Origin of the sequence: Polaromonas sp. 39-63-25, from assembly GCF_002278925.1 — a bacterium.
In the GTDB taxonomy this organism is placed as follows: domain Bacteria; phylum Pseudomonadota; class Gammaproteobacteria; order Burkholderiales; family Burkholderiaceae_C; genus Polaromonas.
In genome coordinates, this window is sequence record NZ_NCJH01000005.1 from 1 (window position 1) to 57,671 (window position 57,671).

Here is a 57,671-nt window from a genome sequence, read left to right on the forward strand (position 1 = left end):
GAGGGACCCAGACCATCGGGTCGCCTTCTCTTTGCTTACTTTCTCTTGGCGACGCAAGAGAAAGTGAGTCGCCCGCCGGGGCGAGACCCGGCTTGTTGGCACATCTCAAAGCGCGAGTTAGCAAACATGGTCCCGGATCAAGTCCGGGATGACAAGTACGAGGAAGGTTTAGCTATAAATTCAATAGCTGCCTGCGCTCACGGGGAAAGGGCTGCAGCCACAAAACACCAAGATCAAATCTCGATCTTGCTACCCAGTTCCACCACCGAGTTATTCGGCAGGTTGAGGAAGTCCGCCGCGCCGCTGGCGTTGTGGTGCATCTGCGCAAACAGCTTCTCGCGCCACGGCGCCATGCCGCTGCCTATGGTGGGCACCACCACGTCACGCGAGAGGAAGTAGCTGGTGGTCATGACTTCCAGTTCGCAGCCGCGCGTGCGCATCTGTTCGAGGGCCTTGGGCAGGTCCGGGTCATTCTTGAAACCGTAGTGGATCACCACCTGCCAGCAGTTGTGGCCCAGCGACTCGATCGCCAGCCGCTTGTCCATGCCAATCCACGGCACCTCATGGTTGCGCACCGTGACAAACAGGTTCTGCTCGTGCAACACCTTGTTGTGCTTGAGGTTGTGCAGCAGCGCATTGGGCACGGCACCCGGTTCGGCGGTCAGGAACACCGCCGTGCCTTCCACGCGGGCCGGCGGGCTGATGAACACGGCCTCCAGGAAGCCGGGCAGGTCGATCGCATCGGCCCGCAGTTTCTCGTTGAGCAATGCCCGCCCCTGCTTCCAGGTCATCATCAGCGTGAAGATGATCCCGCCGATGACCAGCGGAAACCAGCCACCGGCAAACAGCTTCATCAGGTTGGAGGCGAAGAAGGCGAAATCCACGACAAAAAAGACACCGGTGGCGGACAGGCAGAGCCACAAGGGGTATTTCCAGCCATAACGGATCACATAGAACGTCAGGATGGTCGTGATCAGCATATCGGTGCAGACGGCGATGCCGTAGGCGGCCGCCAGATTGCTCGACGAGCGGAACATCACCACGGCCAACACGATGGTGACAAACAGACCCCAGTTCACCAGGGGTATGTAGATCTGCCCGGTGTCGCGCACGCTGGTGTGCTCGATGTTCAGGCGCGGCAGGTAACCCAGCTGGATCACCTGTTTGGTGACGCTGAAGGCCCCCGTGATCAGCGCCTGCGAGGCGATCACCGTCGCCATGGTGGCCAGCAGCACCAGCGGCAACAGCGCCCAATCCGGGGCCATCAGGTAAAAGGGGTTCTTCACGGCTTCCGGGTTGCTCAGCAGCAGCGCGCCCTGGCCGAAATAATTCAGGGTCAGGGCGGGCATGACCACGGCAAACCAGGCCAGGCGAATCGGCTTCTTGCCGAAGTGGCCGAGGTCGGCATACAGGGCCTCGGCCCCCGTCACGCACAGCACCACCGCGCCGAGAATGATGAAGGTCGTCCCCGGGTTGAACCACATGAACATCACGGCGTAATGCGGGCTCAGTGCCTTGAGAATGATGGGGTTGGTGATGATCTGTGCCGCACCCAGCAGCGCCAGCACGGCAAACCAGACCAGGGTGATGGGGCCGAAAAACTTGCCGATGCCGGCGGTACCGCGCTTTTGCACGGCAAAGAGCGCAAACAGGATCAACAGGGTGGTCGGGATCACGTACTTTTCGAAGGCCGGCGAAATGACCTCCAGACCCTCGACCGCGGACAGGACCGAGATGGCGGGCGTGATCACGCCGTCACCATAAAACAGCGAGGTGCCGAAAATGCCGATGATCAGGAGAATACGGCGCAGTTCCGGCTTGTCCTTGACCGCCTGCGAGGCCAGCGCCAGCATGGCGACAAGACCCCCCTCGCCGTTGTTGTCGGCACGCAGCACCAGCAGCACGTACTTGATCGAGACAATGACGGTCAGCGTCCAGAAGAAGATGGACAGGATGCCGTAAACGTTTTCAGGGGTGAATGCGACGTGCCCGGAGCCGAAGACTTCCTTGATGGCATACAGGACGCTGGTTCCGATGTCGCCGTAGACGACGCCGACGGCGCCCAGGGTCAGCGCCGCAAGTGATGATTTTTTACTGGACACAAAAAAATTCCCGCTTGGGCTGGATCAGTCAGGTGCCAGCGGCGGGAAGGGTTGCCATGAGGAACGCTATTTTGCGCCTCGCCCCGCACTTGGCAAGTCAGCGCAGACCCCTAATCGCGAGAATCCGGCGTTTTGTTGCACTGCAACAACTTGTAACAGCGGCGCGAAGCGGCCGTTTTTTTTGTTCCCCTGGAAGGAGGCAAAATTCGCTCTGTTTTTGATAGCTTCCGGCGCCCGCCCATCAAGGGCTGGAGGCCAAAAGATCCGCAACTGAACAGTTTTGAGCGTCCAAGGTACGCAACGCCTTCCCCGGCGTCATCAGCAGCCGCGGGCAGGCCGGCTTCGCCGGATGCCTCGCGGCGTCCCCTGGAAGGGGAAAAGGCACGACACGAAGCGCAGCGAAGTGAGAACGACAGGGGTGAACAAGCCTCTAGTCGTAGACTTCGGCGTCCGGATCGGTGGCTTCGAGTTCGTAACTGGCGGCCAGCATGGCCAGCCGGCCAATCACGCCGTACATGTAGAAGCGGTTGGGCCCGCTGGAGCCGGGTTTGACGCCCGGTTGCGGCAACCGGCCGCTGTCGGCAAAAGCCAGCGGCACGAAGCTGGCGCCGGGGGCATTGAGGTTCTCGTCGATGCCGCGGTCGGCGTGCACGCGGTAAAAGCCGCCCACCACGTAGCGGTCCATCATGTAGACGACGGGCTCTGCCACCGCGTCGTTGATGCGCTCGTGGGTCTGCACCCCCTCCTGGATGATGACCTCGGACAGCGGCTGGCCGTCCTTGGTGGTACCCATCTTGTTTTTGGTCTTGCGGCTGAGCTCGTCGAGGTCTTTCACGTCGCGCACCGTCATGATGCCCATGCCGTAGGTGCCGTTGTCGGCCTTGACGATGACAAACGGCTTTTCGTTGATGCCGTATTCCTTGTACTTGCGCTTGATCTTGGTCAGCAGCGCGTCCACGTTGGTGGTCTGATCAGCCAGGGGTCCACGCCGAGCAGCTTGCCAAACCGCTTGGACACTTCTTCGTAGGCCTGGAAATGGCGCGACTTGCGCCGCACCGACCAGCCCGCATGCAGCGGCGGCAGCAAATACTGCTCGTGCAGGTCTTCCAGCATGCCGGGAATGCCGGCCGACAGGTCGTTGTTGAGCAAGATGGTGCAGGGGTCGAAGTTTTTCAGCCCCAGGCGCCGGTCGGTGCGCACCAGCGGCTCCAGCGTGATCTGTTCGCCGGTGGGCAGGGTCAGCGTGGTCGGCTCGGTGATGTCCGGGCTCAGCGAGCCGAAACGCACATTGAGCCCGGCCTGGTGAAAGATCCGCTTGAGCTGCAGGATGTTGGCCAGATAGAAGGTGTTGCGCGTGTGGTTTTCGGGAATGACCAGCAGGTTGCGCGCCTCGGGGCAGATCTTCTCGATCGCCGCCATCGCCGCCTGCACCGCCAGCGGCAGCATCTCGGGCGTCAGGTTGTTCCATCCGCCGGGGTAGAGGTTGGTGTCCACCGGCGCCAGCTTGAAGCCGGCGTTGCGCACGTCGACCGAGCTGTAAAACGGCGGCGTGTGCTCCATCCACTCGAGGCGGAACCAGCGCTCGATCGCCGGCGTGGTGTCCAGAATGCGCTGCTCGAGTTCGTTGATCGGGCCGTTCAGGGCGGTGATGAGATGCGGAACCATGGAATCCTCTGGAGAATGGGAAGCAGGGAAAGAGGTTGGGTCGAAATGCGCCGCTTCAAGCCGGACCGTCGTGGCCTGTCAAGGCGGCGAGGCCATCAGCTGAACTTGATGCGGGAAAGGCAGGGGTCACTGCGATGAATGGCAAGAAGGTTGATGCCGACCTGGTGTTGCTGGTAGCCGTATTTTTCAAGCAGCTGCTTCAGTGCCGCCACATCGGTCTTGATCGTCTCGACCAGCATCATGGGCTTGTGGGCTTCGATGGACTGGAGCGCGCCGGCCAGCCCCTCGAGTTCCATGCCTTCAATATCCAGCTTGAGAAAGTCCAGCCGGGACAGCCCCAGGCCATCCACGGTGATCATTTTCACCGCCTGCCCGCCTGCGGGGGAGTAATCGATAGCCTGCCCGATAAATTCATTCCTGGTGCTCTGACGCAGCTCCAGCGAGCCAAAGCTGGCCGGCTTCAGATAGTCAGGCCTGGGAATGGTGATGCTGCCCGCCTCCGCGCCCAGCGCGGCGTGGAGCACGGTGGCGTTGAAGCAGTTGTTGATCGCAATATTGCCCGCCAGGGCATAAAAGACGCGCTCCTGCGCCTCCACGGCAATAACCTGCCCCCAGCCATCCATGTGCCTGGCCCACTCGATGGTGTGTACGCCGATGTTGGCGCCGCCGTCGATGGCCACCACGCCGTCGCCAAACACCTGCCGCCGCAGCGTGAGCATGTCCAGCGCCAACTGCACTTCCTGGGGGTCGAACCAGGAGGTTTCAAAAATCTGGTGTCCGACGCCATAACCCCGCTTTTCATCCACCATGCGGTAGTCGTTGCGGTTGACGATCATGGTCCCATGCCCGGAGGACACCAGAACAAAGGGCAAGGGGCGGAGAACGCGCGTCAAACCCGCACCTCGCCGTTGCCCAGCACCACGTATTTCAGCGAGGTCAGGCCCTCGATGCCGACCGGCCCGCGGGCGTGGAATTTGTCGGTGGAGATGCCGATTTCGGCGCCCAGGCCAAACTCGAAACCATCGGCGAAGCGGGTGCTCGCATTCACCATGACACTGGCCGAGTCGATCTCGCGCAGAAACTGCTGCGCATGCATGTGGTCGCGCGTGAGGATGGCGTCGGTGTGGTGGCTGGAGTACTCGTTGATGTGGGCAATCGCTTCGTCCACACCGGCCACGACCTTGATGCTGATCACCGGCGCCAGGTATTCCTCGTACCAGTCCTGCTCGCTGGCGGGCTGGACCACGGCTTGGGGCACGCCTGCAAGAATCGCCGAGGCTTCGGCATCGCAGCGCATCTCCACCCCCTTGGCGGCGTAGATGGCACCGATTTTCGGCAGGAAGTCAGCAGCGATGCCGCGCGCCACCAGCAGTCCTTCGCTGGCGTTGCAGGGGCTGTATTTGCTGGTCTTGGCGTTGTCGGCCACGGCCACGGCCATGGCCATGTCGCAGGGGTCGTCCACATAGACATGGCAGTTGCCGTCCAGGTGTTTGATGACCGGCACTTTCGCGTCGCGGCTGATGCGCTCGATCAGGCCCTTGCCGCCGCGCGGAATGATCACGTCCACATACTGCGGCATGGTGATCAGGAGACCCACCGCCGCACGGTCGATGGTGGGCACCAGCTGCACGGCCTCTGCCGGCAGGCCGGCGTCCAGCAGCGCCTGGTGCACCAGCGCCGCCAGCGCCTTGTTCGACTCGATCGCCTCGGAGCCGCCGCGCAGGATGCAGGCGTTGCCGCTCTTGATGGCCAGCGACGCAGCTTCGATCGTGACGTTGGGCCGGCTTTCGTAAATCATGCCGAACACGCCGATGGGCACACGCATCTGGCCGACGCGGATGCCGCTGGGTTGCTGCTTCATGCCGATGATCTCGCCGATCACGTCCGGCATGGCGGCGAGTTGCTCGCAACCCGCGGCCACCGTGGCGATGTCCTTGGCCCCGAGCTTGAGGCGGTCCAGCATGGGACCGGCCAGGCCGGCCGCGGCCGCCCGTTCGAGGTCACGCTGGTTGGCCGCCTGCAAAGGCGCAACGTTTTGACGCAGCAAGCCGGCCAGCGTCAAAAGCGCTCTGTTTTTAATAGCTGCCGGCGCACGCGCCGTCTGGGCTGAGGCCGCTTTTGCCTTGGAACCCATGACCGCCATCAGGCCTGCCAGCTCGGCGTCGGTTTCGCTGGTCCGGGTCAGCGTGTGGGAAAGATCAGGCGCGTTCATGCCCCTATTTTGCCCGTATTCATGCGGCGGGGAGCACCATGCTCAGTTCCGGGCGGGCACACCGCGGCGCTGCATCATGTCCTGGCTCATGGCCCGCAGGGCGTCGCCCGTCAGCGTGGCCTGCGCCGCGGGATAGGCCAGCTGGTCCTCGTCCACCAGGTGACGCACGTACAGTGCGGCAAACCGGTTCAGCGCATCGGTCCGGGCGGGGTCCAGCGGCGTCCAGTCCGCAGCCGGGCTGTCGGTGATGGCCTGCAGCACGCTGCGCGCCGCGGGCCAGGCAGTTTCCATGTCGCGGTGGTCCTGCAGCAGGCGCAGTACCAGGGCACGCAGGGCGGCGTCCGGCCCGGCCAGCAGCGGCGGGAACACATGTATCTCCTCGTCCTGGTGGTGCAGGGGCGCGGCGAGATCGAAGTAACGCATCACGTCACGCGCGGCCTGCCGCGCGGCATCGTCGCAGCCGCGCTCCAGCAGGTGCTGCTGAAGGCGTGCCTGCAAGGCCAGCATGCGCTCGACCCGCTCGTGGCAGGCACCCAGCATCTCGAAAGGCGCTTCAAAACCAGCCCCGGGCGCATGAAAGCCGGGCAAGGCCTCGGTTCGCGCACTGCGGCGCACGGTGCCCATGTCAGCCGAACTGCACCGGCTGGCCCTGCGGGTCAAACGGAATGAAAGCGCCAATCTGGCCCTGCTTGATGGACTCGACCATGCGCTGCAGCGGCTCCTCGGCGTCTTCGGTGGTGGGCGCGCGGTTCACCGAGCCCCCCAGCGCAGCCGCAAACACCAGGCCCCAGTTGTGGCCGAACTGGCTGGACTCCTGCACCAGCGCCGCAAACGAACTCAGTTCTTCCGGCCGTTTGTCCACACACATCAGCGGCACCAGCGCGCCGCCCTGGCCGGCCTCAAAACGCTCGCGCTGCACCGGCGTGCTGTCCTCGGGCAGCTCCACGCCGGTGAACACAAACAGCAGGCGCTGCGGCTCGGGCTGGGCCCGGGCTGCCTGCAGCAGGTCATCAAAACTCAGAATGTCCATGAATCCATCCAGTCACAGGGAATAAAAAGAATCCGCGGGTTCGCGCCCCGGCGCGTGCCCGTCGGCCGAAAGGCTGCTTGTAAAATCCGGCGGCGCAGGGCGCAGGCGCGCGGGCTTGCGCGACTGTGCCGTGCCGATGCTGACAAAACACAGCGCCTGTTCGCCGGCCGCCAGGCCAAACAGGGTGCGCAGGCCGGCAGACTTCAGCGCCTTGCCGCTGGTCAATGCCGAACCATACCCCAATGCAGTAGCCATGAGCAGCATGTTCTGGATCGCGCAGCCGGCGGACACGGTGCGTTCGGCCAGATCAATCTCCGCATCGCCGCGCTGGCCATCGACGATCACCAGCATCAGCAGGGGGGCGCGGTGCGCTTTTTCACGCGCCTGCGCCAGCTGTTCCGCAGTAGCCTGGGCGTCGCGCGCCATCAGCGCCGCGCCGAACACCTCGGCCAGCCGCGCGCGCGCCGCCTGCGGCACGAGCACCAGGCGCCAGGGTTGCAGCTGCCCGTGGTCGGGCGCCGTGGCCGCCGCGTTCAGGATCATGCCGAGCTGCTTCGCGTCGGGCCCGGGCGCCAGCAGGCGCTTGGGCAAAATGGTCTGGCGTGACTGCATCAGCGTCGCCGCCAGGATGGCGGGATCGTGGTCAGGCGCGGTAGATAGTGGCAACGGGGCCGGGACGGCAAGCAGGTTCATCATGAATACTCCCCTCAGCCAGGCCGCGCGTCAGCACGCAGGCGGCCATACCAGTTGCCCAGCCGCACACCCCACACCCCCATGACGCCGGCCCACAACAGCGCGGCCGCCAGCAGCAGCCAGCCCGCGAGGGCCGTTTGCGCGGCAGCCGCAATGCGCAGCAGCGTCGCGGCCTGCAGCAGCCAGAACAGTGTCCAGATCAGGTTGTCGGCCACCAGCGCACGGCCGCTGTGGCCACAGGACACCCGCGTGACCATGGCCAGCATCAGCGACGCCAGGCAACCCATGGTCAGCGCATGCAGCGACCCGAGGGCCAACACCGGCGCGTCCTGCGCCAGGCCCAGCCACTGCGAGAGCCCTCCGAGCACCAGCGCCAGGCCGAGCCAGAAAAAACCGATGTGCAGCATGGCGAGCAAACGGTTCTTGAGGCTTTGCACCAGCCCCCAGGCAACAGCGAGCCAGAGCAGCACGCCGCCCGCGGCCAGCTCGAAGGCCCCGCGCGCCCCACTCCAGACCGTGCCCGCCATGCCTTGCAACGGGCCGTCCAGCTCGACCCACACGGCGAGGACCTCGGCCGCCGCGACGGCCAGCATCAGCCACAACACCCAGAACGGACGCCAGGCGTCGATGCGCGGCAGGGCACTGGAAGTGAAAAACGGAATCATGCGATGCGCCACCGAAACGTAGACCACCACCACAAACCCCCACAAACCGGTGAGCATGCAGGCGCGCGCCACATCGGGCCCGCCCAGCAGCAGGCTGAGCGCCAAACCGGCCAGACTCAGGCAGCCCACGATACAGGCCGCGCCCACCGTTCGCGCATGCACCTGGTCGTCGGCCCGGCTGCGACGAACCAGCCCCCAGAACAGCGCCGTCACCCAGGACAGTCCCGCACAGGCCAGCACCAGCCCGGCCAATGCCGTCAAACCATGCAGATGCGCGCCAACCAGACACAGCAGCCAGCCGGTCACCTGCAGCAGCAGCGGCACCCGCAACTGGCGGGACACCAAGGGCTGCACGCCCAGCCATTTGGGCCCGGCCGTGAACAGGAACCCCGCGAAGAACAGCGGAATAAAACCAAAGGTCATGACCGCGCCATGGGCCAGCGAGGGCGACAGCGCATAGGGCAGGCTCAGCACGGGACTGAGGCGGTCCAGCTGCACCAGCGCCCACCAGCTGCCTGCGGCCACCAGCACCACCATGGCCAGGAAAAACCCCAGCCGGTGCGGCGCCAGCAGCAGATGGCTGGCGCGCCAGCGGGGGTCCACCCTGGCCCGCTCGCTGGCCGTGGGTTTGCCCGGCCTCACCCGCAGGGCGATGACCGGGCGCTCACTCATCCGCAAACGCCCAAGTGGCCGCACTGGGTGCAGTAGTCGCAACCATCCTTGCGGATCACCGCGTGGGCGCCACATTCGCTGCACTTCTTGCCCGCCATCACCGGCGGCGCGAGCGCCATGTCGACCTGGGGCTCCACCGCGGGTGCGACGCTGGCGGCGCCCTGCTGGGCGCGGCGCGCAATGATGTTCTGCACCGCATAGGCAATGGCCGCAACTTCCGAGTCGTGCCACAGCGGCACGCGTGTGCCGTCGGTTTTCTCATAGGTGCCGAGCCGCACCGGGCCACGGTCCCAGGCGACCTTGCGCATGTCGCTGAGCGCGCGCTCGAGGAAGCCGCCGCGCGCAGCCAGCGACAGCATGCGCATGCTGGAGGTGATCCACTGCTGCGACTCGCCGCTTTGGCCCACCGGCATGAAAAATTCAATGGCACGTTCGACCGTGCCCTCGCCGCTGGCTGAGGGCACCGGCAGGAAAGACACCACGATGTACAGCGTCTTGTGCCCTTCCTGCGTCCAGTAGTCGACCTTTTCGGCCACGGCCGACAAGGCGCCCTTGGGACGGCTCTCGATCACCGTGCGCATCGGATCCATGGGCACCGGCGCGGCCGGCGCGGCGGCGGGAGCATGGGTTTCCAGCACCGAGCCCAGAATCGCATTGGGCCGGTAGGTGGCCAGGCCCTTGAGTTTGGCGCGCCAGGCCTGCTGGTACAGGCTCTTGAAATCCTCGTAGGCGTAGTCGGCCGGCACGTTGACGGTCTTGGAGATCGCCGTGTCCACAAAGGGCTGCACCGCTTCCATCATGCCAATGTGGCTGTCTGCCGACATCTCGAGCGCCGAAACAAAGTAGGCGGGCAGTTTGTCCACGTTGCCGCCGAGTTCGCGGTACAGGCGCCAGGCATGGTCTTCCACCGCGTATTCGGTGGTGCTGCCATCGGACTCGCGCTTCTTGCGCCGGTACATCCACGAAAACGGCGGTTCGATGCCGTTCGACGCATTGTCGGCAAACGCCAGGCTGACCGTGCCGGTCGGTGCAATCGACAGCAGGTGGCTGTTGCGGATGCCATTGGCACGGATGGATTGCTGCAGGGCCGCCGGCAAGCGGCTGGCAAAGGTGCCCGCGGCGAGATACCCGTCGGCGTCGAACTTCGGAAACGCGCCTTTTTCTTTCGCCAGCGCGACCGAGGCGGCGTAGGCCGCATCGCGCATGGCGATGGCAATACGCGCCGCCATCTCACGGCCCTCGGGCGCGTCGTAGCGCAGGCACAGCATGGCCAGCGCATTGCCCAGTCCGGTGAAACCGACGCCGATGCGGCGCTTGGCAGCCGACTCGGCCTGCTGCTGCGGCAACGGCCAGAAAGTCACGTCCAGCACGTTGTCGAGCGCACGCACCTGGGTGGTCACCGACTTGGCAAAAGCCTCGAAATCAAAGTCCGGCACGCCATTGAAGCCAAAGGGGTGACGCACAAAACGCGTGAGGATGATGGGGCCGAGGTCACAGCAGCCGTAGGGCGGCAAGGGTTGCTCGCCGCAGGGATTGGTCGCCGCAATGTCTTCGCAGTAACGCAGGTTGTTGTCCTGGTTGATGTGGTCCAGAAACAGGATGCCGGGCTCGGCGAAGTCGTAGGCTGAATGCATCACGGTGTCCCACAACTCGCGCGCCGCTACCGTCTGGTAGACCCACAGGCCGTCGGCACGCTGGAACGCACCTTGCGCGATCAGCGGCGCACCGGGTTTGGCCTTGTGCACCAGCTCCCAGGGCTGGTCTTCGGCCAGGGCGTGCATGAATGCGTCCGGCATGCCGACCGACACATTGAAGTTGTTCCAGCGTCCGGGGGTGCGCTTGGCGGTGATGAACTCGTGCACATCCGGGTGGTCGATGCGCAGCACGCCCATCTGCGCGCCGCGCCGTGAACCGGCGCTTTCCACCGTGGAACAGGACTGGTCGAACACGTTGATGTAGCTGCACGGACCGGAGGCCATGGAGGCTGTCGCCTTGACCTCCGCGCCGCGCGGCCGGATGCGTGAAAAATCGTAGCCCACGCCGCCGCCGCGCCGCATGGTTTCGGCCGCTTCACGCAGGGCCTCGTAAATGCCGGGGTAGCCACCGTCATCGACGCCCTGGATGCAGTCGCCCACGGGCTGCACAAAGCAGTTGATCAGGGTCGCCTGGATGGCCGTGCCGGCCGCGCTCATGATGCGGCCGGCGCCTATCGCGCCGGCGTGCAGGTTCTCGAGGAACAGGGCCTCGTGTTTGGCACGTTCCGCTTCCGGCTCGACCGAGGCCAGGGCCCGCGCCACGCGCCGGTACAGGTCTTCCACACCCGACTCGCCGGGCTTGAGGTATTTTTCCTTCAGCACGTCCTGGCTGATGGGCTGGGTGGCCGTCATGTCCTGAGGCCTGCCGAACTGATCGCGTTTCATGCTTGTGCTCCTGCGATGGAGACTGCTGGCCGGATTCCGCCGAGCAGCCATTGCATCAATTCTTGCACCGAACGGATCTGGTCGCCAAACGGCAGGCGGGCAGCACCACGGAAGAAAAGGCCTTTACGCGCATTGCCGTCAAACGCATGGCCGAGCTGCTGGTCGATGCAGAACTGGCCCATGGTGGCCACGCCATCGCGCAGGCCGCAGTGGGCCAGGCAGTCAAACGACATGTTGCATTTGGCCTTGACATGGGCCGCCGCCTGGAGTTTGGGCTCGAGCCGGATGTATTTGTCCAGCCAGGGGGTGCGCACCGCGCGGGCCGGCAGGCCGGCCACACTGACGAACTCCACCATGTCTTCCGGTTTGGCTTCGGCCAGCACCTTCTTGAAGGCGGGATCGGCATCACACTCCTGGGTGACGGCAAAAGCCGTTCCGAGCTGCACGGCCGAGGCACCCAGGGCCTGCAGGCGCAGGATGTCGTCCCGGCAATTGATGCCGCCGGCGGCAATCAGCGGTATTTCACGCTCGATGCCCGCCGTCTTGAAGAATTCCAGCACCTGCGGGATGACCACCTCGAAGTCAAAACGCGGGTCATGCAGGTCCGCAACCTTCGCTGCACCCAGATGACCGCCCGCGAGGCCGGGGTGCTCGATCACGATGGCATCGGGCAGGCGGCCCTTTTTCTGCCACTTGCGCACCAGCAATTGCACGCCTCGCGCGTCGGACAGGATGGGAATCAGCGCGACCTGGGGATAGTCACGCGCCAGCTCCGGCAAATCCAGCGGCAGGCCGGCGCCGACCACCAAGGCATCGGCACCGCTGGCCAGCGCCTGGTGCACGTAATCCTCGTAGGCACCGAGCGCCTTCATGATGTTCACGGCAATCAGGCCGCGGCCTTGTGCCAGCTCACGCGCGCGGCGGATTTCGCGGTCCAGCGCCTCGAGATTGGCCGCATTGATCACGGCTTTCGCATCGGGCTCCTTGTCCAGGTGGCCCGTTTTGGCCATCAGGTCCGGATGCAGGCGCCGCAAGTCCACGGAAGACACCGTGCCCACCCCGCCCAGGCGGGCTACCGCGCCGGCCAGGCCACCAGCCGACACACACACACCCATGCCGCCCTGCACCACCGGAACCAGTTCCTTGCCGCCAATCCGCCAGGGCCGCAGGCCCGAATCGTGGGCAAGTGTCTGCAGTATCGCGGCGGCCGCCGCCGAATCGACACTTGCCTTGACAGCCAGGTCAGTCGCTAATGATTTGTCCATCGTGTTCCACATAAGGTTGGTACGGGCCAGTGCCGCTGTTGGAGGCTATCGCAGCGGGCACAAAACTTCCTTGCCGTACATCAAAGATGTGGATTTCACCGTCCTCAATCACGTAATGCCAGCCATGCAGCGTCAAAACGCCCTTCTCGACCTCGCGCCGCACCATGGGGTAGGCCATCAGGCGCTCGAGCTGCAGCACCACGATGCGCTGTTCGGTGCGGCGCAGGGCCTCGGGACTGGCCTGGACCGGCAGCAAGGCTTCGCTGGCCAGTTTGAGCCAGGCCTGCAGGGCCACAGCTTCTTCGGGCACGCCTTCATAAGCGGCCCGGATGGCGCCACAGTGGCTGTGACCGCAGACGATGATGCGCTCCACATGCAGGCTGAGCACCGCGAACTCGATCGCCGCCGTGGTGCCGTGCAATCCGTGCGAGCCGTCGTACGGCGGAACGAAGGCACCCACGTTGCGCACGATGAAGAGCTCGCCCGGGCCGGCACCGGTCAGGAGGTAGGGCACCACCCGCGAATCCGAGCAGCCGATGAACAGTGTCTTGGGATGCTGCCCCTGCGCCACCAGGTCCTGGAAACGCTGCTGATGCAGCGGAAAATAGTCGGAGTGAAAACGCCGCAAGCGAAGCAGCAACTCGTCCGCGCTTGCAACGCCTTCGGTCATTGGACCAGCGGCGAATCAGCCCCTTCCAGGGCAATGCCTTCGACCTCCGCCTCTCCCACCAGCAGGCTCATGTACTGGTGCAGCGCCCGCGCACGGGACTGCATGGTCAGCAGGGCCGCAATACGCTCGCGCACTTCTTCATAGGCGGGCTGGGTGCCGCTGCGACGCTCCAGCACGTCGATGATGTGAAAACCGAAACGCGTGTGAAACAGGCGCGGATGCACACCGGTGCCGGTTTGCGCATGCTGGAGGTGAAACAGCTCCGTTGCCAGCTCGGGGGCACAGTCGTCCGGCGTGATCCAGCCGAGGTCGCCGCCCTGGGCGCTGCTCGGGCAGTTGGACAACTCGGCGGCCAATTGGGAAAACCGCTCCGGGGACACCCCCTTGTGCGACAGCTCCAGCAAGGCGCGTTCGGCATGCACGGTGAGTGCCTGGACGTTGACACCGGGCGTGACGGCAAACAGGATGTGCCGCACATGCAGCGCCTGGCCCACCAGAAACTGCGCCTTGTGGGCTTCGTAATAACGCCGGCCTTCGTCGTCACTCGGCTGGGGGCTGACCACCTGCCGGTCCACCATGGCTTCGATGATTTCGCGTTCGGCCTGGCCCAGTTCCGGGCTGGTCAAGCCGGTGTGACGCGGCAGCAGGCCTTGCGACACCGCCTGCTGGCGCAGCAGTTCGGTGTAGGCCAGCTCGCGCAGCGTGGCCGTGTCCGGACGCTGACCGGTCGGGTGCAGAGCGATGCCGTTGACGCAGGCGGTGGGCTGAACTGGCTGGGCGGCTGCAGGGCCGCACTGGCAGGAGCCGCTGCCGCAACCCTGGGCTGCAACGGGTGAAGAAAGCGTTTGTGTGGTCATGGAGAGTTCCTGGTTCACGGTGAGGTCAACGGGCACCCGGCGATTTGGCCCGCGGAATGCCCAGGCGACGGCTGCGCACCATCTGGTAGGGACGGAACAGGTAGGCGACCGCTCCGAAGCCGCTCCACACATGCACCAGACGGCTGAACGGGAACAGCAGGAAGATAGTCATGCCGAACACGATGTGGAAACGGTAGGGCCAGGGCAGGACGGCCAGCGCTGCAGAGTCCACCTCACGCAGGGTGAGAATGCGCTGCGCCCATTCGGCCAGGATCAGCATCACGCTGCCATCGGCGTGTCCCCACGAATACGGCAGGGTGATCAGACCCACCACCAGCTGGACCCATAGGATCAGCAGGATCGCGAGATCGGTCCTGTGGCTGGTGTAACGGATGCGCGGATCGAACATGCGGCGGTAAATCAGCATCGACAGGCCGATGAAGCAGATGACGCCGGCAATGCCCCCCGCGTAGATGGCCATGCGCTGCTTGGTCGCTGCGTCCATGAAAAAGCCATACACCGCGTGGGGTGTCAGCAGGCCGACCAGATGGCCGAAGAACAGGAACAGGATGCCCACGTGGAACAGGTTGCTGCCCCAGCGCAGCAGGCCGGTGCGCAGCAACTGCGAAGAGTCGCTTTTCCAGGTGTACTGGTCGCGGTCGAAGCGGATCAGGCTGCCGAGCAGAAACACGGTCAGGCAGATGTAGGGATAGACACCAAAAAGAAATCCGTGAAGTCCGGGGCTCATGCTTGTACTCCTTGGGTGGGTCGTGCCTTGCGTACGTGCGGCACGATGTGAATCGGTTGCGGCTGGTCCGGCCTGGCCTGGCCTTTGGACGAGCAGCCGTCAAAAACCACCGGCTCTTCCCAGACCGCGTCGACAGGTTCTTCCGCCGCGATCTGCACCGGCTGGGCCTTTTCCCCCGCCAGCTCCAGCAAGGCGCCCAGCACGGAGGCATAGGCACTTTCGCGCTGCTGCAGGGCCGCAAAAATTGCATTGAAGATGTGCGCCATCTCGGCCAGAAACTCGCGCGCCTCGCGCGGTGGCTGGGTCGAGGTGAATTCAAGCACCACCGGCAGGAAGTCCGGCATCTCGCCTTCTGCCAGGTACATGCCGGCCTTCTCGTAGGTCTGCGCGAGGTCGATCATGGCCGGCCCGCGATCGCGCGAGTCGCCGTGCACGTGTTCGAACAGGTGCAGCGATGTGGCGCGGCCCCGGTCGAACAACTCGACATACGCCGCCTCGGTCACAAGCGCCGGCGCAAGCGCGAGCGCTTCGATCAGGCCATCCAGCTCGGCCAGCCGCAGCGGCTCCAGGGCACGTTCTTCGTGCAGTGCCTCGCGCAGCGCGCCCAGATGGCTGCGCAGCTCGGCGTCGGGGTAAGCGAGCAGCCGGGCCAGCACACGCAGGCTCTTCGAAGCCACAGCGGGGGTGTTGTTGAAAAGTGCCATGGTTCAGACCTCCACCTTGATGGGAATAGTGCGTTTCTTGTTGCCGCCGAACAGGCTGACGTCGCTGGCGCCGTCGGAGCAGCCGTTGCCGAAGGTGAAGCCGCAGCCGCCGCGCATGTCGAAGGCGTTCTCGGCGTATTCGCGGTGCGTGGTCGGAATCACGAAGCGGTCTTCGTAGTTGGCAATCGCCATGATGTGATACATCTCCTCGACCTCGGCCACGGTCAATCCGGCCTGCTCCAGCACCGCCAGGTTCTGCACCTGGTCCACATGTTTGCTGCGCTGGTAGGAACGCATCGCCAGCATGCGCTGCAGTGAGCGGATCACCGGTGCTGTGTCGCCCGCGGTCAGCAGGTTGGCCAGGTACTGCACGGGAATACGCATCTGCGCGATGTCGGGCAACTCGCCGTTGATGCCGATCTGGCCGGCGTTGGCCGCCGAGGTGATGGGCGACAGCGGCGGCACGTACCAGACCATGGGCAGCGTGCGGTACTCGGGGTGCAGCGGCAGCGCCACCTTCCACTCCACAGCCATCTTGTAGACCGGGCTGCGGCGGGCGCCTTCCAGCCAGGCTTCGGGAATGCCGTCCTTGCGCGCCTGTTCAATCACTTTCGGATCGTTCGGGTCCAGGAAGATGTCGAGCTGGGCCTGGTACAGGTCCTTGTCGTCTTCCACGCTGGCCGCTTCCTGGATGCGGTCGGCGTCATACAGCACCACGCCAAGGTAACGGATGCGGCCCACGCAGGTTTCGCTGCAGACGGTCGGCTGGCCGGCTTCAATACGCGGATAGCAGAAGGTGCATTTTTCGGCCTTGCCGCTCTTCCAGTTGTAATAGATTTTTTTGTACGGGCAGCCCGAGACACACATGCGCCAGCCGCGGCACTTGTCCTGGTCGATTAGCACGATGCCGTCTTCCTCGCGCTTGTAGATCGAGCCCGAAGGACAGGACGCCACACAGGCCGGGTTCAGGCAGTGCTCGCACAGGCGCGGCAAATACATCATGAAGGTGTTTTCGAACTGGCCCACCATGTCTTTCTGGACCTGGTCGAAGTTCGCCAGGTTGGCGTCCTTGCTGCGCTTGGAAAACTCGCCGCCGAGGATCTCTTCCCAGTTCGGACCCCATTCGATTTTCTCCATGCGCTTGCCGGTGATCAGGCTGCGCGGCCGCGCCGTCGGCGTGGCCTTCATTTCCGGCGCCGACTGCAGGTGGTCGTAGTCGAAAGTGAAAGGTTCGTAGTAGTCGTCGATCTGCGGCATGTTCGGGTTGGAGAAGATGCGCATCAGCAGCTTCCACTTTCCGCCCTGGCGCGGTTCGATGGAACCGTCGGCCTTGCGTACCCAGCCGCCGTTCCACTTGTCCTGGTTTTCCCACTCCTTGGGGTAACCGATGCCGGGCTTGGTTTCAACGTTGTTGAACCAGGCGTATTCCATACCGGGCCGGCTGGTCCAGACGTTTTTGCAGGTGACCGAACAAGTGTGGCAACCGATGCACTTGTCCAGGTTCAGCACCATGCCGATTTGTGCGCGTACCTTCATGCTGCTTCTCCCATCTGTTGCACGGCGAACGCGCGCTCGTCATCACGTGGCGTGTCCAGCCAGTCCACCTTGTCCATCTTGCGCACCACGACAAATTCATCGCGGTTGGTGCCTATGGTTCCGTAGTAGTTGAAGCCGTAGGAAAGCTGCGCGTAGCCGCCGATCATGTGGGTTGGCTTGAGCACGATGCGCGTCACCGAGTTGTGAATGCCGCCACGCTGGCCGGTGATCTCCGAACCCGGGGTGTTGACGATTTTTTCCTGCGCGTGGTACATCATCACCATGCCGGGCTTGACCCGCTGGCTGACGACGGCCCGCGCGGCAATCGCGCCGTTGACGTTATAGGCCTCGATCCAGTCGTTGTCTTCCACGCCGATCAGCTTGGCATCGTCCTCACTGAGCCAGATGATGGGCCCGCCCCGGCTCAGCGTCAGCATCAACAGGTTGTCGGTGTAGGTCGAATGGATGCCCCACTTCTGGTGCGGCGTGATGAAGTTCAGCAAGATCTCGGTGTTGCCGTTGGTACGGATACCGTGCACCCCGGCGGTGGCCTTCAGGTTCACCGGCGGCCGGTAGCTGGCCAGGCCCTCGCCGAAAGCCAGCATCCACGGGTGGTCCTGATAGAACTGCTGGCGGCCGGTGAGGGTGCGCCATGGGATCAGTTCATGCACATTGGTGTAGCCGGCGTTGTACGACACGGTTTCCGATTCGATGCCGCTCCAGGTCGGCGAGCTGATGATCTTGCGCGGTTGCGCCTGGATATCGCGGAAGCGGATCTTCTCGTCCTCGCGGTGCAGCGCCAGGTGCGTGTGCTCACGGCCGGTCTGCTTGCCCAGTGCCGCCCAGGCCTTGACCGCCACATGGCCGTTGGTTTCAGGCGCGAGCTGCAACACCATTTCGCAGGCGTCAATGTCGCTGTTGATGCGTGGCATGCCCTGGGTCACGCCGGGCTCGGTCACCAGGCCGTTGAGTTCGCCGAGTTGCCGCACCTCGGTTTCGGTATTCCAGGAAATGCCCTTGCCGCCGTTGCCTACCTTGTTGAGCAGGGGGCCCACAGCCGTGAAACGTTTGTAGACGTTGGGATAGTCGCGTTCGACCACCTGCATCTGGGGCGCCGTCTTGCCGGGCACCAGTTCGCACTCGCCACGCTTCCAGTCCTTGACGTCAAAAGGCTGGGCCAGCTCGCCCGGTGAGTCGTGCATCACCGGGGTCAGCACCATTTCCTTCTCGACACCGAGATGGCCTTCGCACAGCTCGCTGAATTTTTTCGCGAAGCCCTTGTAGATTTCCCAGTCGCTTTTCGATTGCCACACCGGGTCCACCGCGGTGGACAGCGGATGGATGAAGGGGTGCATGTCGCTGGTGTTGAGGTCGTTCTTCTCGTACCAGGTTGCGGTCGGCAACACGATGTCGGAGTACAGGCAGGTCGTGCTCATGCGGAAGTCGAGCGTGACCAGCAGGTCCAGCTTGCCTTCGGGCGCCTTGTCGTGCCAGACCACTTCCTCGGGCTTGCCTTCTTCGGCCCCCAGATCCTTGCCCTGAACGCCGTTGTCCGTACCCAGCAGATGCTTGAGGAAATACTCATGGCCCTTGCCCGAAGAACCGATGATGTTGGAGCGCCAGACAAACATGTTGCGCGGCCAGTTGGCGGGGTGGTCCGGGTCCTCGCAGCTCATCTTGAGCGAGCCGTCCTTGAGCGACTTGACGACATAGTCCTTGGCATCCAGGCCCGCGGCCTGCGCATCCTTGACCACCTGCATCGGGTGGGTCTGCAGTTGCGGCGCACTCGGCAACCAGCCCATGCGCTCGGCGCGCACGTTGTAGTCGATCATGCTGCCGCCGTAGAGTTTTTTGTCGGCGAGTGGGGACAGCACCTCGTCCACGCCGAGCTTCTCGTAGCGCCACTGGTCGGTATGCGCATAAAAGAAGCTGGTGGAGTTCATCTGCCGGGGTGGGCGGATCCAGTCGAGCGCGAAGGCCAGCGGTGTCCAGCCGGTCTGCGGCCGCAGTTTTTCCTGGCCCACGTAGTGCGCCCAGCCGCCCCCGCTCTTGCCGATGCAGCCGCACATCATCAGCATGTTGATGACGCTGCGGTAGTTCATGTCACTGTGGTACCAGTGGTTCATGCCGGCGCCGATGATGACCATGGACCGGCCTTCGGTCTTGTCGGCATTGTCGGCAAACTGGCGCGCGACGGCGATGATCTGGTCGCGTGGCACACCGGTGATCTGCTCCTGCCAGGCCGGGGTGTAGGGGGTGTTGTCGTCAAAGTCGGCGGCAGCCAGTTCACCGGGCAAGCCGCGGGGAATGCCGTATTGCGCGACCTGCAGGTCGAACACCGTCGCCACCAGGGCCGAGCGCTCTTCGCCGGCCTTGCCGAGTGAAATGCGCTGCACCGGTACCGTGCGCACCAGCACATCGCCCTGCTCGTTGTTCTGGAAATGGTCATGGTGGATGCCGCCGAAGTAGGGAAAGCCGACCTTGGCGCTGTCGGCGCTGGGTGCATCACCCTCCATCACCGACAGCTTGAGCGTGACCTCGTCACCCTGGCGCGCCTCCCTGGACTCCAGGTTCCACTGCCCGGCGTCGGCACGGCCATCCGGGCCCCAGCGAAAGCCAATGGCGCCGTGTGGCAGCACGACCTTGCCCTGCGCATCGAAGGCCACGGTTTTCCACTCGGGGTTGTTCGCCTGGCCCAGCTTGCCGTTGAAGTCGGACGCGCGCACATAACGGTCCGGCACCAAAACGGTTTCGCCGTTTTCCAGCTGGTGCTCCTTCAGCATCACGAGCATGGGCAGGTCGGTATAGCGGCGTGCGTAGTGGTCGAAATAGGCCGACCGCGGCTTGCCGTTGCCGCCGAAATAGAAGTCCTTCAGGATCACATGGCCCATGGCCATGGCGACCGCAGCATCAGTGCCCTGCTTGGGGTGCAGCCACAGGTCGGAGAGTTTGGCAACCTCGGAATAGTCGGGCGTGATCGCCACGGTCTTGGTGCCCTTGTAACGGACTTCGGTGAAGAAGTGCGCATCGGGGGTGCGCGTCTGCGGCACGTTGGAGCCCCAGGCAATGATGAACCCCGAGTTGTACCAGTCGGCCGACTCCGGCACGTCGGTCTGCTCACCCCAGACCTGGGGGCTGGACGGAGGCAGGTCGCAATACCAGTCGTAAAAGCTCATGCACACGCCCCCTATCAACGACAGGTAACGCGAACCGGAGGCGTAACTGACCATGGACATCGCCGGGATCGGGGAGAAACCGATGATGCGGTCGGCGCCGTGCTTCTTGATCGTGTGGACGTTGGAGGCCGCAATGATCTCGTTGACCTCGTCCCAGCTGGAACGGACAAAACCCCCGAGGCCGCGCACGCTCTGGTAGTCGCGCCGCTTGGCATCGTCCTGCACCACGGCCGCCCAGGCCTCGACCGGCGGCAAGGTCAAACGCGCCTCACGCCAGTGCTTGAGCAGGCGCGCACGCACCATGGGGTACTTGACGCGGTTGGCGCTGTAGAGGTACCAGCTGTAGCTGGCACCGCGCGAGCAGCCGCGCGGCTCGTGGTTGGGCATGTCCCAGCGCGTGCGCGGGTAGTCGGTCTGCTGGGTTTCCCAGGTGACGATGCCGCCCTTGACATAAATCTTCCACGAACAAGAGCCCGTGCAGTTCACGCCATGGGTGCTACGCACGATCTTGTCGTGCGCCCAGCGGTTGCGGTAAGCGTCTTCCCAAGTCCTGTCTTCGGCGGTGGTGACGCCGTGCGCCCCGGAAAAGGACTCCCTGGGGTTGGAAAAGTGGCTCAGTCGATCAAGAAAATGACTCATTTGATTCTCCGGTAATGCGGTAAAAGCGGGCCCAGCGGCGGGTCAGGGGTTTTTGATCTCGGCGCCGCGGCGCAGGTAAAACCACCAGTTCAGCACCAGGCACAGGGCATAGAAAATGGCAAAGCCGTACATGGCGTTTTCCGGCGTGCCGGCCTTGATCTGTGCGCCTATGACCACCGGGGCGATGAAGGCGCCGTAGGCGGCAATGGCCGAGGTCCAGCCCAGCACCGGGCCGGCCTGCTGGCGGTCGAAGATGACGCCAATCGTGCGGAAGGTGGAGCCGTTGCCGATGCCGCTGGCGGCAAACAGCACGACGAACAGCACCATGAAGATCAGGAAGTACTGCTCGGGCGCGGCCGACTTGTAGGCCAGCAGCATGACGTAACCTACGGCCACGGAGGCCACCACCATGATGGCGGAGATGATCTGCGTCACGATGGAGCCGCCGACCTTGTCCGAGACCCAGCCGCCCACGGGCCGGATCAGCGCGCCCACAAACGGGCCTATCCAGGCAAAGGTCAGCGCCGACGGTGCGTTCGGGTTTTTCAGTGTGTGCTGCATGACGCCGGCGGCGTCCGGCACGTGGCTGATGCCGAAGATCACCGTGATCGCCAGCGGCAGGGCCATCGAAAAACCGATGAAGGAACCGAAGGTCACGATGTACAGCATGGTCAGCGACCAGGTGTGCTTGTTGCTGAAAATGGAGAACTGTTTGGCAATGGCTTCCTTCATCGGACCGAAGGCCGTCACCTTCAACACCATCAGGGTGCTCAGCACGATCAGTGGCATGGCGATCCACATGTTGAGCAAGCCCAACCCGGTAGGTTTGGGCAGGTAGAGGTACAGCCCGACACCGGCCGGCACAAAGGACAGGGTGTACAGCCAGATGATCTTGAGGAAGGCCGGGATCGTGCCGCCGATGGCGGGCGAGACGGTGGTCAGGTTGTTCATGCCGAAGAAGCAGATGACCGACAGCGGTATCAGAGACAGCAGCCAGGCAAAACCGGCGTTCTGGATCCAGGTCGGCGTTCCGGCCGTGATTTTTCCGAGAATCCAGCCGCTGTCCTTGACCAGCGTCATCGATTCGCCTCCGAAACTGCCGAAGATGCCGACGGTCATCACCAGGGGAATGACGACCTGCATGGCGGTGACGCCGAAGTTGCCCAGGCCCGCATTAAGCCCAAGCGCCGTGCCCTGCAGCCGCTTGGGAAAGAAGGTGCTGATGTTGGACATCGAACTGGCGAAGTTGCCGCCACCCACGCCCGACCACAGGGCCATCAGCTGGAAGGACCACAGCGGCCATTCGGGGTGCTGCAGCACGATGCCGGTGCCGATGGCCGGCGCCAGCAGCATCGAAGTCGTCAGGAAGATGGTGTTGCGTCCGCCGGCCAGCCGGATCAGGAAGGAGGCCGGAATGCGCATGGTGGCGCCGGCCAGGCCTGCAATCGCCGTCAGCGTGAAGAGTTCGGCCTGGGTGAAGGGAAAGCCCAGGTTGAGCATCTGCACCGTGATGATGCCCCACATGCCCCAGACGGCAAAGCCGCACAGCAGGCTGGGCACGGAGATCCAGAGGTTGCGGTAGGCAATACGTTTGCCGGTGCTTTCCCAGAACTGCTCGTCCTCGGGACGCCAGTCGGTAATGTCAACGCCGGAACTGGTTTTGGTATTCATGGTGTTTCCTCGAAAAGGGTCTGTTTCAGGCCTGGGCGCCGGACGCGTTCCTGCCCATGACTTCAGTGCGGCGCACCTCGGTCCAGTACATCCAGATCAGCGAGACCCAGACGACGCCGTACATGAACATGAAAGCGCTGGAACGGATGCCCGTCAGGTCCATCAGGCCGCCGAAGATGATGGGCAGCACGAAGCCGCCCAGGCCGCCGGCCAGCCCGACAATGCCGCTGATCGCGCCGATGTTGGCGCCGTAGTCGTCACTGATGTACTTGAAAACGCTGGCCTTGCCGAAGGCCCAGGCGATGCCCAGGATGAACATCAGCGCGGTGAAGGTGTAGACGTTCAGGCCGAGGTGAAAGGTCGCCGGGCCATTGACCGTGAGAATGGTGAAGTCGGTCTGCGGGTAGGACAGCAGGAACAGGCACACCCAGCTCACCCACATCACCCACCAGGTCACGCTGTGCGCGCCGTACTTGTCGGACAGGATGCCGCCAAAGGCCCGCAACACGCCGCCCGGCAGCGAAAAACACGCCGCCAACAGCGCTGCCACGCGGATGTCGAGGCCGAATTCGCCCACGTAGTACTGAACCATCCAGAGGGACAGGGCCACATAACCACCGAACACGATGCTGTAGTACTGGCAGTACTTGAGAACTTTCGGGTCCTTCAAGGCCTTGAGCTGGTCACTGAACTTGACGTGGCTGGGCACCAGGTGCGAAGGGTCGCTGTAGCTGAACAGCCAGAACAGCACCAGCGCAGCCAGCATGATGACCGCATACACCTGCGGCACCATGGCCCAGCCAAAGGCCACCAGCAACACCGGCGCCACGAACTTGTTGACGGCGGCACCCGAGTTTCCGGCGCCGTACACACCCATCGCCATGCCCTGGCGGTTTTTCGGGAACCAGCGCGCCACATAAGGCGTGCCCACCGAGAAGGAGCCGCCGGCCAGGCCGACAAACAGGCCGATCACCAGAAAATGCCAGTAGGCCGTGGCGTAACTCATGAGCCAGATCGCGGGCACGGTGATGGCCATCAGGATCGCCATGACGATGCGCCCGCCGTAGCGGTCGGTCCAGATGCCCAGCGGCACGCGGATCAGCGAGCCCGTCAGCACCGGCGTGGCCGCGAGCAGGCCGAACTCGGTGGCATTGAGGTTGAGCATCTTCTTGATCGGGATGCCGATCACGCCGAACATCATCCAGACCATGAAGCAGACGGTGAATGCCAGCGTGCTGACAATCAGCACCGACCATGCTTTTCTTGAATTGCCCAGTTCAGAGGCCATGTTGTTTCTCCAGACACATGGCATGACTGTCGGCCTTTTGCACCCCCTTGAACATTCTCCTTTGGAACGGGGCGGCGTCAGTTAAAACCGATGGCGGCCCGCGCGACCATCGTTCTGAAGAACTACTACCGGGTCAAGCTGCCCCGGACTTGATCTTTGTCAACCAAGCTCCCGGCCGGCCGCGTATACGGCTGCCTGGACCCGCGAACTGAGCTGCAGCTTGCGCAGGATGTGCTGGACGTGAATCTTCACCGTCGTCTCCGCGATATCGAGCTTGCGGGCAATCACCTTGTTGCTGTCGCCGCGTGCGATCAGCGCCAGCACCTCGCGCTCGCGCGCCGACAGCAGCGCGATGGCCGGCTCATCCTGCAGGCCCGGCACCGGGGCGTCCCCGTTGCGGCCGCCATTGACCGCAGCGACCTCGCCATTGGAGGTCGGCGGGGCCTTGGACCGGAAAGCGGCCACCAGCTTGGTCATCATTTCCGGGCTGACCACCGACTCCCCGTCCAGCACCTTGATGATGGATTCCGACAGGCGATCGAGTTCCACGGTTTTCAGCAGGTAGCCGTCGGCGCCGGCCTGCAGCGCTGCGGACAGGTCGTCCTCGTTCTCGCTCACCGTCAACATCAGGATGCGGGTGCCGGGTGCCGCGTCCTTGAGCGTCGCGATGCCGTCCACGCCCAGAACGCCCGGCAGGTGGTTGTCCAGCAGGATCAGGTCCGGCTTGCTGCGTTCGACGCAGCGCAGTGCCTCACCGATGTCGCCGGCCTCGCCCGCCACATGGAAACGCCCGTCCTGCGAGAGCAGCGCGACGAGACCGCGGCGAAACAGGGTGTGGTCATCGACCACCAGCAGGGCAATGGGCATCGTCATGTCCTCAGTCGCCGTGCGCGCCCGCGGTGAGGGCCGCGACGGCCGGGGTCTTGGCGGCGACGCCGCTGCCGACCTCCGGATGGGGTGGCAGTGTCAGTGTCACGGTGGTTCCCTGGCCAGTCCGGGAAACAATATCGACCACAGCGCCTATGCGCCCGGCACGTTCCCGCATGATGTTCAGGCCGACATGGGACTGCCCGGGGTGCTTGCCGGTGTCGAAGCCGGTGCCGTTGTCGCGCACCACAAAACGCCAGTGCTCACCCTTGATCACTTCAAGTCCCACTTGCGTAGCGCCCGCATGTTTGCGGATATTGGACAGAGCCTCCTGGAGCACATGCAGCACCTGCACCTGCACGTCCGAAGGCAGCGGCAGCCCCTGCCCCTGCACCTGCAACTGGGCAGGAAGGCCCGTCTGGCTCTGGAACTTCTGCAGGGTTTCCTGCAGGGCCTGCTCAATGTCGTCGGTATTGGTGCGCGTGCGGAAATGCACCAGCAGCTCCCGGACATCGCTGATGCTTTCGCGCAGCCCGACGTCCAGTTCATCGAGCGCACCCTGCACCTGGGGCGCCTGCCCCTTGTGCACCGCGCCTCTGAGCAATTGCACCTGAATTTTCAGAAAAGCCAGCGACTGGGCAATCGAGTCATGCAGGTTGCGCGCCAGCAGCGCGCGCTCCTCCGCCACCGCCGCCTCCCGATCCAGGGCATCGGCGCGCAACCCTTCCAGCGAACTGGCCAGGTGGCTGGCCAGCGCATCCAGCAGTTCGATCTCGTCGGCACTCAGCAGGACCGGCGTGCGAAAGAACAGGTTGAACTCGCCGAGCAGGCGCTGTTGCAGGCGAATCGGCACCGTGACCACACTTTCATAGCCCGCCTTGGCGCAGTGGCGCACCGGCGCTTCGTCGTGGCTGAGGATGGGAATCACGCGGGTACGTGCGTCCGGCCGCAGGTTGCCGCAGGCGCAGGCGCCGGCCAGCAGGCTGCGCTCTTCCTCCACCAGCTCCTGCGGGAAGCAGTCGGAAGCCAGCATCAGGTAGCGCTGGTTGGCATCATCGGACCAGCGGACAGCGGCAGCGTCGGCCTTCATCACGGCGCGCACGCGCTGGGCAAAGCCGCGTGCCAGCTCGTCAATGCTGCCGGCCTGGGCCAGAAAGGCGCTGACCTTGTACAGCGCCTCCAGCCGCGCGCGTTGCGCCTCGATGCGCCGCGTCTTGGCCTCGACCTTGGCCTCCAGCCCTTCATAGAGCGACTGGAGGGTCGCCGTCATGTGGTTGAAGCCGGCCGCCACCTGGCCGAACTCGTCCACGGTGTCGACCTCGATGCGCGTTCTGAAATCCCCGGACTCCAGCTTGCGCAAGCCCTCCCGCAGCTGTGCCAGGGGATTGATCACGTACATGTAGCCGGTGAAAAGCATGATGACCGCCCCGCCGATGGCCAGCACCATCATCAGGAACTGGAACAGGTTCAGGATGGCGGTCAGCCGGGACAGGTGCTGCTCGATCACCAGCACCAGCCGGTCGCTGGCGTCCACAAACGCGCCCCCCGCCTTCAGCAGGTCCTGCGCCGCCGGCGCCGGCTCGGCCAGCCACAACGGCCGCTGGGTGCGCCACAGGGACTCGACATCGTTGAAACGCGCCCGCACCTGGTCGTCCCAGGGCACGAACAGCGGCCTGGAAGGGTCGCCCTCGCGCAGCAGGGCCAGGCTCTCATCGAACCGGGCCACCAGCGCCTGCAGTTCGGTGCGTTCCACGCCGGCCTGCACGGCGCTGGCCAGACGCCAGGTCTGCATGCGCATGCGCCCGGCTTCGTTGACGGCGGCGGCGCCGCCTTCGAGCTGCCAGGTCACCCACAGGGTCAGCCCGATGGAGACCAGCGCCACCACCAGCAGGCTGGCCCCGATGCGCATGAGTTTTTTGGAGAGCGAGGCGGTGTGCTGCATGCGCTAGGGCCTGTTCACAGGCAGGCGCGCGCCGCGGGCGGCAGCGGCCGGCGCCGCACAGGCGCTGCACACCATGGCGGCCAGGCGCTGCAGCGCCTGCCAGCCCTCGGCCGGCCAGTCGGGCTGCTTCAGGCCTTTGACGATGCCGTCGACCTTGTGGGCGGCATGCAGCAAATTGGCCAGCGTGGTGTCGCCCATGTGGGGCAACACCCGCTCGAACAGTTTTTCCTTGACACCCCAGACGCGGTTTTCGCGCAGGGCCATCGGCATGGGCCGGCCCGCGCCCAGGGCGTCCTTGACCCGCTTCATGCTGCGAATGTCCTCGCTCAGGGCCCAGTGCACCAGCACCTCCGACTCACCCTCGGACTGCAAACCGTCGAGCATGCGTTGCACGCGCAGGGCCTGGCCACCGAGCACCGCTTCGGACAGCTTGAACACGTCGTAACGCGCGACATTGAGCACGGCGTTTTCGACCTGGTCGAAACTCAGTTCTGCCGACGCCTCCCCGCCGGGGGGGTACAGCAGGCCCAGCTTCTGGATTTCCTGGTGCGCAGCCAGCAGGTTGCCTTCGACACGGTCGGCAAAAAACTGCAGTGTGCGCTGCCCCTCCTCGCCCTGCGCCACGCGCTGGCCCTGCTGCTGCAGGCGCTGCGCGATCCACTGCGGCAGGTTACGGCGGTCAATCGGGTCGAATTTGACCGTGGTGCCAAAACTTTCCAGCGCGCCAAACCACGCGCCCTTGGTCGTCATGCTGTCCAGGCGCGGCAGCAGCACCAGGGTCAGCGTGGTGTCATCGCCCTGCGCGCGTTCGGCAATCTGCTGCAGCGCCACCGAGCCGTCCTTGCCGGGCTTGCCACTGGGAATGCGGATCTCCACGATCTGCTTGTCGGCAAACAGGCTCAGGGAGCCGCCGCTGGCCAGCACCTCGCTCCAGTCGAAATGGGCACCGGCCACGGTGTGCACCGTGCGTTCGGTGTAACCCCGCTCCCGCGCGGCGGCGCGCAGCGCGTCGGCGAACTCCTGCACCAGCAGCGGCTCGTCGCCGTGCAGGGTGTACAGGCTCTTGAGCCCGCGCTTGAGGTGGTCGGAAAGTTGGGCGGGCGCCAGGTTCATGGTGGCCCAAGTTTAGCGGTTGGGGGTTTGGCAGCAAGCCCTCCTGACCTGGCAGGCGTGGTCTGCTGGCGGCATACTCCTTCCCATGACACAACGCATTCGCCTGATTGGCGCACCCACCGACATCGGCGCCGGCACCCGCGGCGCGTCAATGGGGCCCGAGGCGCTGCGCGTGGCTGGCCTGCAGGCCACCCTGGAAGGCCGCGGCCTGCAGGTGAAGGACGGCGGCAACCTGAGCGGCCCGCCCAACCCGTGGCAGGCGCCCGTCCAGGGTTACCGCCACCTGGCCGAGGTGGCCGCCTGGAACCGCTCGGTGCACGAGGCCGTGTTTTCGGCCCTCAGCGAAGGCGACCTGCCCCTCCTGCTGGGCGGCGACCACTGCCTGGCGATCGGCTCCATAAGCGCCGTGGCGCGCCGCTGCCGCCAGACCGGCCAGACCTTGCGTGTGTTGTGGCTGGACGCGCATGCCGACTTCAATACCGACCGCCTGACCCCCACCGGCAACACCCACGGCATGCCGGTGGCCGTGTTGTGCGGGCACGGCCCGGCCGAGCTGACCGGCATAGGCGGTGTGGTTCCGGCGATCCAGGCTTCGGCCGTGCGGCAGATCGGCATTCGCAGCGTCGATGAGGGCGAAAAGCACTTCATCCGGCAGTCGGGCCTGGAAGTGTTCGACATGCGTTACATCGACGAGCAGGGCATGCGGCAGACCATGGCAGCGGCGCTGGCCGGCGTGGATGCACAGACTCACCTGCATGTGAGCTTCGACGTGGATTTCCTCGATGCGATGATTGCGCCCGGTGTGGGCACGGCCGTCAAGGGCGGCCCGACTTACCGCGAAGCCCAGCTGTGCATGGAAATGATCGCCGACACCGGCCGCCTGGCCTCGCTGGACGTGATGGAACTCAACCCGGCGCTGGATGTGCGCAACGGCACTGCCGAAGTGGTGCTGGAACTGGTTGAAAGCCTGTTCGGCAAAAGCACGCTGATGCGCTGAGCTTCAAGAGACCGGCCACATCGGCGCTACCAAATTAATAGCTGCTTGCATCCGTCCTTATTGAGCTAATGCCCGATTTCATCATCTATTCCGCCCTGCAGCGCAGGGCCGCCGCGTCAGATCTCCTTGACGGCTGCCAGACGGCGCAGGATCTGCTGGACGATGTCGCTCTGCATGTCGCGGTAGAGGAGCGCCTCCTCGGTTTCCTTGGCCAGCACCGCGGACTCGTTGAAACTGATGTCGCGCTGCAGCACGATTTCGGCGGGCGGAATCAGCAACTTGCCCTTGAGCGTGCGCAGCTGGAACCTGAAACGCGTGCGCAGCTGGAACTCACGCACCTGGCCCGAGGCGTTGATGCCCACCACGGTTTTTTCACGCTGGTCGAGCAACACGTCGAGAATCACATCCGCCTGGCCGATCAGGCGCGCGTCGCGGATCACCTTCACCGTGCCGCCGGCTTCCAGGTTGCGGTTGAGCTCGGTACCCAGCGTCGAGGTTTCGGCCGCACCACTGTAAATGGTCTTGAAGGCGTAGTTGGGCGCCTTGCGCAAGGCAAATCCGCAGGCACTCAGGCCCCAAGCCGCCGCAGCGGACAACAGGAAAACGCGACGTTGCATGGTGGCTTCCTTCAGACGACGATGTTGACCAAGCGGCCCGGCACAACGATGACTTTTTTGGCCGGGGCGCCGGCGGCCTGCTTGACAAACGCATCGGACGCCAGCGCCGCCGCCTCGATCGCGGCCTTGTCAGCGCCGGCGGGCACGGTGACCGACCCGCGCAGCTTGCCGTTGATCTGCAGCACGAGTTCGATCTCGTCCTGCACCAGGGCAGATTCATCGACCTCCGGCCAGGACGCATCGAGCAGGCCGCCATGGTCTTTGACAAAACCGAGATCCTCCCACAGGGCGTGCGCCACATGCGGCGTCGCGGGGTAGAGGCAGCGCAGCAGGATGCCCATGCCTTCGCGCAGCGCAAACGCCGCGCCGGTCGAGGTCTGGCCCTTGAAGTCTTCCAGCGCATTGAGCAGCTTCATGCTGCCCGACACCACGGTGTTGTACTGCATGCGCTGGTAGTCGTAGTCGATCTGCTTGAGCACCGTGTGGATCTCGCGGCGCAGCGCCTGCGTTTCCTTATCAAATGTGGTTCCAGCCCTTTGCGGGCGGGCACCACCAGCTCCCAATTGCATAGCATCGAGCTTGACGCCGAAGTTCCAGACCCGGCGCAGGAAACGGTAGGAGCCTTCGACACCGGCGTCGTTCCATTCCAGCGTGGCTTCCGGCGGCGAGGTGAACATGGTGTACAGGCGCGCGGTATCGGCGCCGTATTTCTCGATCAGATCCTGCGGATCGACGCCGTTGTTCTTGCTCTTGCTCATGGTGCCCACGCCTTCGTAGGTAACCATGGAGCCGTCCTTCCTGAGCTTGGCGCCGATGACCTTGCCATGCTCGTCGTGCACGTCGTCCACATCGGCCGGCCAGAAGTATTCGACGCCGCCCTTGTCGCCCTTGCGGGAGTAGATATGGTTGAGCACCATGCCCTGCGTCAGCAGCTTGGTGAAAGGTTCGTCCACCTTGACCAGGCCCATGTCGCGCATGACCTTGGTCCAGAACCGCGCATACAGCAGGTGCAGGATGGCGTGTTCGATGCCGCCTATGTACTGATCCATCGGCATCCAGTAGGCCGCGCCCTCCGCGACCATTTTGTCCTCGTTCTTCGGGTCGCAGTAACGCATGAAGTACCACGAGCTGTCCACGAAGGTGTCCATGGTGTCGGTCTCGCGCCGCGCCGGCTTGCCGCAGACCGGGCAGGTCACGCCGGCGTGGAAACCAACATGCTTGTGCAGCGGATTGCCCGAGCCGTCGGGCACGCAGTCCTGCGGCAGCACCACCGGCAGGTCTTTTTCCGGCACCGGCACCGCGCCGTGTTCCTCGCAGTGAATGATGGGAATCGGCGTGCCCCAGTAACGCTGACGGCTCACGCCCCAGTCGCGCAGGCGCCAAGTGGTTTTTTTCTCGCCCAGGCCTTTGGCTGCCAGGTCGGCCGCCACGGCATCGACAGCGGCCTTGAAAACCAGGCCGTTGTACTTGCCGGAATTGATCGCCACGCCCTGCTGCTTGTCGCCGTACCAGTCGGCCCAGGCCTCAAGGCTGTAGGTTTTGCCGGGCACATCGGTGACCTGCTGGATCGGCAGCTTGTACTTTTTCGCGAACTCGAAGTCGCGCTCGTCGTGCGCAGGCACACCCATCACCGCGCCGTCACCGTAACTCATGAGCACATAGTTGCCGACCCAGACCTCGACTTTTTCGCCGGTCAGCGGGTGCGTGACAAACAGGCCGGTAGCCATGCCCTTTTTTTCCTGCGTGGCGAGTTCGGCCTCGGTGGTGCCGCCGGACTTGCAGTCCTCGATGAAGGCCGCGAGTTTCGGGTTGGCCGCCGCCGCGTGAATCGCCAGCGGGTGTTCGGGTGCCACGGCGCAGAAGGTCACACCCATGATGGTGTCGGCGCGCGTGGTGAAGACGTACATCTTCCCGTCGCCGATCAAGGCGCCAGAAGCGTCCTTGATGTCGTGCGTGAACGCAAAACGCACACCTTCGCTTTTGCCTATCCAGTTTTCCTGCATCAGCTTGACGCGCTCGGGCCAGCCCGGCAGCTTGTTGCTGACGCTGTCGAGCAGTTCTTCGGCGTAGTCGGTGATCTTCAGGTAGTAGCCGGGGATCTCGCGTTTTTCAACCACGGCGCCGGTGCGCCAGCCCTTGCCGTCAATGACCTGCTCGTTGGCCAGCACGGTCTGGTCCACCGGGTCCCAGTTGACAACCTGGGTCTTGCGGTAGGCGACGCCCTTGTCCAGCATCTTCAAAAACAGCCACTGGTTCCACTTGTAATAACTCGGGTCGCAGGTGGCGACTTCGCGGCTCCAGTCGATCGCCAGCCCCATCGCCTGCATCTGCTTTTTCATGTAGGCGATGTTGTCGTAGGTCCACTGCGCGGGTGGCACGCCGTTTTTCATCGCGGCGTTTTCGGCCGGCAGGCCGAACGCGTCCCAGCCCATGGGCATCAGCACGTTGTAGCCCTTCATGCGCAGGTAACGCGTGAGCATGTCGTTGATGGTGTAGTTGCGCACATGGCCCATGTGCAGCTTGCCGCTGGGGTAAGGCAGCATGGAGCAGGCGTAATACTTCTTTTTGGACGAGTCTTCGGTGACGCGGTAGGCATCCGCGGCGGTCCAGTGGGTTTGCGCACTGCGCTCAACGTCGAGGTGGTTGTATTTGTCTTGCATGGCGCACGGAAGATGGAAAAAAAATGAAGCAGCCCCTGGCTGCCGGTTGCAGGGATTTTAGGCGCTGGACCGGACTGGCCCCGCTGGAGCGCCTTCAGGGCCGGGTCGCGGGGGCTGGCGTTGCGGGGGCGGGGGCGTTCGCGACGAAACCGATGCGGTTCAGGCCGGCTTTTTGCGCGATGCCCATGACCTCGACGATGCGGCCATAAGGCACGGCCTCGTCGGCACGCAGCTGCACTTCCGTGTCGGGGTTCAGCGCCGCGTTTTGCCGCAGGCGCTGGTCCAGCTGGTCGCCGGAGACCGGCTGGTCATTGAGGAAGGCCTGGCCGGCCCTGTCGACCACCAGCGTGACAAATTGCGGCGCCTCGTTCGGCCGGGCGGCATCACTTTTGGGCAGGTCCAGCTTGATCGAGCTGGCCAGCAGGGGCGCGGTGATGATGAAGATCACCACCAGGACCAGCATCACGTCCACCAGCGGGGTGACGTTGATCTCGCTCATGGGCTGGGCGCCCTGGGTGCGTTCGAGGCGGCCGAAGCTCACGACGCCCTCGCGCCTGCGTCCACTGACTCTTTGCTGCGTTCCGCCGCCTTGCCGCCGGGGCCCGCTACAGCCAGCAATTCCCGCAAATCGTAGGCAAACCCTTCCAGGTCCGCCTCGATGCGGCCGATGTTGCGGCCGAAGATGTTGTAAGCCAGCACGGCCGGGATCGCCACGGCCAGGCCGGCGGCGGTCATGATCAGCGCCTCGCCGACCGGACCGGACACCTTGTCGATGGTGATCTGGCCGGCCGCGGCAATGCCGGTCAGCGCGTGGTAAATGCCCCAGACGGTGCCCAGCAGGCCGACAAAAGGCGCGGTGGAACCGACGGTGGCCAGCAGAACCTGGCCGTACTGCAGCTTGTGCAGCACCTCATGCAGCGCATCGCGCAGGACCCGCGTCAGCTGCTGGGACCTGTCTCCGGCCGAGGCCAGGGTGCCGCCGGCCTGGAGTCGGGTGGCAGCGATCAGGGGCAGCACCAGCGCCTCGCGGTCGAACGCAGCCACCTTGGGCTGGGCCTCCTCGACAGAGGCGGATTGCCAGAACACGGCCGTGCTGCGCGCCACATCGCCGACCGCCCGCTTGAGCAGCCAGGCTTTCCAGACAATCACGACCCAGCTGGCCACCGACATCAGCAGCAGCAGCGCCGCCACCAGGCCGGTCACGGCGTCGCCCTGAATCATCAACGCGAGCACGTTCATTCAGGCACTCACTTCAGGTTCAGCACATCGAACATGTCGTACAGGCCGGCCGGTTTGCCGGCCAGAAAACGCGCGGCCCGCAGGCTGCCCTGGGCGTAGGTGACGCGGCTGGAGGATTTGTGGGTGATTTCGATGCGTTCGCCGGTGCCGGCAAACAGCACGGTATGGTCGCCGACGATATCGCCGCCGCGAATCGTCGCAAAACCGATGGACGAGGGATCACGCTCGCCGGTCACGCCTTCGCGGGCGTAAACCGCGCAGTCCTTGAGGTCGCGCCCGAGCGCGCCGGCGATCACCTCGCCCATTTTCAGCGCGGTGCCGGACGGCGCATCCACCTTGTGGCGGTGGTGAGCCTCGATGATTTCGATGTCGTAGCCGGTGTCCAGGGCCCTGGCGGCCATCTCGAGCAGCTTGAGCGTGACGTTCACACCGACGCTCATGTTGGGCGCCATCATGATGGCGATGTCTTTGGCGGCAGCGGCGATCTCGGCCTTCTGCGCGTCGGAAAACCCGGTCGTGCCGATCACCAGCTTGACGCCGAGTTCGCGGCATTGGGCCAAATGGGCCATCGTGCCTTCCGGGCGGGTGAAGTCGATCAGCACCTGGGAGCCGCCCAAGCCGGCGGCCAGGTCGGCGGTGATCAAAACTCCGCTGGCCTGTCCGAGGAAGGCCGCGGCATCACTGCCCAGCCCTGGGCTGGTGGCCACATCCAGCGCGCCGGTCAGCTGGCAGTCGCCGCTGGTGCGCACGGCCTCGACCAGCATCTGGCCCATGCGGCCGCTGGCGCCGGCCACCGCGATGCGAAGAGGGGCCTGCTGCAACGCGCTCACCGGGTCGGGCTTTCCAGCGGGGGATAGCTGGCGGCCGACGGCGCGGAAACGGGGGGCGTCACCGGGGTGGTGGCGGCCGTCGCGGCCGGTTTCTTTTCAGCGGCCTGGAGCTGCTCTTCGGTCAGCTCCAGCACAGGCACCTTGCCGAGCTTGCGGCGCGAGTCCAGCTTGGCAACGAAGTCCGATTCGCTGGGCATGGCGTCGCCCTCAAACCGCTCGAGGGCATCACCCTTGAAGAAAACCGTGAGCCTGAGCGCCTGCGGCTCCACGCCCTGGCGCTTGAGGGTAAACACATAGTCCCATCGATCCGCATGGAACACGCTCGCCAGCAGCGGCGTGCCCAGCACCTGGCGCACCTGGTCCCGGGTCATGCCGGGCTTGAGCAGTTCGACCTGCTCCTTGGAGACGAAGTTGCCCTGGACAATCTCGACCTTGTAGGGCGTGATCCAGTTGACGGGATTGATTTTGCTTTCGCTCAAGCCCCCGGTCATGCCTTTGCCGCTGCCGCAGGCAGCCAGTCCGGCGCAGGCCAGGACGGCGAAAGCGGCTTGGAGACCGCGACGGTAATTTGCACGCATGGCTGACATAGTAGGGGGGTGTAGCGATATGATTGGCCATTGTAGCGGCAGGGTGCCGCCGCGTACGCGCCTCCCGCCCCCTGAACGCCGAGCCTGCACAGGCCCCGACTGCGGCCCCTTTTCCTCAGGAAGCCTCCCCCATGACCAACATCGACGAACTCAAGAACACCGGACTGAAAGCCACCCTGCCGCGCCTGAAGATCCTGGAGATTTTCCAGGCCGGCAAGCAGCGCCACATGACGGCGGAAGATGTTTTCCGGGTGCTGCTGGAAGACCGCTCCGACATCGGGCTGGCCACGGTGTACCGCGTGTTGACCCAGTTTGAGCAGGCCGGCCTGCTCAACCGCAGCAATTTCGAATCCGGCAAGGCCGTCTATGAAATCAACGAGGGCCAGCACCATGACCACCTGGTGTGCCTCGATTGCGGCAAGGTCGAGGAGTTCTACGACGCGGAAATCGAAAAGCGCCAGCACGCGGTCGCCAAGGCCAAGGGGTTTGCGATCGCCGACCACTCGCTGTCGATGTATGCCAACTGCACCAAGGAAAAGTGCCCGAACCGTCCCGTGTCGCCACGGCATCCGCACCACGGCTGATTTTTGATGGAATTGGGCGGTAGCCCTCGATTGGTGGGCGTAAACAGCTATTAATTCAATAGCAAAATATGAGGTAAGGGTTTCGCACCGGGCCGCTCACGACGTGGGCGAGCGAAGGTGCTCTCAATTCAAGCAGGGGCCGCGGAACCGGCTTCGCCGGGCCGCAGGCGCAGCGGCCCCTGAGGGGCTGGAGCCTGCGGCTCCAAAGCTGCCTGCGCAGCTTTGGACAGGCGACAGAGGCGAAGCGTCCCGCGAGCCGCGGCCTGCAAGGCCTCGGGAGCTACACGAAGTGAGCGACCGTGGGGGCTATTCAGCCGCCCCGCTCCATGGCCTGGCGATGGCGTTCGACAAATTCCTGGTAGGTGTCGATGCCGCGCAGCTGCAGGATGACATTGCGCACCGCAGCCTCGACCAGCACCGCGATGTTGCGCCCGGCCACCACCTGGATGATCACCTTGCGCACCGGAATGCCCAGCACGTCCTGGGTCAGCGGCTCATAGGGGATACGCTCGTACTCGCGCTCCAGCGTTTCGCGCCGCACCAGGTGCACGATCAGCTTGAGCCGCATCTTGCGCCGCACCGCCGTCTCGCCAAAAATCGCCTTGATGTCGAGCAGGCCGATGCCGCGCACCTCGAGCAGGTTCTGCAGCAGTTCCGGGCAGCGGCCCTCGATGGTGGTCTGGTTGATGCGGTACAGGTCCACCGCGTCGTCGGCCACCAGGCCGTGCCCACGCGAGATCAGCTCCAGGCCCAGCTCGCTTTTGCCCAGGCCCGATTCGCCGGTGATCATCAGGCCCACACCGAGGATGTCCATGAACACGCCGTGCATGGAGGTGCGGTCGGCGAAATGTTTGGACAGGTAGGCCCGCAGCACGTCGATCACGAACGCAGCCGATTCCTTCGTGGCAAACATGGGTATCTGGGCCCGCTCGCACATGGACAGCAGCGTGTCGGGCGCCACCTGGCCGTCGGCAATGATCAGCACCGGCGGCTCCAGCGTGACGATGCGCGAAATGCGGCGGGCGCAATCCTCCGGGCTGCCGTTGCTCAGGTAAGCGACTTCGCGCTCACCCAGCAGCTGCACGCGGTAGGGGTGGATGTAGTTGAGGTAACCGACCAGGTCGGCGCCGGAGCGGGCCGCACGCACGGCGACCTCGTCGAAGCGTCGCTCCGAAGCGCCCAGGCCGGCCACCCACTCCCACTTCAGCGCGGCGCGGTGGTCCTCAAACAGGACGTCGGCGCTGACGACGGTGGGCTTCATGCCGCTGGGAAGGAGAAAATCTGCGTCACGGTCACGCGCGCGGGTCAGGGGCTGACAGCGTGGCTGGATTGCCAGGAGGCAATCAGCTGATGCAGCACAGCCGCGTCGGTGCTGGCCTTGAGCCGCTCGCGCAGGGCGCTGTCGCTGAGCAGTTCAGCGATTTCGGACAGGATTTCAAGGTGTTTCTGGGTGGCCGCTTCGGGCACCAGCAGAAAAATCAACAGGCCCACGGCCTGCTCGTCAGGCGCATCAAAGCCGATCGGAGCGTGCAGCTGGAACACAGCCGCCATCGGGGCTTTCAGGCCCTTGATACGTCCGTGCGGAATTGCCACGCCATGACCCAGCCCGGTCGAGCCGAGCCGCTCACGCGCGAACAGGCTGTCGGTGATCAGCGCGCGGTTCAGGCCATGCAGGTTCTCAAACAGCAGACCGGCTTCTTCAAAAGCACGCTTCTTGCTGGTGGCCTCGACACTGACCAGAACCTGGGTAGGGGGCAATATTTGCGAAAGACGGTTCATAACAAGGTGGGGTCGCCGAATTATGCACTTTCACACGCATGGCGGCCATTCGGGCCATAAAAAAGCCGCCTGAGGGCACAGGCGGCCTTCCGGGAGGGGGCGGGCATTTTGCGCCAGCCCGCCGCCTGTGGCGGCGCTTACATCTCCCGCTTGGCAGTCACGTGGTGGTGATCCTGGGTTTTGGTCTTGTAGCGGCCGACCTGGCGGTCCAGCTTGTCAGCGAGTTCATCCACCGCTGCATACAGGTCGGCATGCGAACTTTCGGCGAACAGGTCACGTCCCTTGACATGCACATTGCACTCGGCTCTCTGGCGCAACTCCTTTTCCTTCATGTTATCCACCGTCAACAGAACCTTGACATCCACCACCTGGTCAAAATGCCGGGTAATCCGATCCAGCTTGCTGGTCACGTAACCGCGCAAGGCGGGGGTAACTTCAAGGTGGTGACCGCTGATCGTCAAATTCATAAAGAGACTCCTTTTCCATGACTGGAGGGGGGTTAAAAACACCGCTTTGGCAAGACCTGCCGGGCGGCGGACGGACAACTCTCTTGTTTTCACTATGCGCCCGAACCGGGGCAAACGCAACCGTGCATCGCAACAAAAAATGAAACGGTCGGAAAAGGTCCTTGACCCCCCGGCGGGAACCCGGCGGCGGGCCGGAACAGGTAGTGAAATCCGGGCCAAAATGCCATAATCGCAGCTTGGTCAATACGGAGAAATCCTTGGAAAGCAGCCCCAGTCGCTAGCTTTCAGCACCGCAGACTGACGCCAGCGTCATCCCGGGGTTGAAAGCGATGCCACCATCCACAACCCCGCCAACGCCGGGCAGACGCCTGCCCGGTGCCGGCGCCCCCAAACCGATTGGGAGCCAGTCATGCTCAATATTTTCACGCTCGCCAACGGGCGCCTGTTCCAGGAAGAGATCGAATCGCTGGAGGAACTGTCCCGGTTCCAGCCGATCTGGGTGGACCTGGAGTCGCCGACGCTGGAAGAAAAACGCTGGATCAAGCAGTATTACGGCCTGTCGATTCCCGAAGACGTGATGGACGAGGACATCGAGGAGTCCGCGCGCTTTTACGAAGAAGACAACGGCGAGCTGCACATCCGCTCGGACTTTCTGATTGCCGACGACGAGGAACCCCGCACCGTGCGGGTAGCCTTCATCCTGAACCTGGTCAATGACAACCTCAAGAGCAAGGGCGTGCTGTTTTCGATCCACGACGAAGACGTGCCGGTCTTCCGCCTGCTGCGCATGCGCGCGCGCCGGGCGCCGGGCCTGATCGAAGACGCCAAGGAAGTGCTGCTCAAGCTGTTCGACGCCGATGCCGAATACTCGGCCGACACCCTCGAAGGCATTTACATCGACCTTGAAAAGGTCAGCACCAAGGTGCTGTCGGGCGATGTGACGGACGTGATGGCCGGCGAGGTGCTGGGCGCCATCGCCCGGCACGAAGACCTGAGCGGACGCATCCGCCGCAACGTGATGGACACGCGGCGCGCCGTGAGTTTCATGATGCGCAGCAAGATGCTCAACAGCGAACAGTTCGAGGAGGCGCGCCAGATTCTGCGCGATATCGACTCGCTGGACTCGCACACGGCTTTCCTCTTCGACAAGATCAACTTCCTGATGGACGCCACGGTCGGTTTCATCAACATCAACCAGAACAAGATCATCAAGATCTTCTCGGTCGCCAGCGTCGCCTTGCTGCCGCCCACGCTGATCGCCAGCGTGTACGGCATGAACTTCAAGCTGATGCCCGAGCTCGACTGGGCGCTGGGTTACCCGTATGCGCTGGTGCTGATGGCGGCGAGCGCGGTGGTGCCGATGTGGTACTTCCGGCGGCGCGGCTGGTTGAAGTAGCCCCCACGGTCGCTCACTGCGTGTAGCTCCCTGCCCCCCGAGGGGGCCGCTGCGCCTGCGGGCCGGCGAAGCCGGACCCGCGGCTCTTGCTGGTCTGAAGAGTCCACACGGCTGCCCGGGCAATCCGTTCATTCCGGGTTTCTCGGTCAAATCGGCCGTCAGCCCTTGATTGACGGTCGTCAGTAGCTACTTTATTGATAGCAAAAGTAAAAACCGCTCGACAATGGCCTGCGCGTAATGGCTGGCCACCTGCTCGACAAAGCTCGAGAAATCAACATGCGCGCTGTCATCGGCCCGGTCTGAAATCGTGCGCATGGCGGCAAAGGGCACGCCGTAATCCAGGCAGACTTGGGCCACGGCGGCGCCCTCCATCTCGACGGCCAGCACCGCGTGTCCGGCGCCGGCCAGGGCGGCCTGCAGGGCCTGCGACTCGGCAGAACCCGAGACAAACCGGTCGCCGCTGGCCAACAGGCCCTGATGCACGCGGGCCTGCGGGAAGCGCTGCACAGACCTGCCCGCTTTCACCGGGGCCAGCGCGGCGCAGGCCGCCGCGTAGAGCAGCGCGGTCAGGGCCGTGTCACCGTCGAACCGGGCTTTCCCGTAAAACGGGACCTCGTAGCGCGGAAAAAGCGGCGAGACATCGAGATCATGCTGCAGGAAATCGGTCGCCACCACCACATCTCCGACCTGCACACCCTCGCCCAGCCCGCCAGCCACGCCGGTGAACACCACACGGCCGACACCGAAACGCTCGATCAGCGCCGTCGCCGTGGTGGCAGCGGCCACCTTGCCAATTTTTGACAGCGCCAGCACCACGGGCTGACCATGCAGCTCACCCTGCCAGAAGTCGCGGCCGGCATGACGGGTTTTCTGCGGTCGCTGCAACAGTTCCAGCAGGCCGTGCTGTTCTTCGGCGAGGGCGCTCAGGATGGCGGTAGGGTTCATGGCCGCAAGTTTGCCCGAACTGGTGCCCACTCCTGGCCGCACCAGGAAAAAAAGGCAGCCGGAGCCGCCTTTTTTCTTTCACCTGCCGGGCCTGAGCCGCCTCCTACTTCTTGTCGCGCAACTCCCGGCGCAAGATCTTGCCGACCGGGGTTTTCGGCAGCTCGGTACGGAACTCGACCACCTTGGGCTGCTTGTAGCCGGTCAGGTTGGTCTTGCAGAACTCGCGCACCTGGGCTTCGGTCAGGTCCGGATTTTTCTTGACGATGACCAGCTTGACGGCTTCACCCGATTTGTCGTCGACAACGCCGACGCAGGCGCATTCCATCACGCCTTCCATGCCGGAAACCACGTCCTCGACCTCGTTCGGGTAGACATTGAAGCCGCTGACGAGAATCATGTCTTTCTTGCGGTCCACGATCCTGAAGAAACCGCGCTCGTCGACGACGCCGATGTCGCCGGACTTGAAGTAGCCGTCGGGCGTCATGACCTTGGCGGTTTCGTCGGGCCGCTGCCAGTAGCCGGCCATCACCTGCGGGCCCTTGATCGCGATTTCACCGGGCTGGCCCGCCGGCACGTCGTTGCCGTCGTCGTCGAGCAGCTTGAAGTACGTGCCGGGAATCGGCACGCCGATGGTGCCGGTGAAGGCCTTGCTGTTGGTCGGGTTGCAACTGGCCGACGGCGAGGTTTCCGACAGGCCGTAACCTTCGCAGATCGGGCAGCCGGTTTTTTCCAGCCAGAGCTTGGCAACTGCACTTTGCACCGCCATGCCGCCGCCCAGCGAAACCTTCAGGTGCGACCAGTCCACGGTGTTGAAGTCGGGGTGGTTGGCCAAGCCGTTGAACAGGGTATTGACCGCCGGGAAGCTGTGCACCTTGTGTTTGGACAGCTCCTTGAGTACGGCCGGCAGGTCGCGCGGGTTCGGGATCAGGATGTTCTTGCCGCCGGTGCGCATGCCCAACATCATGTTCACGGTGAACGCGAAGATATGGTACAGCGGCAGCGCACAGACATAGGTCGGCTGCACGCCCGCCGTCATGCCCCCCATGGCCGGGCCGTTCCAGGCTTCGGACTGCAGCACGTTGGCAATCACATTGCGGTGCAGCAGCACGGCGCCCTTGGAAACACCGGTGGTGCCGCCGGTGTACTGCAGCACGGCTACGTCGTCAGGCTTGATGTCGGGCCGCTTGAGGCTGCCGCGCGTCCCCTGGGCCACCGCGTCATTGAAACGCACGGCGCCCGGCAGATTGAAGGTTGGCACCATTTTCTTGACGTTGCGAACCACGTAATTGACCAGCGCGCCCTTGAGCACGCCGAGCTGGTCGCCCATGGCCGTGAGCACCACATGTTTGACGGGCGTATTCGCAATGCACTGTTCCAGCGTGTTGGCGAAGTTTTCGATGATGACAATCGCCTTGGCGCCGGAATCCTTGAGCTGGTGCTCGAGTTCGCGCGGGGTGTACAGCGGATTGACGTTGACCACCACAAAACCGGCACGCAGGATGGCGGCCACCGTCACCGGGTATTGCGGCACATTGGGCATCATGATCGCCACACGGTCGCCCTTGACCAGCCCCAGCCCCTGCCCCTGCAGGTAAGCCGCGAACGCCTGCGACAGGCTGTCGGTCTGGCCGAAGGTGACCTCCTTGCCCATGAAGCTGTAGGCGACGGCGCTGGCGTTTTTCGCAAAGCTCTCTTCCATCAGGGCCACCAGCGAGGCGTACTGGGACGCATCGATGTCGGCAGGAACGCCCGGGGGGTAGGCGCTCAGCCAGGGTCGGTCTATGGTGGATGCATTCATGCTTGTCTTCTCCGGATGACGATTGAACAACTGCCACGGATTGTCGTGGCGCGACCCTCTGCGGGGCTATTGCGTTTTCCCTAGGAAACGGCCAAATCAGAAGGGAAGCCCCTCTAATTCATGTCTTTTGCGTGGAAAAAGCCGTCAACGGTCAACGGTCAACGGATTACTCAATCGCCTTGCCCATGTCCTCGATGACTTTTTTTGCATCGCCGAACACCATCATGGTCTTGTCCATGTAGAACAGCTCGTTGTCCAGGCCGGCATAACCGGCGGCCATCGAACGTTTGTTAACGATGACGGTCTTGGCCTTGTAGGCCTCGAGGATGGGCATGCCGTAGATCGCGCTGCCCTTGACATGCGCGGCCGGATTCACCACGTCATTGGCGCCCAGGATGATGGCCACGTCGGCCTGGCCGAACTCGGCGTTGATGTCTTCCATCTCAAACACCTGGTCGTAAGGCACCTCGGCCTCGGCCAGCAGCACGTTCATGTGGCCGGGCATGCGGCCCGCCACCGGGTGGATCGCGTACTTGACGTTGACGCCGCGGTCGGTGAGTTTTTGCGCGAGTTCCTTGACCGAATGCTGGGCACGCGCCACCGCCAGGCCATACCCCGGCACGATGATCACGGTTTCAGCATTGCCCAGGATGAAGGCTGCGTCGTCGGCCGAGCCGGACTTGACCGGGCGCTGCTCCTTGGCACCGGCGGCGGCCGTACCCGCCTCGCCGCCGAAGCCGCCCAGGATCACGTTGAAGAAGGAGCGGTTCATCGCCTTGCACATGATGTAGGACAGGATGGCGCCGGAGGATCCGACCAGCGAGCCGGCCACGATCAGCATGGCGTTGTTCAGCGAAAAACCGATGCCGGCCGCGGCCCAGCCCGAGTAGCTGTTCAGCATGGACACGACGACCGGCATGTCGGCGCCGCCGATCGGGATGATGATCAGCACGCCCAGCACGAAGGACAGGGCCAGCATCGCAAAAAAGGCCGTCCAGTTGCCGGTGAACATGAAAACCAGGCCCAACGCCAGCGTGGCAATACCCAGCACCAGGTTGACCACGTGCTGCCCGGCAAACGTTACCGGCGCGCCCTGGAACAGGCGGAACTTGTATTTGCCGCTGAGCTTGCCGAAGGCAATCACCGAGCCGCTGAAGGTGATCGCGCCGATGGCGGCACCGAGGAAGAGCTCCAGCCGGTTGCCGGCCGGAATCGCCGCCGTGGGCAGGCCCGCCGCCACGATGCCGAAGGCGCCAGGTTCCGCCATGGCGGCCACGGCGATGAACACCGCGGCCAGGCCGATCATGCTGTGCATGAAGGCCACCAGCTCGGGCATCTTGGTCATCTCGACGCGTTTGGCCATGATCGTGCCGGCGGTTCCACCGACCAGCAAGGCGCCCAGAACGTACACCATGCCGAAAGCCTTGCCGCCGGAGAGTTCCACAATCAGCGCGCCAGTGGTCAGGACGGCGATCGCCATGCCGACCATGCCGAAGAGGTTACCGCGTATCGAGGTGGTCGGGTGCGACAGGCCCTTGAGCGCCTGGATGAAACAGACCGAAGCCACCAGGTACAACAGCGTGACAAGATTCATGCTCATTTGGCCACTCCCGAGCCAGCTGCGTCAGCCGCAACGGTTTTCTTTTCTTTCTTGCGGAACATTTCCAGCATGCGGCGCGTGACCAGGAAACCACCGAAGACATTGACCGCAGCCAGCGCCACGGCGAGCACGCCCATGGTTTTGCCCAGCGGCGTAACGGTCAGCGCGGCGGCCAGCATGGCGCCGACGATGACAATCGCCGAAATCGCATTGGTCACCGCCATCAGCGGCGTGTGCAGCGCAGGCGTGACGGTCCAGACCACGTGGTAACCCACGTAGATGGCCAGCACGAAGATGATGAGGTTGATGATGGTGGGTGACACGGCATCCATGGTCTTCTTCTCCTGATGGGGTGGCGCTGCCGCCGGCCCCTGATAAATGTTTTTTTGAGATCCGCTGCTTACTTGCGCTTGACTTCGCCGCCCTGCGTCATCAGGCAGGCCGCCACGATGTCGTCGTCGAGGTCGATGTTGAGCGTGCCTTCCTTGCTGATGACCAGCTTGAGGAAGTCCAGCAAGTTGCGGGCGTAGAGCGCGCTGGCGTCGGCGGCGACCAGCGCCGGCACATTGGTCTCGCCGATCAGCGTGACGCCGTGTTTGACCACGGTTTTGCCGGCTTCGGTCAGCGGGCAGTTGCCGCCTTGCGGCGCAGCCAGGTCGACGATGACGCTGCCGGGTTTCATGGCCTTGACCATGTCCTCGGTCACCAGCACCGGTGCGGCGCGGCCCGGAATCAGCGCGGTGGTGATCACGACATCGGCCTGGGCCACGCGTTTGGCAACCTCGGCTTTTTGCCGCTCCAGCCAGCTGGGCGGCATCGGTTTGGCATAACCGCCGACGCCAACGGCGGCTTCGCGCTCTTCGTCGGTTTCATACGGCACATCGATGAACTTGCCGCCCAGCGACTCGACCTGCTCCTTGACGCTGGGTCGCACATCGCTGGCCTCGATCACCGCGCCCAGGCGCTTGGCCGTGGCAATCGCCTGCAGGCCGGCCACGCCAACGCCCAGAATCACCACACGCGCCGCCTTGACGGTGCCGGCGGCGGTCATCAGCATCGGGAAAAAGCGCTGGTACTTGTCGGCCGCCATCATCACGGCCTTGTAGCCGGCGATGTTGGCCTGCGACGAGAGCACGTCCATGCTTTGCGCGCGGCTGGTGCGCGGCGCGGCTTCCAGGGCAAACGCCGTCAGCTGGGCGCCCGCCAGGCGCTGCAGGCCGGCGGCGTCAAACGGGTTGAGCATGCCGACCAGCACCGTGCCGGCCTTGGCCAGGCCGATTTCGCTGTCCAGCGGGCAACGCACCTTGAGCACGATGTCGGACGCATAGGCGCCGGCAGCGTCGGTGATTTCGGCACCGACCGCCACATAGGCTTCGTCCGGCACACTGGCAGCCACCCCCGCACCCGACTGGATGCACACGGTGTGGCCCTGGGCCTTGAGTTTTTTGGCCGTCTCGGGCGTGACGGCAACGCGTGTTTCCCCCGCCGTGATTTCGGCCGGTACCCCGATTCGCATGGGTGTCTCCTCGTTGCGTAAGTAGTTCTACGTGAAATTGTCAGCTGTCAGCTAGCTTACATGAGTTTCCCCGGCTTTTTTTTGGGTGCACCCCTCTGGAAGTCCCGCAGGCTACGGTTCGGACAGCTTGCCCACGGATAATGCTGCGATGAATACACGATGGAAACCCAGTGTCACGGTCGCGGCCGTCATCGAGCGCGAGGGCAGGTTCCTGCTGGTGGAGGAACACACGCAGGATGGCCTGCGCTTGAACAACCCGGCCGGCCACCTGGACCCGGGCGAAAACCCGATCCAGGGTTGCGCCCGGGAGACGCTCGAGGAAACCGCGTTTCACTTCACGCCGCAGTCGCTGGTGGGCATCTATATGTCGCGCTTCGAAAGACCGGTGCCCGGCCAGGACACCCCGCTGGACATCACCTACCTGCGTTTTGCCTTTTGCGGCACGCTGGGCGAGGAAATGGCCGGGCAGGCGCTGGACGAAGGCATTGTGCGCACCCTGTGGCTGACGCCCGATGAGATCAGGGCGTGCGCTCACTTGCACCGCAGCCCCTTGTTGCTGACCTGCATGGAAGACTACCTGGCGGGCAAGCGTTACCCGGTGGATCTGTTGACCACCGACCCCAGCGTCTACGACGCCAGACCCTGAACCTCTCGCGAAATCGCCTCACCACCTAAAATGCTGCAATGCACAAGCAACGTATCGTTGTCGGTTTGAGCGGCGGCGTGGACTCCGCGGTGACCGCGTACCTGCTGAAACAGCAGGGCCATGAAGTCATCGGCATCTTCATGAAGAACTGGGAAGACGATGACGACAGCGAGTTCTGCTCGTCCAACATCGACTTTGTCGACGCCGCGGCAGTGGCTGACGTGATCGGCATAGCCATCGAACATGTCAACTTTGCCGCCGACTACAAGGACCGGGTGTTTGCCGAGTTCCTGCGCGAGTACCAGGCCGGACGCACGCCCAACCCCGACATCCTGTGCAACGCCGAGATCAAGTTCAAGGCCTTTCTCGACCATGCGATGCGGCTGGGCGCCGAAAAAATCGCCACCGGGCACTATGCGCGCGTACGGAAAAACGAGACCACCGGCCTGCACGAACTGCTCAAGGGCCTGGACCCGGCCAAGGACCAGAGCTATTTCCTGCACCGCCTGAACCAGGCACAGCTGTCCAGAACCTTGTTCCCGGTCGGTGAACTGAAGAAGACCGAAGTGCGCCGCATCGCCGACGAAATCGGCCTGCCGAACGCGAAGAAGAAGGACTCGACCGGCATTTGTTTCATCGGCGAGCGGCCGTTCCGCGAGTTTTTGAACCGCTACATCGCCAAGGCGCCGGGACCGATCAAGAACGACCAGGGCCGGGTGCTGGGCGAACATGTGGGCCTGAGCTTTTACACCCTGGGCCAGCGCCAGGGCCTGGGCATAGGCGGCGTGAAGGCGCGTGGCGCCGAACTCAAGGCGGTGCAGGCGCTGGGCCAGCGCGGCGTCGGCGAGCACGAGCCCTGGTTTGTGGCGCGAAAGGACATGGACAGCAATACCCTGTGGGTGGTGCAGGGCCACGACCATCCCTGGCTGCTCTCAACGGAAGTGCAGGTGCAGGACTGCAGCTGGGTCGCCGGCGCGCCGCCGGCTGCCGGCACCATGGCGGCCAAAACGCGCTACCGGCAGGCCGACGCAGCCTGCGAGCTGGTGGCGCCGTCGTTGACCCATGCCGCGCTGCGTTTTGACGAACCCCAGTGGGCCGTCACCCCAGGCCAGTCGGCCGTGCTCTACCAGGGCGAGGTCTGCCTGGGCGGCGGCGTGATTGCAGCGAGCAACACACCGGCGCTGCCCTGAGCCCGTCGTCCGGTTTTTTCAATCAAATCAGGGCCTGGCCCTTGATGAATAAGCGCCAGCAGCTACTGATTTAATAGCACTCACACGGTTAACCGGTCAAGGAATCCGTATTTCAACGACCGTGCGCCCCGGCCGGCTTTCGATGGCGATGGCCACGCCAATCGCGCTCGCCCGCTCACGCATGGCCAGCAGACCCTTGCGCGGCGCGGCGGCGGCGTCGAAACCGCGCCCGTTGTCAACGACACGCAGGCACACACCGGCGCCGGCCATTTCAGCCTCGATCGCCAGCGTCGTCGCCTGTGAATGCTGCAGCACATTGGACAGCGCCTCGAACACCATGAACTGCAGCTGGCGCATGGCATTGGCGTCCACCTGGGCCACCGGCTCGAGGGCGCCCACCACCCACTGCAGTTCGATGTCCGACGCCGCAAACCGCGGCTCCAGCCGGTAACGCAGGTTGGCCAGCAGCGAGCTGATGTCGCCCGGCAGCAAATGCATGGCGTCGATGGACAGCTTGAGCTGGTCCAGCGTGTAACGCAGCGTCTGCAACACGTCGTCGGTACTGGCCTTGCCCGACTGCAGCTGCCGGATCGCGGCGCTCAGGTGCGCACCCACGCCGTCGTGCATGTCGCGCAGGATGCGCGTGCGCTCGCTGACCCGCTCCTGCTCGCGCGCGAGTTGTTCGACCTGGCGGTAGGTCTGGCCCAGCTCGCGCTCTTTCTGCGAGATGCGGGAAGACAGGTTGGTCATCAGGTCGCGCGCCTGCGCGCTGACCTCGCGAAAACGCGTGATCACGATGTAGGCCAGCGCCAGCCCGAACAGCATCGAGGAGTAACGCAGCAGGGTGTTGTCGGCGTAGGTCGGGCTGATGCGAAAAACGAACCAGTCGCGCAGACCCACCAGCACATTGACAAAAAGCGCCGCAGCCACCACCCGGTGCGCCGGCGTGGCATTGCGGAGCGCACGCCAGCAGAAAAAGCCGATGAAGCAGGTGAACGTCAGTGCGTAGGCGCCGTACCAGGCCGTCAGTACCTGCGGCGATGCAAACACCAGTGCCCATGCGATCAGCGGCAGGCCACTGGCAAAAAGTGTCCAGGTCATGCGGTTGAACCAGATCGCCGGCCGGAGTTCGGACCAGCCCGCCACCCGCACGGAAAAACTTCCCATGCAGGTCAGCCAGCCTCCCGTCATCATGACCGTCACCATGCCCCAGGCCGGCCAGGGCAGCGGCGGATTTTCAATCAGCACATCGCTGACGCGCACCGTCCAGAACAGTTCGGCCAGCCCGCCCAGCAGGTACATCGGGTCGCGCACAGCGCGGTAGGCCCGCGTCGGGTCGGTCTGCGTGAACCACAAGGCCAGCGCCACCATGCCGACCATGAAGCTGAGCACCACTACCACCAGCGTCCCCGTTGCGCGCCAGTTGTAGTCGCTGCTGTAAAGCCGCCTGACCTCCTCGTCCGGCCCCATCACCGGCGCTGCCAGCCCGCCGCGCCGGCCCACGTCAGCGCGGACATGAATCAAAAGCCGGTTGGACGGCCGCAGGAGATCCGTCGCGACGGGCACAAAACGGGGCACCTTGGCGTAGTCGCCCCCATTGAACTTTGTCAGGTCGCCATTTTTTTCCAGCAGATTGCCGTTGAGCCAGATTTCATAGGCATTGCCCAGCCTCGGTATATAGATGGCATAGGATTTGGCGCTGGTGACCGGCGGCCCGAAGTCAATTTCAAAGGTGGCCGCGCCAGCCAGCCCTGGATGACGCCGGTCCCAGTGGTAGGGCAGCTCGACGCCGGACTGCACCGGTGCCGCACCCTGCAGGGTGATGAGGGCCCTGGCCTGACGCAGTTCCTGCACCTCGGCCCGGGCGCTGCCCCAGCAAAGCAGGGCGCATACCAGCCCACACCAGAGACTGCGGGCGCGCATGTCTTCAGGCCACCACGGCTCAGCGCGCGTCGGCCGCCGACGGCGGCTGCAGCAGGCCCAGCCGGGTCGCCTCGTACACCGCCTCGCTTTTGGAGTGCACCGCGAGTTTGGTGTAGAGGTTCTTGATGTGGGACTGGACGGTGTGCACGCTCACACTCTTGAGTTTTGAAATTTCCGCATAGGAAAAGCCGCGCGCAATCAGCTCCAGGACTTCCTGCTCCCGCACGGATAACAGCGCTCGGCCCATACCAACGGCAGGCGTCTCGTCCGGGCCGCGCACCACCGCCCCGGCCGCAGCAGCGGGGGGGGCCTGGTCGACCAGGTGCAGCGCGCGGTACTTGGCCAGCACCCGGCGCGCGATCATCGGCGAGATCGGCGAGGCGCCATCCTTCATCTCCAGAATCGTGTGTGCAATGTTGTCCGGCGTGAAATCCTTCTGGATGTACCCGAGCGCCCCGGCTTCGACGCTGGACAACACGCTGTCTTCGTCGCCGAACATCGAAATCACCAGCGCCTCGCACGAGGGCCGCAAGCGCCCGGCCAGCCGGATCAGGTCCAGCCCGTTGCCATCGGGCAGCGCCAGGTCCGTCAGCAGGATATCGATGACCTGGCCCTTGTCCTCGATCAGCGCCCGGGCTTCCTCGAAGGTGCCCACGCCGGCGACCAGATGCAGCTGCTCACAGCTAGAGACGCTGTCCGCGAAGAAGTCCCGCGTGGGAACATCGTCTTCAACAATCAGTACGCGCCATTCGGGCATGGGTGAAATCTTTGGAAGGGGCTGCACAGCAGCCGATGATAAAGGCACGCCTCAGGAACAGCAGGCGTGAAAAACCGCTTGAGGCATGCGCGTCAGCCTCCACTGTTAACGCTGTACCTGCCGGATGCAATCCCCCGTTTATGGGGCTGGCCGCGCGCGATCGCCTGCCCTTTGCGGCGACTGACAGGCAACCAAGTCTTTCACCCTTTTCAGACGGGCGCCATCAGCTCTTTTTTTGATAGCAAATCCGTACCTTACAGCACGGTTTCGAGGTAGGTATAGATGTAGTTGGAGCCGCCGTCGACGTTGCCCAGCAGGCGCGAGGCGCCAAAGATCCCGGAACGGTGTGACACGCCGAAGCCGAGATAGGTGTTCTTCAGCGCGCGTGAACCCACCAGGTCGCCCAGGCTGACGTCGATGCTCGGGTCCAGGTAGTTGAGCAGCCGCGAGGTCTGGCGCCCGCGCGCCGCCTGGCTGCTGGACTCGCTGTAGGGCACACGTTGCGCGAGCGACACCCCGAGGCCCAGGCCGAGCCGGGTCTTGACGCGATCGCTCCACGGAAAGCCGTAGTAATAAGCCTTCATGAACGCGTCGAGCTGCAGCCCGTTGGACGCCAGCCCGCGGTCGTCGTGTTGCAACAGGCCGACGTAACCGACGATGTCCAGCGGCCAGCCGTTGAGCTGCTCAATGAAAGGCTTGCCAATCTGCACGCCGGCGATACGTGTCGAGTTGACCTTGGCCGTCGAAGCGCAGGTCAGCGTGATGATCTTGGCCAGGTGGCAGCCGTCTTCCGTGGACTTGCCGTACAGCACCTTGACATGGGTGGGGGAACTTTCTTCGGCCCAGTGCTGCTTGTGGGTGCCGAAATCGTAGGCGGCGCCGAGGAATACCGCGGTCTGCGCCGACCTTCCGACAATCGGGCTGGCCTTGACCTTGCCGTCCAGCACGGTCCGGGTGATGCCGCCCAGCAGGCGCCATCCCTCGCTCAGTTCATAGGTCCCGTACAGGCCCAGGGTGGTGTTGATGCCACTGCCGGGCTCGTAGGCAGGCCGGGTGGCCGTGGCTTCGTCGGGCCGCACGCCGTAGTAATAGTTGTTCAGCCTGGCGTTACGCACCGACACCGTCAGGCTGGGGCGCAGCGCCAGCCGGCCGGAGCGCCAGTCGTAGCTGTAAGACAAGCGCAGTTCGCTGCCCTTTGAAAAGCGGCTGACATCCTGCAGATACTCGGCCTGCAGCGTGCCCCAAGGCTGGCGGTAGCGGTAAGACACGCCGGCGTCCAGGCCGGAGCCGCGCTCGGCCATGCCGGCCAGGCTGGGAGGAAGGCGGTCGTCGGCATAACCTTCGAAGCGCTGGTCAAGAAAAAGATCGACGCGCTGCGTTTCTTCGTCGAACAGCTTCAGCCCGGCGCGACTGCCATGCAGAAACACGCGTTTGCCTTCGTAGAGATACAGCGGCAGCAGGTCATAACGCGTGCCGCCGCCCACATAGGGCGACTGCTCGGCCCGCACGGCGAAACCCAGGCCCGCGCTGCCAGGAGCGCCGAGCAGATCGCTGAGGGGGTCGGTGTTGGCATGGGCCGGCAGTGACACCAACCCGCCGGCGGCCAGCAGGGCTGCACCCAGCAGCGATTGCAGGCGGATCATTGCCGGGGCATTGTTTTCAAGGTGCTTGGAGCTCATGACGGCGCCCTGTGGTTGGCAAAGTTCGATCCTAGCCAACAATGCGCACCCGCGGCAGCCCACACCTGCAAACAAGGCAAGCGCCTACACAGCGCCAAGGCGCCGGTTGACAAAAAACGTTGTTTAAAAATGCATCTGCCCGGCCTGCGCGAGAAGCAGGCCGGGCAGAGGATCGGGAGCAGGGTTTAGAACGGAATGTCGTCGTCCATGTCGTCAAAGCCGCTTGCGGCCTTGGTCGGCGCAGGCGCTGGCGCACGGGGGGCCGGGGCCGGCGCACGCGGCGCGGCCGCCGGACGGGAATACTGGCGTTCGCCGCCATCGCCGTCACCGTCACCGCCGGGCGAACCCATGCCTTCGCGGCTGCCGAGCATCTGCATCTCGCTGGCAATGATGTCGGTCGCGTATTTCTCGACGCCGTCCTTGTCGGTGTACTTGCGCGTTTTCAGGCGCCCCTCGATGTAGACCGAGCGGCCTTTCTTGAGGTATTCACCGACGATCTCGGCCTGGCGGCCGAAAAAGCTGATGCGGTGCCATTCGGTCTCCTCGACCATTTCACCGGCCTTGTTCTTGTACTTGCTGCTGGTGGCCAGCGCAATGTTGGCGACGGCGTCGCCGCTGGGCAAATAACGCACTTCGGGGTCGCGGCCCAAGTTGCCGACGAGGATGACTTTGTTGACGGATGCCATGGCGTGTTCTCCTAATTTTTCACAGTTTAACTGGCTGCGCGGCCAGGCCGGCATCCGGAGCGGCCGCATGCCTGCCGGGCGCCCGCATGGGCCACGCCACCAGCAGCCACAGCAGCATCAGCCCGCCGCAAGCCGCAAACAGGGCTTGCGGCCCTGCGGTTTTGGCCAGCCAGCCGCCCAGGGCACCGCCGGCAAAAAATCCGAGCGACTGCAGCGTGTTGTAGACCCCGAGCGCCGCGCCGCGGGAATGGGCCGGGGCTACCCGTGACGCCAGGCTGGGCTGGGAGGCTTCAAGCACATTGAAGCCGCAGAAAAACAGGAACAGCAAGGCGCCCAGCCAGGCCAGGCTGGGGCTGCCCTGCATCGCCGCGCCCATCAGTCCGAACTGCACCAGCGTGATCAGGCCCACCGCGGCCAGGAACACGGCGCGCAGGTAACCGCGTTTTTCCAGGGGAAACAGCGTCAAGCCCATCACCAGGAAGGAGGCCAGCACCGCCGGCAGGTAGACCTGCCAGTGGTGGTCCTTGTCCAGCCCGGCTTGCACCAGCAACGCGGGAATGGCCACCCACATGGCCAGCTGCACGGCGTGCAGCACAAACACGCCGACATCGAGCCGCAGCAAGGCCGGGTGTTTCAGCACCTCGGCGAGGCTGCCGCGCGGCCGGTTCACATGCTGCGCCGGCTCGGGCGGCACCCACCAGATCACCACCGCGATGCCGGCCAGCGCCAGCAACCCGGTGAAAGCAAACAGCCCGCCCAGGCCGACCTGTGCGGCCAGCACCGGCGCCAGCACCAGCGACAGCGCAAACATCAGGGCGATGCTGGCGCCCACCAGCGCCATGGCCTTGGTACGCACCTCGTCGCGCGTGGTGTCGGCCAGCAGCGCGGTGACGGCGGCCGAGATGGCACCGGCGCCCTGCAGCGAACGGCCAATGATCAGCCAGGTCAGGTCAGGCGCCCAGGTGGCGACAAAACTGCCCAGCGCAAACACCAGCAGGCCGAACACGATGACCTTTTTGCGGCCCAGCCAGTCCGAGGCCATGCCAAAGGGAATCTGCAAAATGCCCTGGGTCAGGCCGTAAATGCCCATGGCCAGACCGACACGCGCCGGGTCGTCCCCGCCCGGATAACGCGCCGCCTCCAGTGCAAACACAGGCAGCACCAGGAAAAGCCCGAGCATGCGCAGCGCAAAAATGGAGGCCAGCGACGCGCTGGCGCGCCGCTCGGTCGCGGTCATGGGGTAGGAAGGCAGGTCGGGGCGGGCTGAAGACACAGAGTAGGGCTGGAAATTTGAAAAACAAAAAAAGGGCTGGCAGGGGCACCTGCGGAAGACAGGGCCTATTGTCTTTGAATTGCACCGCGTTTCATTTGCCCTTGCGCAAGCACGAACTGCGCCCGCACCGGGCGACAGGAGCCCGCCCCATGGCCCCGGAACCCCGAAAAACACACATCGGTCTATGATGGAGGGTTTTGCGGCGCCCTTATACAGTGAACTCTTCCACCGACGGCCAATACCTCGCTCCCACGGCTGCTGAAGACCGTGTGGCAACCGAGCCCGATACCAGCCGCTACCTGGCCCAGGCCCTCGCAGCGCAGCGCATCAGCATCCGCGGCGCGCGCACGCACAACCTCAAGAACATCGACCTCGACATTCCGCGCAACCAGCTGGTGGTGATCACCGGGCTGAGCGGCTCGGGCAAGTCCTCGCTGGCTTTTGACACGCTGTACGCCGAGGGCCAGCGCCGTTATGTGGAAAGCCTGAGCACGTACGCGCGGCAGTTCCTGCAGCTGATGGACAAGCCCGATGTGGACATGATCGAGGGCCTGTCACCGGCGATCTCCATCGAGCAGAAGGCCACCAGCCACAACCCGCGCTCCACCGTGGGCACGGTGACCGAAATCCACGACTACCTGCGCCTGCTGTTTGCGCGCGCCGGCACGCCGTTTTGCCCCGATCACGACCTGCCGCTGCAGGCGCAAAGTGTCAGCGAGATGGTCGACCATGTGCTGGCGCTGCCCGAAGACACCAAACTCATGATCCTGGCGCCGGTGGCGCGTGAACGCAAGGGCGAGTTTGTCGACGTGTTCGCCGAGATGCAGGCCCAGGGTTATGTGCGCTTTCGCGTGGACGGCACGGCCTATGAGTTCGACGAGCTGCCCAAGCTCAAGAAAGCCGAGAAACACAACATCGACGTGGTGATCGACCGCCTCAAGGTGCGGCCCGACATGCAGCAGCGCCTGGCTGAAAGTTTTGAAGCCGCACTGCGCCTGGCCGACGGCAAGGCGCTGGCGATGGAAATGGATTCCGGCCAGGAACACCTGTTCAGCGCCAAGTTCTCCTGCCCGGTCTGCAGCTACTCGCTCAGCGAGATGGAGCCGCGCCTGTTTTCCTTCAACTCGCCGGTGGGCGCCTGCCCGAGCTGCGACGGCCTGGGTCACATGGAATTTTTCGACCCGGCGCGTGTGGTGGCCTTCCCGTCGCTCAGCCTGGCCAGCGGCGCCGTCAAGGGCTGGGACAGGCGCAATGCCTATTACTTCGCCATGCTGGAGAGCCTGGCCAAACACTACAGCTTCGACATCGACACCGCCTTTGAAAAACTGCCCGAGGCGATCCGGCAGGTGGTGCTGCACGGCTCGGGTGAGGAAGACATCAAGTTCAGCTACGTGATGGAGTCGGGCCAGTCGGCCGGCCGCAAGGTCAGCAAGAAACACCCGTTTGAAGGCGTGATCACCAACTTCGAGCGGCGCTATCGCGAAACCGACTCGGCGGCCGTGCGCGAGGAACTGGCGCGTTACCGCAGCCTGCAACCCTGCCCGGACTGCGAAGGCACGCGCCTGCGCCGCGAAGCGCGCCATGTGTACCTGGTGGGCGCGGTCAGCCGCAAGGCGATTTACGAGATCAGCAGCATCACCCTGCGTGAGAGCTTCGACTACTTCAACACCTTGAGCATGGAAGGCGCCAAGGCCGAGATCGCCGGCAAAGTCGTGCGCGAGATCGGCCTGCGCCTGAAGTTCCTCAACGACGTGGGCCTCAATTACCTGAGCCTGGACCGCAGCGCCGAGACGCTGTCGGGCGGCGAGTCGCAGCGCATCCGTCTCGCCTCGCAGATCGGCTCGGGCCTGACCGGCGTGATGTATGTGCTCGACGAACCCAGCATCGGCCTGCACCAGCGCGACAACGACCGCCTGATCGGCACGCTCAAACACCTGCGCGACATCGGCAACAGCGTGCTGGTGGTCGAACACGACGAGGACATGATCCGCGCGGCCGACCATGTGATCGACATGGGACCGGGCGCCGGCATCCACGGCGGACGGGTGATGGCGCAAGGCAGCTACGAGGACGTGCTGGCCAACCCCGATTCGCTGACCGGCAAATACCTGTCGCAGGTCCTGAAGATCGAGGTGCCCAAGCGCCGCACGCCCTGGCTGCCGACGGTGGTCAAAGCCCCTTACCGCGATCCCAAAAAACCGTCGAAGTTTGCGCCCAGCGCGGCCGGCGTCAAACGCGCCGCGCGCGAAGCCGAACACCTGCTGACCCAGGGCGACCTGCAGGCCATCAAGGTCATCAACGCCAGCGGCCACAACCTGAAGAACGTCAGTGTCGATTTCCCGGTCGGCCTGCTGACCTGCGTGACCGGCGTGTCGGGTTCCGGCAAATCGACGCTGGTCAACGACACCCTGTACGCGGCCGTGGCGCGCACCCTGTACCGCGCGCACGAGGAGCCGGCACCGCATGAAGCGATGGAAGGCATCGAGCATTTCGACAAGGTCATCAATGTGGACCAGTCGCCGATCGGCCGCACGCCACGCAGCAACCCGGCCACCTACACCGGGCTGTTTACACCGATCCGCGAGCTGATGGCCGAGATGAACACCGCGCGTGAACGCGGCTACGGCGCGGGGCGCTTTTCCTTCAACGTGGCCGGCGGTCGTTGCGAGGCCTGCCAGGGCGACGGCGTGGTCAAGGTCGAGATGCACTTCCTGCCCGACGTCTACGTGCCCTGCGATGTCTGCAAGGGCATGCGCTACAACCGCGAAACGCTGGAGGTGCAGTACAAGGGCAAGAACATCGCGCAGATCCTGGACCTGACGGTGGAAGACGCGGCCGAGTTCTTCAAGGCGGTGCCGGTGATTGCGCGCAAGCTGCACACGCTGCTCGATGTCGGCCTCTCTTACATCAAGCTGGGCCAGGCGGCGACCACGCTGTCGGGCGGCGAGGCGCAGCGCGTCAAGCTGGCACTCGAATTGTCCAAACGCGACACCGGCCGCACGCTCTACATCCTGGACGAACCGACCACCGGCCTGCATTTTGCCGACATCGCCCTGCTGCTCAAGGTACTGCACCAGCTGCGCGACGCCGGCAACACCATCGTGGTGATCGAACATAACCTCGACGTCATCAAGACCGCCGACTGGCTGATCGACATGGGCCCCGAGGGCGGGGCCGGTGGCGGCACCGTGGTGGGCGTGGGCACACCCGAAGACATCGCCGCCAACCCGGCCAGCCATACCGGGCGTTACCTGAAGCGACTTTTGTAAAGAAACTGGCTGCAGCCCTTGATGGACGGGCGCAAACAGCTATTATTTTCATAGCATTTCACAAGGAGCCGTATGTCGTCGATCACCCTGCGTTTTCTGGCCGAACCGAGCACCATCAACTTCGGCGGCAAGGTCCATGGCGGCACCGTCATGAAGTGGATCGACGAAGCCGGCTACGCCTGCGCCACGCGCTGGGCCAAGCGTTACTGCGTCACGGTGTCGGTCGGCAGCATCCGCTTCCAGCGTCCCATCATGATCGGCGACCTGGTGGAAGTGCAGGCTCGGCTGGCCTACACCGGCAGCACCAGCATGAACATCGCGGTCGAGGTGCGCGCCGGCGACATGAAAACCGGCGAGATGGAAGTCATCACCGAATGTGTGGTGGTGTTTGTCGCGGTGGACCCGAACGGGAAAACCATTCCTGTCGAGGCCTGGTTGCCCGAAACACCGGGCGACATCGCCCTGGCGCAGCACGTCAGGACCCACCTGAACGCCGCACGCGCCGCGCTGCCGGGCGTTTGATGCGGCCCGGCGTCCTGACCGGCCGCGATCTGGCGGCCGCCCTCGTGGTGGTCGTGGTCTGGGGCGTCAACTTTGTGGTCATGAAATTCGCGCTGCGCGACTTCACGCCCTTCCAGCTGGGCGCCGCACGTTATGTGTTTGCCGTGCTGCCGCTGGTGTTGTTTGTCCGGCCGCCCAATATCCCGTGGAAATGGCTGGCGTTTTACGGCCTGTTCCAGGGTGTCGGGCAGTTCGGCATCCTGTTCGTCGCGCTGAAAGTCGGCATGACGGCGGCGCTGGCGTCGGTGCTGCTGCAAACCCAGGTGTTTTTCACCGCGCTGTTCGGCTTTGTGCTGCTGCACGAGCGCGCCAGCCGGCCGTTGCAGGCCGGCATGGTGCTCGCGGCGCTGGGTCTGGCCTGCTTTGCGCTGAATTACCTGGCACCCGCCGACGGCGGCGCGGTTGCCGCCACCACGCTGGCGGGTTTTGTGCTCACGCTGGGCGCCGCCGCCATGTGGGCCATGTCCAACATCGTGGCGCGCCACGTGCAGCAAGGAGGGGTAGCCTACTCGCCGATGGCCTTTGTGGTCTGGAGCAGCATCTTCGCCATCCTGCCCTTCACGCTGCTGTCGCTGGTGTTCGACCCCGAGGCGACGCGCTGGCAGTGGACCCAGGCCCGCGCCTCCAGCTGGCTGGCGGTGGCCTATCTCGGCTGGGTCGCGACCATCCTGGGTTACAGCCTGTGGACCGGCCTGCTCAAGCGCCACCCCGCCAACCGCGTTGCGCCCTTCAGCCTG

General features: G+C 64.3%; 47 protein-coding genes and 1 pseudogene (1 of these 48 running past the window's edge). 8 read left to right on the forward strand and 40 right to left on the reverse strand.

The window, feature by feature from the left end; translation table 11 throughout:
* Positions 1 to 233: 233 nt before the first annotated feature.
* From B7X65_RS05960 to holA, 21 genes and pseudogenes are all read right to left on the reverse strand, one after another.
* Positions 234 to 2,102: a potassium transporter Kup gene (locus tag B7X65_RS05960; RefSeq protein WP_293593383.1), complete on the reverse strand. Its 1,869-nt coding sequence runs from the start codon at positions 2,100 to 2,102 to the stop codon at positions 234 to 236.
* Positions 2,103 to 2,532: 430 nt separating this feature from the next.
* A pseudogene (gene gshA, locus B7X65_RS05965) lies at positions 2,533 to 3,767 on the reverse strand (glutamate--cysteine ligase).
* Positions 3,768 to 3,862: 95 nt separating this feature from the next.
* A complete protein-coding gene (locus B7X65_RS05970) occupies positions 3,863 to 4,660 on the reverse strand; it encodes an FkbM family methyltransferase (RefSeq protein WP_293593384.1) in 798 nt (265 codons plus the stop codon).
* Complete coding sequence (locus B7X65_RS05975) at positions 4,657 to 5,910, reverse strand: glutamate-5-semialdehyde dehydrogenase (protein WP_293593487.1); 1,254 nt, start codon at positions 5,908 to 5,910, stop codon at positions 4,657 to 4,659. Before B7X65_RS05975 ends, B7X65_RS05970 begins: the two co-directional genes overlap by 4 nt.
* A 111-nt stretch (positions 5,911 to 6,021) precedes the next feature.
* Positions 6,022 to 6,519 carry a hemerythrin domain-containing protein gene (locus B7X65_RS05980; protein WP_293593488.1) on the reverse strand — a complete coding sequence of 166 codons (498 nt, stop codon included), beginning with the start codon at positions 6,517 to 6,519 and terminating at the stop codon, positions 6,022 to 6,024.
* Positions 6,520 to 6,604: 85 nt separating this feature from the next.
* Positions 6,605 to 7,009, reverse strand: a complete 405-nt coding sequence (locus B7X65_RS05985; RefSeq protein WP_096696502.1) for a ribonucleotide reductase subunit alpha — start codon at positions 7,007 to 7,009, stop codon at positions 6,605 to 6,607.
* A gap of 12 nt (positions 7,010 to 7,021) precedes the next feature.
* Entirely contained in the window at positions 7,022 to 7,702 is a 681-nt protein-coding gene (locus B7X65_RS05990; RefSeq protein ID WP_293593489.1) for a nitroreductase, read from the reverse strand.
* Between the two features lie 14 nt (positions 7,703 to 7,716).
* Positions 7,717 to 9,039 carry an NnrS family protein gene (locus B7X65_RS05995; protein WP_293593385.1) on the reverse strand — a complete coding sequence of 441 codons (1,323 nt, stop codon included), beginning with the start codon at positions 9,037 to 9,039 and terminating at the stop codon, positions 7,717 to 7,719.
* Positions 9,036 to 11,459 carry an adenosylcobalamin-dependent ribonucleoside-diphosphate reductase gene (locus tag B7X65_RS06000; RefSeq protein WP_293593386.1) on the reverse strand — a complete coding sequence of 808 codons (2,424 nt, stop codon included), beginning with the start codon at positions 11,457 to 11,459 and terminating at the stop codon, positions 9,036 to 9,038. The genes B7X65_RS05995 and B7X65_RS06000 overlap by 4 nt, the downstream gene beginning before the upstream one ends.
* On the reverse strand, positions 11,456 to 12,724 hold the full coding sequence (locus B7X65_RS06005) for a nitronate monooxygenase family protein (RefSeq protein WP_293593387.1): 1,269 nt from the start codon (positions 12,722 to 12,724) through the stop codon (positions 11,456 to 11,458). Before B7X65_RS06005 ends, B7X65_RS06000 begins: the two co-directional genes overlap by 4 nt.
* The gene (locus B7X65_RS06010) at positions 12,702 to 13,394 is read right to left on the reverse strand and encodes a carbonic anhydrase (RefSeq protein WP_293593388.1); all 693 of its coding nucleotides are present in this window, start codon (positions 13,392 to 13,394) and stop codon (positions 12,702 to 12,704) included. Before B7X65_RS06010 ends, B7X65_RS06005 begins: the two co-directional genes overlap by 23 nt.
* Positions 13,391 to 14,251, reverse strand: coding sequence for a peptidylprolyl isomerase (locus B7X65_RS06015; RefSeq protein ID WP_293593389.1), 861 nt, complete (start codon positions 14,249 to 14,251; stop codon positions 13,391 to 13,393). Before B7X65_RS06015 ends, B7X65_RS06010 begins: the two co-directional genes overlap by 4 nt.
* 25 nt (positions 14,252 to 14,276) lie before the next feature.
* Complete coding sequence (narI, locus tag B7X65_RS06020; protein ID WP_293593390.1) at positions 14,277 to 14,999, reverse strand: respiratory nitrate reductase subunit gamma; 723 nt, start codon at positions 14,997 to 14,999, stop codon at positions 14,277 to 14,279.
* Complete coding sequence (gene narJ, locus B7X65_RS06025; protein ID WP_293593391.1) at positions 14,996 to 15,703, reverse strand: nitrate reductase molybdenum cofactor assembly chaperone; 708 nt, start codon at positions 15,701 to 15,703, stop codon at positions 14,996 to 14,998. The genes narI and narJ overlap by 4 nt, the downstream gene beginning before the upstream one ends.
* Positions 15,704 to 15,706: 3 nt before the next feature.
* Positions 15,707 to 17,239, reverse strand: a complete 1,533-nt coding sequence (gene narH / locus B7X65_RS06030) for a nitrate reductase subunit beta (RefSeq protein WP_293593392.1) — start codon at positions 17,237 to 17,239, stop codon at positions 15,707 to 15,709.
* Positions 17,236 to 21,054, reverse strand: coding sequence for a nitrate reductase subunit alpha (locus B7X65_RS06035; RefSeq protein ID WP_293593393.1), 3,819 nt, complete (start codon positions 21,052 to 21,054; stop codon positions 17,236 to 17,238). Before B7X65_RS06035 ends, narH begins: the two co-directional genes overlap by 4 nt.
* A 42-nt stretch (positions 21,055 to 21,096) precedes the next feature.
* Complete coding sequence (locus B7X65_RS06040) at positions 21,097 to 22,725, reverse strand: antiporter (protein ID WP_293593394.1); 1,629 nt, start codon at positions 22,723 to 22,725, stop codon at positions 21,097 to 21,099.
* A 25-nt stretch (positions 22,726 to 22,750) separates the two neighbouring features.
* Positions 22,751 to 24,013: a nitrate/nitrite transporter gene (locus B7X65_RS06045; protein WP_293593395.1), complete on the reverse strand. Its 1,263-nt coding sequence runs from the start codon at positions 24,011 to 24,013 to the stop codon at positions 22,751 to 22,753.
* A 159-nt stretch (positions 24,014 to 24,172) separates the two neighbouring features.
* A complete protein-coding gene (locus B7X65_RS06050) occupies positions 24,173 to 24,886 on the reverse strand; it encodes a response regulator (RefSeq protein ID WP_293593396.1) in 714 nt (237 codons plus the stop codon).
* Positions 24,887 to 24,890: 4 nt separating this feature from the next.
* Complete coding sequence (locus B7X65_RS06055; RefSeq protein WP_293593397.1) at positions 24,891 to 26,822, reverse strand: type IV pili methyl-accepting chemotaxis transducer N-terminal domain-containing protein; 1,932 nt, start codon at positions 26,820 to 26,822, stop codon at positions 24,891 to 24,893.
* Between the two features lie 3 nt (positions 26,823 to 26,825).
* Positions 26,826 to 27,935: a DNA polymerase III subunit delta gene (gene holA, locus B7X65_RS06060; protein WP_293593398.1), complete on the reverse strand. Its 1,110-nt coding sequence runs from the start codon at positions 27,933 to 27,935 to the stop codon at positions 26,826 to 26,828.
* A gap of 85 nt (positions 27,936 to 28,020) precedes the next feature.
* Between holA and rocF the strand changes: the two genes are divergently transcribed.
* On the forward strand, positions 28,021 to 28,932 hold the full coding sequence (gene rocF, locus B7X65_RS06065) for an arginase (RefSeq protein WP_293593399.1): 912 nt from the start codon (positions 28,021 to 28,023) through the stop codon (positions 28,930 to 28,932).
* A 116-nt stretch (positions 28,933 to 29,048) separates the two neighbouring features.
* On the opposite strand, the gene lptE is transcribed toward rocF, so the two are convergent.
* The 6 genes from lptE to B7X65_RS06095 form a co-directional block, all read right to left on the reverse strand.
* Complete coding sequence (gene lptE / locus B7X65_RS06070; protein WP_293593400.1) at positions 29,049 to 29,549, reverse strand: LPS assembly lipoprotein LptE; 501 nt, start codon at positions 29,547 to 29,549, stop codon at positions 29,049 to 29,051.
* 11 nt (positions 29,550 to 29,560) lie between these two features.
* Positions 29,561 to 32,209, reverse strand: coding sequence for a leucine--tRNA ligase (gene leuS, locus B7X65_RS06075; protein WP_293593401.1), 2,649 nt, complete (start codon positions 32,207 to 32,209; stop codon positions 29,561 to 29,563).
* A 94-nt stretch (positions 32,210 to 32,303) separates the two neighbouring features.
* Positions 32,304 to 32,750, reverse strand: a complete 447-nt coding sequence (locus tag B7X65_RS06080) for a biopolymer transporter ExbD (protein ID WP_293593402.1) — start codon at positions 32,748 to 32,750, stop codon at positions 32,304 to 32,306.
* On the reverse strand, positions 32,747 to 33,448 hold the full coding sequence (locus B7X65_RS06085) for a MotA/TolQ/ExbB proton channel family protein (protein ID WP_293593403.1): 702 nt from the start codon (positions 33,446 to 33,448) through the stop codon (positions 32,747 to 32,749). The genes B7X65_RS06080 and B7X65_RS06085 overlap by 4 nt, the downstream gene beginning before the upstream one ends.
* Before the next feature lie 8 nt (positions 33,449 to 33,456).
* On the reverse strand, positions 33,457 to 34,269 hold the full coding sequence (dapB, locus tag B7X65_RS06090) for a 4-hydroxy-tetrahydrodipicolinate reductase (protein WP_293593490.1): 813 nt from the start codon (positions 34,267 to 34,269) through the stop codon (positions 33,457 to 33,459).
* Between the two features lie 5 nt (positions 34,270 to 34,274).
* Positions 34,275 to 34,769 (reverse strand): outer membrane protein assembly factor BamE, encoded by a 495-nt coding sequence (locus tag B7X65_RS06095; RefSeq protein ID WP_293593491.1) that lies wholly within the window; start codon positions 34,767 to 34,769, stop codon positions 34,275 to 34,277.
* Between the two features lie 227 nt (positions 34,770 to 34,996).
* Here B7X65_RS06095 and fur point away from each other — a divergent pair, with 227 nt between their 5' ends.
* On the forward strand, positions 34,997 to 35,449 hold the full coding sequence (gene fur / locus B7X65_RS06100) for a ferric iron uptake transcriptional regulator (protein ID WP_293593404.1): 453 nt from the start codon (positions 34,997 to 34,999) through the stop codon (positions 35,447 to 35,449).
* Between the two features lie 310 nt (positions 35,450 to 35,759).
* Here the strand turns inward: fur and hprK are convergent, their stop codons facing one another.
* The 3 genes from hprK to raiA all read right to left on the reverse strand — a co-directional run bounded on the left by hprK (position 35,760) and on the right by raiA (position 37,695).
* A complete protein-coding gene (gene hprK / locus B7X65_RS06105) occupies positions 35,760 to 36,710 on the reverse strand; it encodes an HPr(Ser) kinase/phosphatase (protein ID WP_293593405.1) in 951 nt (316 codons plus the stop codon).
* A 44-nt stretch (positions 36,711 to 36,754) separates the two neighbouring features.
* Positions 36,755 to 37,228, reverse strand: coding sequence for a PTS sugar transporter subunit IIA (locus tag B7X65_RS06110; protein ID WP_293593406.1), 474 nt, complete (start codon positions 37,226 to 37,228; stop codon positions 36,755 to 36,757).
* Between the two features lie 137 nt (positions 37,229 to 37,365).
* Complete coding sequence (raiA, locus tag B7X65_RS06115) at positions 37,366 to 37,695, reverse strand: ribosome-associated translation inhibitor RaiA (RefSeq protein ID WP_096667575.1); 330 nt, start codon at positions 37,693 to 37,695, stop codon at positions 37,366 to 37,368.
* Between the two features lie 409 nt (positions 37,696 to 38,104).
* Between raiA and corA the strand changes: the two genes are divergently transcribed.
* The gene (corA, locus tag B7X65_RS06120; RefSeq protein ID WP_096667574.1) at positions 38,105 to 39,091 is read left to right on the forward strand and encodes a magnesium/cobalt transporter CorA; all 987 of its coding nucleotides are present in this window, start codon (positions 38,105 to 38,107) and stop codon (positions 39,089 to 39,091) included.
* A 186-nt stretch (positions 39,092 to 39,277) separates the two neighbouring features.
* Here corA and B7X65_RS06125 read toward each other — a convergent pair whose 3' ends face one another.
* From B7X65_RS06125 to B7X65_RS06145, 5 genes are all read right to left on the reverse strand, one after another.
* Positions 39,278 to 40,036 (reverse strand): 5'-methylthioadenosine/adenosylhomocysteine nucleosidase, encoded by a 759-nt coding sequence (locus B7X65_RS06125; protein ID WP_293593407.1) that lies wholly within the window; start codon positions 40,034 to 40,036, stop codon positions 39,278 to 39,280.
* A 103-nt stretch (positions 40,037 to 40,139) separates the two neighbouring features.
* Positions 40,140 to 41,834 carry a long-chain-fatty-acid--CoA ligase gene (locus B7X65_RS06130; protein WP_293593408.1) on the reverse strand — a complete coding sequence of 565 codons (1,695 nt, stop codon included), beginning with the start codon at positions 41,832 to 41,834 and terminating at the stop codon, positions 40,140 to 40,142.
* Positions 41,835 to 42,000: 166 nt separating this feature from the next.
* Complete coding sequence (locus B7X65_RS06135; RefSeq protein WP_293593409.1) at positions 42,001 to 43,434, reverse strand: NAD(P)(+) transhydrogenase (Re/Si-specific) subunit beta; 1,434 nt, start codon at positions 43,432 to 43,434, stop codon at positions 42,001 to 42,003.
* Positions 43,431 to 43,766, reverse strand: a complete 336-nt coding sequence (locus B7X65_RS06140) for an NAD(P) transhydrogenase subunit alpha (RefSeq protein WP_293593410.1) — start codon at positions 43,764 to 43,766, stop codon at positions 43,431 to 43,433. The genes B7X65_RS06135 and B7X65_RS06140 overlap by 4 nt, the downstream gene beginning before the upstream one ends.
* Positions 43,767 to 43,834: 68 nt before the next feature.
* Entirely contained in the window at positions 43,835 to 44,950 is a 1,116-nt protein-coding gene (locus tag B7X65_RS06145; protein WP_293593411.1) for a Re/Si-specific NAD(P)(+) transhydrogenase subunit alpha, read from the reverse strand.
* Between the two features lie 148 nt (positions 44,951 to 45,098).
* Here B7X65_RS06145 and B7X65_RS06150 point away from each other — a divergent pair, with 148 nt between their 5' ends.
* Entirely contained in the window at positions 45,099 to 45,596 is a 498-nt protein-coding gene (locus B7X65_RS06150; RefSeq protein WP_293593412.1) for an NUDIX hydrolase, read from the forward strand.
* A 38-nt stretch (positions 45,597 to 45,634) separates the two neighbouring features.
* Positions 45,635 to 46,786 carry a tRNA 2-thiouridine(34) synthase MnmA gene (gene mnmA, locus B7X65_RS06155; protein ID WP_293593413.1) on the forward strand — a complete coding sequence of 384 codons (1,152 nt, stop codon included), beginning with the start codon at positions 45,635 to 45,637 and terminating at the stop codon, positions 46,784 to 46,786.
* Positions 46,787 to 46,882: 96 nt separating this feature from the next.
* Here the strand turns inward: mnmA and B7X65_RS06160 are convergent, their stop codons facing one another.
* The 5 genes from B7X65_RS06160 to B7X65_RS06180 form a co-directional block, all read right to left on the reverse strand.
* Entirely contained in the window at positions 46,883 to 48,709 is a 1,827-nt protein-coding gene (locus B7X65_RS06160; RefSeq protein WP_293593414.1) for an ATP-binding protein, read from the reverse strand.
* A 19-nt stretch (positions 48,710 to 48,728) separates the two neighbouring features.
* Positions 48,729 to 49,466: a response regulator transcription factor gene (locus tag B7X65_RS06165; protein WP_293593415.1), complete on the reverse strand. Its 738-nt coding sequence runs from the start codon at positions 49,464 to 49,466 to the stop codon at positions 48,729 to 48,731.
* Between the two features lie 254 nt (positions 49,467 to 49,720).
* Positions 49,721 to 51,145, reverse strand: a complete 1,425-nt coding sequence (locus B7X65_RS06170; RefSeq protein ID WP_293593416.1) for a MipA/OmpV family protein — start codon at positions 51,143 to 51,145, stop codon at positions 49,721 to 49,723.
* A gap of 185 nt (positions 51,146 to 51,330) precedes the next feature.
* Positions 51,331 to 51,831, reverse strand: a complete 501-nt coding sequence (gene ssb, locus B7X65_RS06175) for a single-stranded DNA-binding protein (protein WP_293593417.1) — start codon at positions 51,829 to 51,831, stop codon at positions 51,331 to 51,333.
* Between the two features lie 19 nt (positions 51,832 to 51,850).
* The gene (locus B7X65_RS06180) at positions 51,851 to 53,068 is read right to left on the reverse strand and encodes an MFS transporter (protein ID WP_293593492.1); all 1,218 of its coding nucleotides are present in this window, start codon (positions 53,066 to 53,068) and stop codon (positions 51,851 to 51,853) included.
* Positions 53,069 to 53,373: 305 nt separating this feature from the next.
* Here B7X65_RS06180 and uvrA point away from each other — a divergent pair, with 305 nt between their 5' ends.
* The 3 genes from uvrA to B7X65_RS06195 form a co-directional block, all read left to right on the forward strand.
* On the forward strand, positions 53,374 to 56,373 hold the full coding sequence (gene uvrA / locus B7X65_RS06185) for an excinuclease ABC subunit UvrA (protein ID WP_293593493.1): 3,000 nt from the start codon (positions 53,374 to 53,376) through the stop codon (positions 56,371 to 56,373).
* A 72-nt stretch (positions 56,374 to 56,445) separates the two neighbouring features.
* Positions 56,446 to 56,895 carry an acyl-CoA thioesterase gene (locus B7X65_RS06190; protein WP_293593418.1) on the forward strand — a complete coding sequence of 150 codons (450 nt, stop codon included), beginning with the start codon at positions 56,446 to 56,448 and terminating at the stop codon, positions 56,893 to 56,895.
* Positions 56,895 to 57,671 carry the 5' portion of an EamA family transporter gene (locus B7X65_RS06195; RefSeq protein WP_293593419.1) on the forward strand. 138 nt of this gene lie beyond the right edge of the window, so the window shows 777 of its 915 coding nt (coding positions 1-777); the start codon lies at positions 56,895 to 56,897; its stop codon lies beyond the right edge, outside the window. Before B7X65_RS06190 ends, B7X65_RS06195 begins: the two co-directional genes overlap by 1 nt.

Excerpts from the sequence above, each read along its gene's own strand:
- B7X65_RS05975 (WP_293593487.1), bottom strand. The coding sequence starts at position 5,910 with ATGGCGGTCATGGGTTCCAAGGCAAAAGCGGCCTCAGCCCAGACGGCG.
- B7X65_RS05980 (WP_293593488.1), bottom strand. The coding sequence starts at position 6,519 with ATGCTGGGTGCCTGCCACGAGCGGGTCGAGCGCATGCTGGCCTTGCAG.
- B7X65_RS05985 (WP_096696502.1), bottom strand. The coding sequence starts at position 7,009 with ATGGACATTCTGAGTTTTGATGACCTGCTGCAGGCAGCCCGGGCCCAG.
- B7X65_RS05990 (WP_293593489.1), bottom strand. The coding sequence starts at position 7,702 with ATGAACCTGCTTGCCGTCCCGGCCCCGTTGCCACTATCTACCGCGCCT.
- B7X65_RS05995 (WP_293593385.1), bottom strand. The coding sequence starts at position 9,039 with ATGAGTGAGCGCCCGGTCATCGCCCTGCGGGTGAGGCCGGGCAAACCC.
- B7X65_RS06000 (WP_293593386.1), bottom strand. The coding sequence starts at position 11,459 with ATGAAACGCGATCAGTTCGGCAGGCCTCAGGACATGACGGCCACCCAG.
- B7X65_RS06005 (WP_293593387.1), bottom strand. The coding sequence starts at position 12,724 with ATGGACAAATCATTAGCGACTGACCTGGCTGTCAAGGCAAGTGTCGAT.
- B7X65_RS06010 (WP_293593388.1), bottom strand. The coding sequence starts at position 13,394 with ATGACCGAAGGCGTTGCAAGCGCGGACGAGTTGCTGCTTCGCTTGCGG.
- B7X65_RS06015 (WP_293593389.1), bottom strand. The coding sequence starts at position 14,251 with ATGACCACACAAACGCTTTCTTCACCCGTTGCAGCCCAGGGTTGCGGC.
- narI (WP_293593390.1), bottom strand. The coding sequence starts at position 14,999 with ATGAGCCCCGGACTTCACGGATTTCTTTTTGGTGTCTATCCCTACATC.
- narJ (WP_293593391.1), bottom strand. The coding sequence starts at position 15,703 with ATGGCACTTTTCAACAACACCCCCGCTGTGGCTTCGAAGAGCCTGCGT.
- narH (WP_293593392.1), bottom strand. The coding sequence starts at position 17,239 with ATGAAGGTACGCGCACAAATCGGCATGGTGCTGAACCTGGACAAGTGC.
- B7X65_RS06035 (WP_293593393.1), bottom strand. The coding sequence starts at position 21,054 with ATGAGTCATTTTCTTGATCGACTGAGCCACTTTTCCAACCCCAGGGAG.
- B7X65_RS06040 (WP_293593394.1), bottom strand. The coding sequence starts at position 22,725 with ATGAATACCAAAACCAGTTCCGGCGTTGACATTACCGACTGGCGTCCC.
- B7X65_RS06045 (WP_293593395.1), bottom strand. The coding sequence starts at position 24,013 with ATGGCCTCTGAACTGGGCAATTCAAGAAAAGCATGGTCGGTGCTGATT.
- B7X65_RS06050 (WP_293593396.1), bottom strand. The coding sequence starts at position 24,886 with ATGACGATGCCCATTGCCCTGCTGGTGGTCGATGACCACACCCTGTTT.
- B7X65_RS06055 (WP_293593397.1), bottom strand. The coding sequence starts at position 26,822 with ATGCAGCACACCGCCTCGCTCTCCAAAAAACTCATGCGCATCGGGGCC.
- holA (WP_293593398.1), bottom strand. The coding sequence starts at position 27,935 with ATGAACCTGGCGCCCGCCCAACTTTCCGACCACCTCAAGCGCGGGCTC.
- rocF (WP_293593399.1), top strand. The coding sequence starts at position 28,021 with ATGACACAACGCATTCGCCTGATTGGCGCACCCACCGACATCGGCGCC.
- lptE (WP_293593400.1), bottom strand. The coding sequence starts at position 29,549 with ATGCAACGTCGCGTTTTCCTGTTGTCCGCTGCGGCGGCTTGGGGCCTG.
- leuS (WP_293593401.1), bottom strand. The coding sequence starts at position 32,209 with ATGCAAGACAAATACAACCACCTCGACGTTGAGCGCAGTGCGCAAACC.
- B7X65_RS06085 (WP_293593403.1), bottom strand. The coding sequence starts at position 33,448 with ATGAACGTGCTCGCGTTGATGATTCAGGGCGACGCCGTGACCGGCCTG.
- B7X65_RS06095 (WP_293593491.1), bottom strand. The coding sequence starts at position 34,769 with ATGACCGGGGGCTTGAGCGAAAGCAAAATCAATCCCGTCAACTGGATC.
- fur (WP_293593404.1), top strand. The coding sequence starts at position 34,997 with ATGACCAACATCGACGAACTCAAGAACACCGGACTGAAAGCCACCCTG.
- hprK (WP_293593405.1), bottom strand. The coding sequence starts at position 36,710 with ATGAAGCCCACCGTCGTCAGCGCCGACGTCCTGTTTGAGGACCACCGC.
- B7X65_RS06110 (WP_293593406.1), bottom strand. The coding sequence starts at position 37,228 with ATGAACCGTCTTTCGCAAATATTGCCCCCTACCCAGGTTCTGGTCAGT.
- raiA (WP_096667575.1), bottom strand. The coding sequence starts at position 37,695 with ATGAATTTGACGATCAGCGGTCACCACCTTGAAGTTACCCCCGCCTTG.
- corA (WP_096667574.1), top strand. The coding sequence starts at position 38,105 with ATGCTCAATATTTTCACGCTCGCCAACGGGCGCCTGTTCCAGGAAGAG.
- B7X65_RS06125 (WP_293593407.1), bottom strand. The coding sequence starts at position 40,036 with ATGAACCCTACCGCCATCCTGAGCGCCCTCGCCGAAGAACAGCACGGC.
- B7X65_RS06130 (WP_293593408.1), bottom strand. The coding sequence starts at position 41,834 with ATGAATGCATCCACCATAGACCGACCCTGGCTGAGCGCCTACCCCCCG.
- B7X65_RS06135 (WP_293593409.1), bottom strand. The coding sequence starts at position 43,434 with ATGAGCATGAATCTTGTCACGCTGTTGTACCTGGTGGCTTCGGTCTGT.
- B7X65_RS06140 (WP_293593410.1), bottom strand. The coding sequence starts at position 43,766 with ATGGATGCCGTGTCACCCACCATCATCAACCTCATCATCTTCGTGCTG.
- B7X65_RS06145 (WP_293593411.1), bottom strand. The coding sequence starts at position 44,950 with ATGCGAATCGGGGTACCGGCCGAAATCACGGCGGGGGAAACACGCGTT.
- B7X65_RS06150 (WP_293593412.1), top strand. The coding sequence starts at position 45,099 with ATGAATACACGATGGAAACCCAGTGTCACGGTCGCGGCCGTCATCGAG.
- mnmA (WP_293593413.1), top strand. The coding sequence starts at position 45,635 with ATGCACAAGCAACGTATCGTTGTCGGTTTGAGCGGCGGCGTGGACTCC.
- B7X65_RS06160 (WP_293593414.1), bottom strand. The coding sequence starts at position 48,709 with ATGCGCGCCCGCAGTCTCTGGTGTGGGCTGGTATGCGCCCTGCTTTGC.
- B7X65_RS06165 (WP_293593415.1), bottom strand. The coding sequence starts at position 49,466 with ATGCCCGAATGGCGCGTACTGATTGTTGAAGACGATGTTCCCACGCGG.
- B7X65_RS06170 (WP_293593416.1), bottom strand. The coding sequence starts at position 51,145 with ATGAGCTCCAAGCACCTTGAAAACAATGCCCCGGCAATGATCCGCCTG.
- ssb (WP_293593417.1), bottom strand. The coding sequence starts at position 51,831 with ATGGCATCCGTCAACAAAGTCATCCTCGTCGGCAACTTGGGCCGCGAC.
- B7X65_RS06180 (WP_293593492.1), bottom strand. The coding sequence starts at position 53,068 with ATGACCGCGACCGAGCGGCGCGCCAGCGCGTCGCTGGCCTCCATTTTT.
- B7X65_RS06190 (WP_293593418.1), top strand. The coding sequence starts at position 56,446 with ATGTCGTCGATCACCCTGCGTTTTCTGGCCGAACCGAGCACCATCAAC.